Source organism: Microcoleus sp. B3-D7 (assembly GCF_036705305.1).
Lineage (GTDB): Bacteria > Cyanobacteriota > Cyanobacteriia > Cyanobacteriales > Microcoleaceae > Microcoleus.
In genome coordinates this window covers 1-57671 of record NZ_JAUBUE010000039.1, presented here as the reverse complement: position 1 = coordinate 57671, position 57671 = coordinate 1, and the positions used below count along the sequence as shown (strand labels likewise).

The following is a 57671-nucleotide window of genomic DNA, read 5'->3' as shown; positions in this document are numbered from 1 at the left end:
TGCGAATCCTCGATTCAGCGGGCGGCGACTAATTTGACGGAACTTTTGCTTGCAAGTACCCCCCAATCCCAGGAATAAACCTAAAGCTCCCAAAATGGGAATTAAGGGAAAAATCAGCATCCCCACTTGGGCGAAATTCCAAGGGACTTGCAGGCGGGGATCTGGATGTTTTTGGAGGCGAGACTTGAGATTTTCGGCTGTCTGTTTGGCAGCTAATTTCAACCGATTTTTGATATTCACCCACACTCCCAATCTCAAATCTAAAATCTACAATTTACCATCCTTAAGCTAGTTCCCAAACGCATTCCGATCGCGTCAGGCGTATTTGAGCTAAGGCAAAAATGGTCGGGATAATGCGGCCGTAGTTCGTGGAAATCGATCGCCAACCCAAATCCGCTAAAAACCAAGTCCACATCACCGGGCCGACCAACGAAAATACGCTCCGCGTCGCACCGTAACGAGCTGCACTCACCGCCATACCGCGCCGCGCCGTCTGAATTGCCACATAATTTTGAAACTGGGTTGCTGCAGTTGCAGTGCCTGCAAGCACTCCTTGTTTTGCCATTTGATAGGTGGCAAAATGCAGCGCAAATTGATTGGCCATTAGTTTGAGCAGCATTGGTTTTAAGATGGAACTAACAGCTAAAGCGCTGCCGCCTTTGAACAGCAAACCTAGCGGGTCTTTTTCAGCAGAAATTGGCAGGGGTTCTGAGAGTTTAGAATCAACGATCGCTCGTTGTACGCGCAGTGTCAGCGCTTGCTGTTCATCTGCTGGTAAACGCTTCCACGCGCGGCCCATTAAGTGCAGAAATACTTCTGCCTCTAAGTCGGTGGTTGACAACTGTTTGGGGTAAGGGATTTTGAGATAGCGACAAACTTGAATTAGTGCTTGTCTGTAAGTTACTTGTTGGGTTCGCCCTCGGAGTACCGTCAACCCGTCGGCTGCAAGATAGCGAAACCGCTGTTCTACCGCGTCGAGCCATGCTTGGCGATCGCGACTTTGTACATCTATCGGTGCGGGGGTTTGCACGTAATCTAAAGGGTTAAACTTGCGGCTGAACAGAAGTTCTGTTAGTTGCTGCAATTCTTCTTCTGTTGTCAATTCGAGTGCTGCTCTGAGTTCGTCCAAAATTTTGCCCTCCCCTATGCGATTTTAGATTTTAGATTTTAGATTTTAGATTGCTGCTGGTTGACAACCATTAGGATTTAGGATTTACCTACAGTGGCATTTTTTGATCGGGTCTTAATCATGGATTCGTGCTGTCCTTTATTCTACTACTTGGTGCAGGGCGATGGCGTCCCGCCCTCGCCCGTGCTACGTCTCTTTTGAGTCATCGGTAAGGTACAAATTCAGCTTGCAGCCTTTAAGCTGATGTTTAGATTCACAAGGCTGACTGATTGATTATGTTCGATGTTGCGGTGATTGGTGCGGGTATGGCGGGGCTGAGTTGCGCTCAACGGTTGCGTCAAGCTGGTTATTCTGTGGCTGTTGTTGAGAAATCTCGCGGCGCGGGGGGACGTGTTGCTACCCGCCGCGTACAGGGTACTAGGGCAGATCACGGGGCGCGGTATCTCGAACCGCAGGGGGATGCGGTGCAGGGGTTAATTGAGGCTTTGGTCGATCGGGATATCCTCAAACTCTGGACTGATACTGTCTGGGAATTCAGACAGGGAGAACTTTCTGCTATTCCTAATTCTTGTTATGTCGCACCTGCGGGTATGAATGCTGTGGGTAAGTATCTACTGGAGGGTTTAGAAATTTGGTTTGGTCGCCGCGTACAAGCTATTTCGACTAGAGATAACCAAATGTGGCAGCTTTCTCTGGAAGTTACCGACGACAATTTACAGACGCCTCAAGAATTGATTGCTAAGGCTGTTGTAGTAGCAATTCCGTCTCCTCAAGCTTTAATGTTTTTGGATGCGGAAATCGGTTTGCAATATGATTTTCTTGACAAATTGCGTTCTGTGGAGTACGACCCTTGCATTACCGTTATGGCTGGCTATTCTGTGGCAAAACAGCAAGATTTAATTTATCTAAATCCGCAGTGGAAATCTGTTTCTTTTCCCGATAATTCTGATTTAGCTTGGGTTGGTTTGGACAGCAGCAAACGGCTCGATCCGCAGCAGCCTTTGTTTGTGGTTCACAGCAGCGCAATTTTTGCCGAACGCTATTTAGAAGCTGCTGATTTGGAAACTGTCGGTCAGGAACTGCTTTCGAGAGCTTCTGAATATTTAATCCCTTGGCTCAAAGAGCCAGAATGGTTGCAGGTTCACCGCTGGCGCTATGCTTTTTGTCGGAATCCTTTGCCTGTTTCTTGTTTGCCTGCTGGGGGGAATTTGCCGCTGGTTTGTGCGGGGGATTTGTGCGGGGAAGGTCAAATAGAAGGTGCTTTGCGATCGGGTTTGGCGGCGGCTAATTGGGTGAATTCTCAGTTGCAGGATTTGCCGTTAGATTCCAGCCTAAATTGGTAATATGGCTAAAATTAATGTATCGATTTTGCCTCTAACGCTATGATTGCTATCCCGTCTGGGTTTAGCCCCGAAGATTACCTTGCCCTCGAACGTGATAATACCGTCCGGCATGAATATCGGCGCGGCTTGGTGTAGGCGATGGCGGGAGGTAGCGATGACCACAGCCGTCTCTGTATTAATTTTATAACTGCGATTAACCTTCACCTGCGCTATATAGTTATGAAAAACCAATCTAACCACTTACAAAAAAATGGAAAAATGGTGTAAAATCCCACTTTTCCAAATTTTTATTTTTGTGCTGTTTCCTGCTGTTCTAAGTCTTGTTCTTGCATCTGCAATAACTCGGGAACTGTTACGAAACTGTACCCTTCATTTCTCAATCGAGCAATAATGTCCGGCAAAGCTTTGACAGTTCTTGCTCGATTGCCGCCGCCGTCGTGCATCAGCACAATGCCACCGGAATTTGCCTGCCTCATCACGTTGTCTATCAAAGATTCCGTAAGAGTTCGCCAATCAAAAGAATCAGCAGACCACATCACAACAGCATAATTTTTATTTTGAGCATAAGTGGCCAATCCATTGTTTAAAATGCCTCCCGGCGGGCGGAACATGGATGTTTGGACGCCGGTCAACTCCTCAATTAAGGATGAAGTGCGATCGATCTCGCGAGCGGCACCGTCTTCGTTATACTGAAGGTATTCATGGTTCCAAGTGTGATTGCCGATCGCGTGACCGGCTGCTGCGACCTGTTGGCCAATTTCGGGAGAATTTTTCAGGTATTTTCCTACCCAGAAGAATGTAGCCTTAATATTATTTTCCTTGAGAATATCTAGGATTTGTGTAGTTGTTTTCGGCCAGGGGCCGTCGTCAAATGTCAGGGCGATCGCCTTGCGCTGGGAGTCGAGTTTCGCATGACGAATGGTTGTACCTTGAAACTGCGACGGTACGGCTGATTGAAATCGGATTGCCTGCACTTGGGCTAGAGCATTTTGGGAAAATTGAACTCGATTGGCGATCGCCTGGGAGAACTTATTAAGAGTGGACATCGGCTGTTGTTCTTGGGACTGGGATACGGCCAAGACTTGTGCCTGAATCGGTTGCAATGGCTGATTGGCCCGGAAGTTAATTGGCCATGTCACACCCAGCAAAAAACTTCCTGTTGCTGCCATCAAAGCAACGATTAAATTTTTTCGCCGCCTCCACAGCCGTTTCAATTTTGTCACGTCATTGTCTCCTTCACACCTTGTACAGTTAATTTGAGATTTTATGTTGATATCAAGTTAATCCACTTAAGAGGATAATCTTAAATTGGACTGCCAGTAAAAATGCTACTGGAAATAACCGATCGTGGGGAAGTCCGTCCGGATAAAAAAATTTAAGATTTGTGCGCCAGAAATCCCCTAACCCATGAAAACGCCGGATGGTTGAACTTTTTACCCAGCGAGGGGGACGGCGCTCAAGTCGGATTCATGGCACGATATTCTTACGGACTCAGCCCGCATCGGCCCGCGTCCCTACCTGACACTGCAAGTTGGTTTAACGTGAGATGTTGCACTATTGTTAATAAGCCTTTCAAGGGCGGGCTAGAAGATCCCACGCCACAAGAAAATTTAGTCTTTGTGGGATAGACCCGAAAGCCTGTTAAGCGAGAATGGTGCAAGAGGTGAGTTTAACCCGATTTGATATGAGGGCGATCGCGCGCCCCCAGGGTCGTAAAATTAACTTTTAGGGCCGATTCTCTCTTTGTACAAGCCGACAATCCGATCGATAACTTCGGCAACAGTCAGATTGTCTGTTTGAATTTCCACAGCATCCGCCGCTTTACGCAAAGGTGCAACCGCGCGGGTGCTGTCCTTTTCGTCCCGCAGGGCGATGTCTTGTTCCAATTGGGCCAAGCTAATATTAGCCCGATCGGTATCTTTAAGTTCTAACAGCCGCCTGCGCGATCGCTCTTGTACCGAAGCTGTCAAAAAAATCTTCAGTTCCGCATCGGGAAACACGTTAGTGCCGATATCGCGGCCTTCTGCTATAATTCCGCCTTTTGTGCCGCAGCGCCGCTGTTCCTCCACCAGAAACTGCCGCACGGCGGGAACTGCCGCCATTTCCGAGACGCGGGATGTCACTTCCAAACTGCGAATTGCCTCGGTTACGTCTTCGCCGTTAATCTTCAACATTTTTGATGCGGGATCGAGGTTGTATTCCAAATAACTGGAACTGATTAATTCGGCGATCGCGCATTCGTCGGAAATCGGCGTGTCTGTTTTCAATGCCAGCCAAGTCAGCGCCCGATACATCGCGCCGGTATCCAGATAAAACAAGTTCAAAGCTGTTGCTGCAAGGCGAGTTACGGTAGATTTGCCTGCTCCCGCCGGGCCGTCGATCGCCACAATGGGCCGACGATTCCTGAGAATTATATTGTCAATCAAACGAGTAGAGCCAACTCTGGCGGCCACGGCTAAAAGTCCCGCTGTTTCCACAACCTGCAACGGCGTCAAAGTGTCGGGATCGACGAGTTCGGCGTATTCGAGCTTTACTGCGGGTTCTTCTGCGACTGCTGCGCGGGCTGCTGCGAGTGCGGCTGCTGCGGTGCGGTCGCCTGAATAAAAAGTTTCCGAGGCTTGTTGCAGCGCGCGGTAGAGTACGGAGGCTTGCTGTTTTTGCTCTGCTGTTAAATACTGATTGCGAGAACTCATTGCCAGTCCGGACTCTTCGCGGACGATCGGACAAGCGACAATCTCTACAGGCAAGTTAAAATCAAAGGCCAGCTTCCGAATAATTGCTAGCTGCTGGGCGTCTTTTTGACCGAAATAAGCTTTTGTCGGCTGCACCAAACTCAAAAGTTTAGTAACAATTGCCGCGACTCCCTGAAAATGACCGGGCCTTGCTTTGCCACACAAAACCGATGTCATCGCTGGTGGCGGCACTACTTGAGTTAAGGATGAAAGGTGAATCTCTATCTGTTTTTGGGCGGTTTGCTCTGTTTCTGCGCCGACTGCTTGATGGCCGAACATTTCGGTTGCTGAGGGAGCAAATATGGCATCAACCCCAGCTTGTTCGCACAAAAGCCGATCTTGCTCGAAATTCCGAGGATAATCTTGAAAATCTTCTGTTGGCCCAAATTGCAGCGGGTTGACAAAAATGCTGACCAGGGCGATCGCATTTTCTTGCCTTGCCCGCTGGATCAAGCTCAGATGTCCTGCGTGCAAAGCTCCCATCGTCGGCACCAAACCGACTGTCAAATGAGGTGCAGTAGACTTTTGTGAATTTAAGTAGCAGCGAAGTGCTGCAATGGTAGTAAACAGGCGCACCGGTAGAATCTCCTGAAGGCATTCGGCAGAATGCAGAGTTTATTTGTCAGAATTTGTTCGACTTGACATCTTGCACCATCCTCAAGAACAGGCTTTCGGGCTTCTTCCACAAAGAATGGTGCAAGATGTCAGTTTTATTCTACTTTCTGCCTTCTACACTTCGGATAACTTTTGTATTCTGCCTGAGAGTGGCCTTCAGCGTCCAACAGTTGTTTGCTGTGGCGGTTCGATCACTTCGATTTCCACTCTGGCAACGCCACTGCTGATCATTCCTAGCACGTTGGCTGCGCCGGCGGACAAGTCAATGAGCCGATCGCCCACATAGGGGCCGCGGTCATTAATGCGGACAACCACGGTGCGGCCGTTGTCGAGATTTCTCACCATGACTCTCGTTCCAAAAGGCAAATTTGGGTGGGCTGCGGTCAAATCATTTTGGTTGAAACGCTCGCCGCTGGCGCTGAGGTTGCCGTTAAATCCTGGGCCGTACCAGGAAGCCCAGCCGCTGAGGCGCACTTGAACTGGGCCCAGAGACAGCACGGACCGTTCTGGTTGGGGTTGGCCTGCGACTTCTTCCAGGGGTGGGGCGTTGCCCAGAAGTCGGCGGAGGCGATTGGTTGCTTGCAGGGCGTCTCGGCTAAAGTCGCTGGTGGTGTCGGGGAGGATGGTTTCGGCGTTGATGTTTACCAAGTCCTCGCCGTTTGCCTGGATAATGTAGCGATCGCCTTTTTCCCACTTAACGGTAATGCTGTTGGGATCGATGTTGTTGCGGGCTAGCTGATTGAGTCTTGCTGCTAAGCTTGATGCCCGCCAAACTGGATCGGGTTCTTGGTTGCTAGAGTTGCTGGCAATGTTTCCAACTTTGGGATTTTCTCTGGCGCCCGCTACTTTTGACGGACTACTAGCACCGGCTTGGCTGTTGCCAGTTTCTCCCAAAGGCGTGTTTGTTTCCGGATTCGCGTTCAGAAAGGTGATGACTGGAATGTTTCGCACGTAGACTGTCGCTGCTTGTCGCCCGCCTAAGTCGTGGGGCTGAATTTTGGCGATCGAGTCTCGGGCAATTTCAGCTCTTGCTTGATACTGATACTGTCCGACTTTTTGCGCTTCGACCCTAGTAGCGTTTAACTGCTGGGACGGTTGGGTGGCAATTACTTGCTCGGAAACCTGAGAGTTTTGGTTGTCGGCACCTGTTGCTTGTGCGTGACAAGAGGATGCCGTTCCTACCACAGGAACTAACAGGACAGCGAGTAGACCACCAACAAATTTTTCCTTCATACGTCCATTTTTGTGAATAGCCATTGCCAACCGAGATTGGAGGATTGGCCATTTGGCGGCGGGCGTCAAGGATTTCTCTCTTGCCCTTCGCCATTCCCCCGTGAGTCAAACCAAAGTATCCGGGTGCGTTTTTGCTTTAATGCTTCCGCCCCAAAAAAAAATTGGCGGAAACTTCCCTGACACTTGACAACTCGTACTCGATCCGCAATTTGTGTTTTGTTCACGAACTGCAACAGACTACCACAAACTTTTGTGGTTGGGGATCGCTGCGATCGCGATTTTCACCAAATCTTCATGAAATTTTCTCAAAACCCTCTATCATAAAATCCTTTAGTTCCAGTGCTTACAGCCGTTTCAGTCATTACGGAAAAATTTACAAAAATTTACAAAAATTTAGTGTCTTTTGTGGGCTACGAAATGGATAGTCTTAAAAAAGCTGTTTGTCAACTGTTATGGGAATAAACTAAAAATTAGAAGAAATCGATTTGGCGGACTTATGGATTATCGAGAAGCAGGTGTGGATGTTGAGGCGGGCAGAGCTTTTGTCTCGCGCATCGGGAGTATGGTCAAGAGCACGCACCGATCGGGAGTTTTGGGCGGATTCGGCGGGTTTAGCGGTTTTTTTAGCGTCCCGGAGGGTTTAAAAGAGCCGGTGATGGTTTCGGGTACTGACGGCGTTGGGACTAAGTTGAAATTGGCCCACAATCTCGATCGGCACGACACGGTAGGTATCGACTTGGTGGCGATGTGCGTCAACGACGTGCTGACATCCGGGGCCGAACCCCTCTTTTTTCTCGATTATTTAGCCACGGGAAAGTTAAATCCCGAACAATTAGCTGCGGTGGTGGCCGGCATTGCTGATGGTTGCAAGCAAGCGGGCTGTGCTTTGCTCGGAGGGGAAACGGCAGAAATGCCCGGTTTTTACCAAGCGGGTGAGTACGATTTGGCGGGGTTTTGTGTGGGAATTGTCGAAAAGAGCAAATTGTTGGACGGCTCGCGAGTGCAGGTGGGAGATGTGGCTGTGGGGCTGGCGAGTTCGGGCGTGCACAGCAACGGTTTTAGTTTGGTGAGAAAAATTGCGGGCGATCGGGGTTTTGACTGGCATTCGCAACCCGAAAAGTTAGGTGGCAAAACTTTAGGAGAAGTGCTGCTAACTCCGACTAAAATTTATGTGAAACCAGTCCTCGAAGCAATTAAGAGCGGTCTAGAAATTCACGGCATGGCTCACATTACGGGCGGCGGTTTGCCGGAAAATTTGCCCCGCTGTTTGGGAGCAAATCAAGCTGTGAAAATTGACAGCAATAGCTGGCCAAGTTTGCCAATTTTTGACTGGATTGCTGAAGCGGGTCAAGTTGCTACAGCAGATATGTTCAATACTTTTAATATGGGGATTGGGTTTGTGCTGTTGGTCAATCGCACAGAAGTCGATCGGGCTGTTAAATGGTTTGAATCTCAGGGAATTGGTGCTTGGGCGATCGGGGAAGTGATTGAGGGGAAAGGAGAATTGATAATGGATAATGGGTAATGGGTAATTAGTAAGAAGCAATCACAGGGTCTGAAGATTGCTTCGCTTTGTTTTATTCGTTAACAGACAATCTCAATCTGCCTTTATCTGTGTAGATCTGCGGTTAAATTTATAATTATGAAAGTAACCGCAGAGGACGCAGAGGACACAGAGGAAGAAAGAGAAAAAGGAATTCACAACAGATGACTTGTTGCTACAATTTTAAATTAGAAGGAATTCACAACAGATGACTTGTTGCTACAATTTTAAATTAGATTGAAATAATCTGTTGTGCTTTTAAATAGGGTATAATTCAAAATTATTGGCGTTAATTAGTGCAAAAGTACCCGCCCATAATTCTCTGATCCCCAAACAAATAGAGCAACTGCAATAAGCATTAAAATAAGATGAAAAAGGAGATTTTAGATCAAAAATCATGATTTTGTGATTGCTAAATGACCGGACTAATCAAGCTAAAATTGCTGAAATTTTGGGTTGCATCGTAAATAAGGTGTTTCATTAGTGTATTCAGGAAAATCCAGAGAATCTAGACAGGTACACTACTATTTTCTGTCCGAAGATAGCCTATTGAAGGAATCTCAAAGCTTTGATTTAACGCCCTTGATTACGTAAGTCCTGAATATATTGCTAATGGACTGTTTAAAGTAATTGAAGAGCTAGAGTATTTATTAAATCGCCTTTCAGCGAACATCGTGATTATTGCGATCGCACTTCTTCTCCTCCCTTGTTTGCAGCATTCTGTGAATTATAATTATAGCGATCGAGTTTTTGAAATCCTATTTCACTCAATCTAGGAAAATCCTCATACTAAACAGAGATTGGACAGTGAAAATTCATACTAGCCAACTATAGACATTCCCCCTCGCCGCAGGAAGAAAAAACCCAACATTCGGTCACATCCCGACGGTAGCAATCCACATTCATCACTGGGTGACTGATGAATACATATTTTTGTATAGTTGAGAGCGATCGATAATCCGCAAATTTATCTCCTCTGTCAAACGCCTCAGTTGTGGGAGATAAGGCTTCCACTTTATATGATGTTATGTTAATTACCAATAAAAATATTTGGTAGTAAGGACTTTAGTCTTTGTTGACTAATATTTTCCCTATTCATGAAAGAATTACTCACAACAAACTTGATGATTGTGATGGCATAAATTATCGCTACAAATTTGATAATTTTGAGGACTGAAGTCCTGGCTTATTAATAGAATATCGGCAATCATTAGACTTTTTGCAAAGAGAGATAATATCTGCGTTCATTTGCGTTTGTCTGCGGTTAAAAACAGAAAATCCCGAATTATTGCAAAAAGTCTAACGACTAATCTTACTTAGTCTTGTCCAAACTCCGCGACTCCAACCAAACAGGAATTGCAATCCAAGCAACTGCTAACAGCAAAGCAAATACTGCAAATTGAGCAGCCCAAGCTACCAATTTCTCTAAAGACACCACTTGTCCCAAGAAGTAGGACAAACTTACCATTACAGATGCCCAGCTTGCAGCACCCAGAACATTGAACAGCGAAAATTTCCAAAAAGGCATTTCTGCAATACCTGCTAGGGGGCTAGCAAAAATTCGCAGCAATGCGATGAAACGGCCCAAAAATACGGCTTTAGCTGCATTTTTGCTAAACTGTTCTTTTAAGTCAAACAGTTGTTCTTCTCGAAAGCGGAAAAATTGTCCCAGCTTCAGCAAAAGTGGCCAGCCGCCGTACCTGCCGATCGCATAACCAAAATTTCCCCCCAATGTAGCACCGGCGATCGCACTGCCGAGCACAAACCAGTAATTCAGTTCCCCGCTGCCAGCTAAAAAGCCGCCAGCAATCGTAATTGTCTCGCCTGGAAGAGGAACTCCCAGATTTTCCAGCAAAATTCCCAGAAATACTGCCCAGTAGCCGTAATCACGCGCAAACTGCTGAATAGTCTCTAACGATAAAAACTCAAAAGACATTCGATACTGCCTTCGTAAACTTTTGCAAAGCTCAATACATTTATATATTGGCTCGATTCAGCCAATAGTGCAATCTTTCGCTGTGATTAAGAACACACTGTTGTCGCGATCGCTAATCCAACTAAAAATTATCCTTTCAGGCATACTAGAGGTATACGGAATTGTTGCGGTTGCGTTACGCGCGATCGCTACCTAGTTTCCTACTAAATTTATCACAAAGGCTCTCCCCACCGATTCCCTAGCCCGATCGCGCCTCCTAAAACATACGCTGAAATCGCCTGAGTTTTTCAAGAGAGTCAGCAAATAAACTCACTTATTCATACTTTACGATCGTAGGATAACTGCTATGGAATTTCCAAACTTCAACCCACCCATCGTCCTTCAACCTCACAACTGCCTCGACTCCCAAGCCGGCAGCCTCCTCCAGCAACAGCTAGCTGAGATTGTACCCGACCGCCACAAACTCTGGGTAATAGACATGGGCGCGGTAGATTTCATCGACAGTTCCGGGATCTGCGCCTTAGTCGGTGGACTCAACGCCGCCCGCCACCGGGGATGCCGCCTCGTCATCTGCAACCTCTCAGCCACAGTCAAGCTAATTTTTGAAATTACTCAACTTGACCAACTCTTTGAAATCTTCGACAGTTTCGACCAAATTGTCTCCCCTGAAACTCCGGCTTTAGTTGCTTGATTAAAATGAGATCCCCAGTTTAAATCTCAAGTTTGCAAGAGACTTCAAGCAAGCGTAGAGCTAATTTCTATATCATAAATAGGTTGATTTGTCAAGCAATACCAATGACAAACAAATAAATCCGGCACTTGAACGCCGACAGAAGCGATCGCAGGTGCAGCCGGAAAAGGCCAAAGTCGATCGAAACAAATCCTTTCCCCTACGAACCCGAACTGCATCACATAAGTCGCTGGGGGCGCATTTAAAAGATTCAGCAAGCGGTAAGCCAACTCATACAACTGCTGTCGCCAAACATCCGACAAATGCACCGGTTGAGAGTAACTCAACTCGCCAGACTGCTTGTCAGGTTCGCCACCAATCACCTCCGCATACAGTGGCCCCTTTGCAGTCAACACCACAGGCAGCCAAAAATTGCCCTCGCCGACGGGAAAAAGTAACTCCTGGGACACTCGATCGCGCGCCGCCGAAACATTGCCACAAAATCGAAACACATCTTGAGCCGGAAAAAGCAGATTCTCTGGCACATCCAGCGTCAAAGGACAAAAGATCGCCCCACCCGGAGCGATGGCGCCAGAATTGAGTTCAGAAACCCCACAGATATTGACTTCAGTTAAAGGATGAGATTGAGCGATCGCCGCCTTGAGACTGGTGGCCGGGCCTTTCTCACCACCCGCGACAATCAAAACCTTAGACATTGCCAAAGCTCGGCATTTGAATTCCTCGATCGTCCTCAGCATCGACGCTCGGCAGATCCAGGCCCTTAGCCTTGCGGCTCCGCACAGCTAGACGGTAAGTTACGCTTTGCAACTCTGTGTGCAACTGGCGATTTTCCTTTTGCAATTGCTCCAACTTTTCCTTAATCGGCTCGATCCGCTCGGCAAACTTCTGGCGGTAAACCCCCGGCAATTCCTGAACCACCTGTTCCAGCATCCGAGAGCGATCCGTCAATTCTTGCACCGACTGTCGCAGTTGGTAAACCTCAGCATCCCGCTCCGCGATTTGTTCCTGATAAAAACCCACCTGTTCTTCAACAGCTTGGAGTTGTTCCCGCATTGCCTGCATTTGAGCTTGGTGGCGATCGGAAACTTCCGGCGCCGGCACAAAACTAGAATTGCCCTTCACCAGCCGGAAAAGTTCTTGAGACAACTGTTGCACCAATTGGTCGCGCATTTGCAGCTCTTCGGTGAGACGAGATACCTCTGATTGCAATTCTTTTGAGCTTACAAGTTTAGTTTGATTCACGATGACTCTCAGCTTTTGTTATATAATGTGTTTCTCTTTAAAAATATCTTCCCCTTACCGCAGAGGCAAGAGGCACTTCAAAAGTTTTGAACCCATTAGGCTAAATCGAGCCAGGGGCCCGATGTCAAGGGTAAAGCTCAGTTTAACTCACATCAGGCATCCACGTCATCACCTGAGTTTCTTGGCATAGACAGAGTTAAAATCCTAGGTTTTTTGTCAATAAACCAGGTTTCTTAGCTTTTTCCGAGAATAGTGCCAGATATTATGTGTAACCAATCACAGCCGAAAGCACTTTGCCAGCTTCGTCCACGGTGCTGCCAAAACAGATAATGCCGTCCTCGTGACCGGCCATCGCCAGAATTTGACGCTCTGCCAAATTCTCCTCCTCAAAAAGTCTAAACATTTCTAAGGCCATCTGGGGAGTGCCGTAAGGTATTTCTTTTCTAGTAGTAGGAATCTTAAACAGCAGTTGCTGCCATAGTTTAGGATTGTGAACATGAATTATCGCGCCCACATCCTGTCTATGAAGGTACAGGGCCCCGTGAGTCAGGGACTCCGACGAAGCTTGTACGGGGCCCCGGCAGCCGAGGAAATTTTGTTCTAAGTTAAATTCAGTAACAGTACAGTAGAATTCTGGTCCCAGAGTCCTCAAGTGTGCAGTCTGGGTTCCCGAAATCACGAATTGGCAAGAATTGCCGAGTCTGACGCTGACGTTGCCAAACCCTATGCCATTTTCGTAGACGCCAATTAATCCCCAAGAGTGCAGCCGATCACGCCAGTCCATCAAATCTGCTATGTTCCGGGCAGCTACAGGGTCTGCTTCTTCCCAGTCACAGCGGTACTTAACGACTCCTTCATCCATCCATTTTTTGTCCGATCAGACACGACTCTGACACGACAGACATTGCCGAAGCTGAGACTTAATCGAAGTTGTCAAGAAGTTGTCAAACAGCTTTTTTTGCCTGCTGCCTTATGTCTCGGTGCATAAGTGCCTTAACTAATCTACATTCCAGTGTCGCCGTAATTAGCGATCGACATTAGCAAAAAGTAAGCTACGAAAGAAGAACCAATTATTCCAAAAATCATGGTTTAGCCTCTAGGTGATTACAAAAGTTCAATATGAAAATGTACGCCTTCAGTCGGGGAGTTTGATTCCAGGCTTTTGCCCTTTCGAGTTTCTGAGGTGAAACTACATAACCTCCCTGAATCGCTTATCTCTCTATACTACAGCATTTCTACTGAGTTTAACTCTACCTTAATAAATATTTAAGGATAAAGTACCCCTTAATTACGTAACTCCGGTAAAAAGCAACCGTACATTTACTTATTTTTTACGATTATATCTATATTTAAGCAAGAATCAAGGGGAACACAAAAAATATTTTTTAGCCAGTCTGGGAGGAACTGGTGCAATCTTCGGGTGTTCTACGTTAGTCAACACCTATGTCGATCGAGCAATTTGTAGCTCCGGGGCATCCTACAAGCTAAGAAACCGGGTTGAGCGTAATATCATGTCGGGTAAAATCACCGCAGCGCCAGCTCGCGTCGGCGGGTTCACCAAAATCTGTAAGTAGTAGTATAAGTTATAGCTCCCGTAAACCCGCGCCTACCTAGAGGGGGATAGTCGATCGACCGAACCTGATATAAGTTCTATTAAGAAAAAAACAAGCCGATCGAGGCATCACTGCTCGATCGGCTAAAGTCTTCTGTGGAGTGCGATCGCTCGTAGCCCTTTAAATGTGGAAGTGATACAAGATACTGCCGTCGTCTTTAATTTCGCAATTGGCATTAAAGACTTCAGCTTGTTGGTTCAAAAAACGCTGAGCGACATCCGGCGACAGCCGCGTTTCCATTGCAAACCGCACCAGAGTTATTTCGCCGCGGCCTTCTTTGATCAGTCGGTACAAAGCACTTTGGAGCCTTTCGCTCTCTTCTCGCTGAAAAGCTGCCTTGTACCTCCAATCCGCCACCGAAGGAATCAAACCCCGGCTGACCAAAATCGCCAACAGCAAGCCAATTCCCAAAATCAGAGGCACTGTCGGATCGCTCGTGGGCGTCGCCACAATTTGCGGCACTGTAGCGGCGGCCAAACTGCTGACCATTTCTTTTTCCGAAGCTTGCGTATCCGCCATTGCAAGCTGAGTTTTGTTGTAAAAGTCTTGCTGAAGCTTCATTTGCTGCAACAGCCGAGCGCGTTCTCTTTCGTATTGGTCGAGTTTTTGCTGAGCTTGTTTCAGGTCTTGAGTGACTTGTGCCAAGCGTTGGTTGAGCGACTGATTGACTGATTGCCACCGATATCTGTTAATCAGGCGGCTTTTTTCCACCATGCCCTTCATCAACATATCGACCGTTTGGATTGCTTGCTCCTGATCGAGCGAGCGATACCCAACAACAATCTCTAGGGGTTGTTCCGGCTTAGAAATCTTGACACTAGCATTTTGTCGAACTTGCTGGGGCGACAGCTTAACTGCATCTGCCACTGCTTTGACAACATTATCTGCCAGCAGAACCTCTGGGGTGAGTTGCTCTCCCTGCTTGAGAATTGTCGTGCCCGTACTCGAAAATTTGACTGGCGGATTATTAGAAGTGAGAGTGCCTTGAGCCATGAATCCGGGGGGCGGGGCGAGGCGGTAGGCCAGGGCGCCTGAAATGCCCATAATTACAGCAAAACTGCCTAAGGCAATCCATCTGTATTGATGTGCTGAAGATCTAAAACGTAAATTTCCCATTTTGATAGTCAAGTCATAACATTCGCTTGCCGCAGCTCCTGCCAAACCCAAGAACCATCGTTTCTTTCTGGTTAGTCAAATTGACTGCTGAAAATTTTCTCAGTTTCTATCTAAAAGCTATTAGCTTTTGAGAGTTGTCAATATTCACGATCCGAAAAAACCGATTGCGCTTTTATTTGATCCGAGCTATAACTTCAGTTTTTGTCCTTAATAATTAATCTGTAACAAGGCTTCTGGAAGTCTACTGGCATCAGACTAGCACTCAGGCGTGCGATCGCCTCGCCTCCCCGTGTTTGTTGACATTCAAAACAGTCTCCTTTTCACCCTTGGCAATTCTCCAATTATCTTACGTCTTGGCGTCTTGCGGACGCGGTTGAAGAATAAAAAAAACCTTAAATACTCGACCTAAAAACTTAACAAGCAAGAATTATACCATGCAGTTAAGAGTTTGCTGCGTATTAAAAAAAATTGTGGAGCTGGTCTCGCTCCCAGATCCACATATTCACATAACAATTATGGTTCGATCGGTTGATGGTTCGATCGAGCCTCAGAGGCGAATGTTCAGAAGCCGATCGGCAAAATAAGACCCTCGCGGGCCATGACAGCCTTCGGAAAAGCGATTTGCACGTCTTCGGCGATGCGATCGAGAAAATCGTCAGTATGAGCCGGATCGTGGTGAAAAATCACCACTCGTTTCACCCGCGCCTCCTTAGCCATTCTCACCGCTTCCTGCCAAGTCGAGTGTCCCCAACCCACCTTCGGAGACTTGGGGTTGTGATATTCCTCGTCTGTGTACATCGCGTCGTAAATCAGCACATCAGCGTCGAGGGCTAAATTGTAGACATTCTCATCTAGGCGATCGGGAAAATGTTCAGTGTCCGAACAATAAACAACAGATCGTCCCTGCCAAGTCACCCGATATCCCATAGCAGTATTCGGGTGATTCAGAGAACCAGTCCTAATCTCAATATCGTCCAGCATCATCGTCTGGTTGTGATGGAGTTCGTAGAAATTCAAATCTGCCTGCAAACCCATCAGCGGCACCGGCGAATTCGAGTGCAGCACCCGTTCGACAAAGTGCCTTTTCATGCAATCTCCATCCGGCGGAGTCGCCCCGTAAATATCAAAGCTATTGCCGCGGATGAAAGCTGGGGCGAACAGCGGGAAACCTTGAATGTGATCCCAATGATAGTGAGTAAAAAACATATAAGCTTGCACGGGCATTTCTTGCAGCAACTGGTCTCCCAGCATCCGCAAGCCTGTTCCGCCGTCAAAAATCAAGCGTTTGCCAGCGACTCGCATTTCCAAACAAGAAGTATTGCCGCCGTAGCGAACAGTTTCCTGTCCGGGTGTCGGAACACTGCCCCGCACGCCCCAAAACTGTACTACAAAATCATCTATACCTTTTATTGATTCGGAGGGTTGAGGGCAATCAAGGGGAGTTGCCGCTACAGAGGACAAGCTGATTTCCATTTTAAAATTCAGGCTTTAAGGTTCCACATTGTCCGTGATGGCGCAGAAGATGGTCGCACAACACTAAAGCTACCATCGCTTCCACCATTGGCACAGCTCTTGGCAAAACGCAAGGGTCGTGCCGTCCCTTGGCAGCCAGCAGCGTTTCTTCGCCTTCTCGGGTAACGGTGCGCTGCTGCTGGCGAATTGTTGCAGTTGGCTTGAAAGCCGCCCGCAAAATGATATTTTCGCCGTTAGCAATGCCACCCTGAATTCCGCCAGAGCGATTCGTCACTGTACGAATTACACCCTTATCATCAGTATAGTATTCATCATTATGTTCGCTGCCCTTGAGCAGAGTCCCGGCAAACCCGGAACCAATTTCAAAGCCTTTGCTGGCCGGCAAGGACATGATGGCTTTGGCCAAGTCGGCTTCGAGTTTGTCGAATACCGGCATTCCCAGGCCTTTGGGGACATTGCGGGCGACGCATTCGACTACACCGCCGATCGAATCTCCGCTGTCGCGAACTTTTTCGATCAGTTCAATCATTCTTTCGGCACATTCGGCATCTGGACAGCGGACGATGTTACTTTCTACTTGTTCTAAGGTAACAGTGTCCGGATCGGCGACACATTCTAAGTCTTTGATGCGTTTGACGTAGCCGACTATTTCGACTCCTGCTGCTTGTTTGAGAATTTTTTTAGCGATCGCCCCTGCTGCTACTCTACCAATTGTCTCTCTCGCGGACGATCGACCTCCGCCTTGCCAGTTACGAATTCCGTACTTGGCATCGTAGGTAGCGTCAGCGTGAGAAGGGCGGTAAGTTGTCGCCATTTCGCCGTAATCTTGGGGGCGAGTGTCTTGATTGCGGACTAAAATTGCGATCGGCGTTCCCAAAGTTTTGCCTTCAAACACCCCGGACAGAATTTCGCAGGTATCTGCTTCTTTGCGAGGTGTGGTAATTTTGCTTTGGCCGGGGCGGCGGCGATCGAGTTCGGCTTGAATTTCCGATGCGTCGATCGACACCAGGGGCGGGCAACCGTCAATTACTACTCCGACACCGCCGCCGTGAGATTCGCCAAATGTCGATATCCGAAATAAATGCCCAAAGGTATTGCCCATTATGCTTTGCCCTGAAACTTAATAATTTTTAGCTTAAATGGAATAGAGATTTACTGTATTTCTGAAAAATATACCATTGACGAGTAGGCGACACGCGATCGCCCCACAGCATCACTCCCTTCCCACCCCTAGAAGAATATCTACCAGGGAGAGAGGGAGAGACAGAGAATAGGAGATATCTGGAAACACACTTAAATTCATCCGTGTATCCGTGTCCGAATCCGTGTTGTGTCTTCCTTCTTCTTTAGTCTTCGTGTTCTTCAAAAGGATCTCTCAATTCCTTAGAGGGGGGACCGAAAGCGGTGTAGATCGAGAATCCGGTGATTGCCACCAGACACACGCCCAGTGAAATGCCTAGAACTGCTGCAGGTTCCATATTTTTGATCGATTATGAGTGCTCCACTCTATAATATTACAAAAAATAACAATCCGTCTGAAACTCTAGTGATTTTAGGCGCTGTACGGTATGGTAGCCAACCCCCACTCCCCATTTTCCGAGTCCCCCTGCAGCATTTCTGAGAAATTGCGATCGCAATTAGCGGTGAAAATATGTCAAACTTCTCTGTAGAGATTCATTGCAGGTGACTTATGGCACAACGAACTTGGTTAGGAGATATACTCAAACCCCTTAACTCAGAGTACGGCAAGGTGGCTCCTGGTTGGGGCACCACGCTGTTGATGAGCGTTTTCATTGGACTGTTTTTCGTGTTCTTGTTGATTATTTTGCAAATCTACAACTCTTCTCTAATTCTGGAGAGTGTGGATATGGATTGGTCGAGCCTAGGCCGCTAAAAATTGATCGCAAAACAGTAAGGCTAAAAGTAAAAGCTGAGGGTTGAGGAGAAAGGGCAAAAGCTAAGTTTTCCCGTTTTTCCTTACCCTTTCCGATTACTTTTGCCATAAATAAACAAGAAGTAACTAAACAAATTGCAGGAGAGAAAAAATGAATATTTTTGGCATTGGTTTGCCCGAAATGGCAGTTATTTTTACGATCGCCCTATTGGTATTTGGTCCGAAAAAATTACCCGAAATCGGCAGGAGTATGGGCAAGGCAATTCGGGGCTTTCAAGACGCTTCCCGGGAGTTTGAGTCGGAGTTCACGCGGGAAGCCAAGCAGTTAGAAGAAGCAGTAGCAACTAGCAGCAAACCGGAAACTGAAAAACTCGCGGCGGCGAATCCCAAGGAAGATAGCACAGACAGTTAAATGAACAACTCTCAGAAGTCGGAAACACCAGCGGAGTTAGTGATTCCCCAGCTAATAGTTGGGTTGGGAAATCCCGAACCTAAATACGATCGCACCCGACACAACATAGGCTTTAATGCTGTCGATGCCTTGGCTAAATCTTGGCAGATTTCCCTGTCGGAAAATCGCAAATTTCAAGGAATATTTGGCGAGGGAAACCGGCCGCGGGGACAGAAAATCCGCTTGCTGAAACCGCTTACTTACATGAATCTGTCGGGTCAAGCGATTCGGGCGGCGGCGGATTGGTACAAAATACCTGCGGAGTCGGTATTAATAGTATACGATGATATGGATTTGCCGATCGGGAAATTGAGAATCCGGCTTGCCGGTTCGGCCGGCGGACACAACGGCATGAAATCGACAATTTCTCATTTGGGCACAGACAAATTTCCCCGGTTGCGGATTGGCATCGGCAAACCTCAAAACGATGCTGCTAAAAATGAGAAAGATACGATTTCCTTCGTGTTAGGAAAGTTTTCCTCAGAGGAAAGTCAGTTAGTAGAAAAAGTGCTTAAACTGGTTGTAGAAGCTGTGGAACTAAGTCTGCACCAAGGAGTAGAAAAAGCCATGAGCCTTTACAATAGTCGCACAATTGCAGAAACAAACGCGGAAACAAAAAGGTGAGTTCGAGACGTTTGCCTGAAACAACTGCATATGTCCGAGTTACTGGTCAATCTTGGCAAAAAGGCACGATTGAGGGTGAAGTGACTGCCGGCAATTTTGAGTGGCAGTTTCAGTGGCGTTTCACGTCAGAAAAAACACTGATACTTGAGCCTTCTCAGGGTAGGGCATTGATTCAGGAACCGCTGCACCGTTTCCTGGAGAAATGGGATTATCAATTAGAACCCGGTGGCGATTATTCGTTCACGGTTCGGGCCCAGTTTTAAAATCTTGGTAATGGGAAGGAAAAAGGCAATGGAGAATGCAAACTTTCTCTAGTAGGATATCCAGATTCCACTAATTGTTTAATTAATTATGGGGAATTGCTGTGATGGGAAAGTGTGAAAACGTAATGGGGGAGGCCAACTTTCTCTAGTAGTATCTCCCGATTCCAGTAATTCTTTAATTAAAGCAGGTGGCGTCCCTTCTCGGTAAGCCCCGCAATAATACATTGTCAAAACAGCTTTGTAAGCCCAGTGATTGGAAGGTAAATCGGTAAAAGGATTGGGCAGAGTTTCAGCCTGATTCTGCACGCAAGCATTGAGAATTTGTTCTCGCGCTGGCTGCACTTGAACTAAAGAATTATTTGGCTTGAGTTGAGCGGTAGTTTGTGCATTTGCCGGAGCTAGCAAACCTGTAGAAGTTAACAGTATAGCAGTGCCAAAGATGCTGATTTTCATAAGTTTATAAATTTCTGAATAAGTTGGGTGGTAGTGAGGACTTTAGTCCTGAAAGTTGTGGGAAATAAGGACTCTTCGTCCTTACTACAAACCTTTGGAATGTTCAGACATTTTTCGCATTCCCAAGGCCAAGACACTCAAAAACAACAGCCCGATCGCCCCAGCTAGCGGATTGCCGTTAACTCCTGTCACCCACTCGGGGGCAGAGCCCGAATATCGCACTAACTGCCCGATGTTAATGATGTAATATCCCCAGACTAAACCTGCATGAAGCCCGATCGACAAACCGAGGCGATTTTGGCGCGATCTTTTTCCCCAAACCAGAATCAAACCCAGCAACAACAACCCCGGAAACTGCGGCCAACTCCCCAGCATTGCCGCGACAGGTTTGATAAAATGAGATAGGGCAAACACCAGGCTATTGACCCAGAGAGATATTTTATAATTGTAATCCCGCTGCAACTCGTCCAGCAACCAACCACGGAATACCAACTCCTCCGCAAAACCGACTCCAAGGGCGCTTAACAGCCCTTCTGCGATGATTCTAGGCAAATTATCAGAATTTTGCCACGCGACTAAGCCGAACAGCCCTTGCACCGCAAATAAGCTGAAAGTGAGCAAAAGCCCGATCGCCAATCCGATTAAAAGCTCAAAACCGTTTTTTCGCGTATTGATTAAACCATAAATCTTGAGTAATTGGGTTTGTCCGTAAGCCTGTTTTCCCCAGCGCGGCACTAGGAACAAAAACTCAGCAAACAGCAATCCCATTGTGAGAATAGTTGCGAGGTTACTATCTTTAACTAACAAGTAAATTGGTGCTGCTAACGGCAACCAGATTGAGAGCAAAATTAACAGAAAAATTGCGATGCGTAAAAGAAATGGATACGTGGCTATTTTTCTCCGGGCAGTCATTGCTTACAAGTTATTTGCTGAGAGATTTTAATTTTTAGTAAAAATAAACATAACACGGGTCGGGCGCATCAGTGAAACGGTCAAGTTGCTGTGGCTATAGCTCCTTGCCTTACCGACAGCATCGAGGATACGAACCCCCTAGTGCACTACTTTTGGTGTAGCACAAATAAGCGTCACTAGAAAAAGTGACTGTAAACTCGCCAACACTGCCACTTATATATGGAGTATCAGAATATGGAAGGATAAATCAAAATGTCACAGCAAGATCCTACAAGTATCGATTTAACCAGTAGTGACTTTTCTTTTGGAGAAATCTCAGTCGATGACATCGCTGCGATCGCAGCAATAGAGGCTGGAATTAGCGATCCAACGCATCCAATCCAAAGCGAAACTGCACCAATACCTAGCATCCCACCGTTACCGATCGCACCTATCCCATTTCCGACGCCAATTCCCATCCCCAAACGGCCGGTCAGTGGGCGCTACCGCGGTACATTAGGCAGCTTTCAACTCGAAGTGCGGGTTGACGTTGACCGCACTCGACCGATGAAGCGGTTAAGCGGCGACTTTTTCCAAATTAGCGGTGGTACGACCACCTATTTTGGCTCCTTTATCGTCGATGCGCCGACGATAACGGTAACTGCTTCTCAAGTCGTCATCAAGGGTCTCGGAAGCTTTAGCTTTGCCGCCGGAGCTCCGGTGGTGCAGGTAACAATTGCACGAAAGGTCATCTTCCAGCCGCAGGCGCCAGCAACGGTGCAATTTTTCACAAATGGCGGAGCAGCCGGAGCAACTTACACTTGTGTCTTCGAGTCTATCTATTTCCGAAGTCTGCGGCTCGAAACAGACCGGGTTTCCGATGTTGTCACTCCCATATTCAGCAGCTACAACACGGGTTCGCTGCCGTCAGGGGGGCCAGCGCGCAACCTCAGCGTTGTCAGTTCCTATGCAGAAGCTGGGATCGAGATGATCCCAACAGCAGGGAACAACGTTATCAATATCGATGAAGCTGGTGCTGGTGCTAAATGGAGCAACGCGGAACTGCACGCTTCGATGCAAAAACACTTCACCTTGTGGCAAGATTTGCCGCAGTGGGCTGTTTGGCAAGTCGTTGCTCAACTGCACGAGATAGGCCCTAATCTGTACGGCATCATGTTTGACCAGCAAGGGAAGCAGCGGCAAGGTTGCGCCGTATTTCATCAAGGTATTGGCGGGGAAACTGCCGAAAAATTGCGATTGCAGCTCTATACCTACGTTCACGAGCTGGGACATAGTTTTAACTTACTTCACTCGTGGCAAAAGTCCTTGGCGACGCCCCCTGGTACGAATCGCCCCCTGGCGCTGTCTTGGATGAACTATCCCTTTAATTACCCAGCACCGGGTGGCCAGGCTACGTACTGGAGCCAGTTTGCGTTTCAGTTCGACAATGAGGAGGTAATCCATCTCCGCCATGCGTTCCGCAACAATATTATCGTGGGTGGAAACAACTTTACTGTCGGCTCTGGTCTGGGGCAGGAAGTGATGGCCGATCCCATTCGCGATGAGTCGGGACTGACTTTCAGGATCTCTACCAACCAAAAGAGCTTCGCGCTGGGTGAGCCTGTGGTACTGCAATTAATGCTGGGAACGACGACTGCGGGCGGGCGCCGGGTGCATACTTGGTTGCATCCGAATTACGGCTTGGTCAAAATCGTGATTCGCAAGCCTAGTGGCGCGGTTGTTGTTTATGAACCGCTAATCGATCATTTAGTTGGTCAGCAAGAAAGTACGATCGCCGGCGATGATGTGATTCCTGAAAGCGCGTATATCGGCTATGGCAAAGATGGACTCTATTTCGATCTACCCGGAAATTACCAGGTACGGGCGGTCTATGGGGCTATGGACGGTTCGCAGGTATTCTCCGATATCCTGACTATTCGAGTTCGCTATCCTGTGACGCCAATTGAGGAAGAACTGGCCTCTCTGTTTATGGGTGACGAACAGGGTACTTTGCTCTATTTGCTGGGTTCGGATGATGAGTCTTTGCAAAGCGGTAACGATGCTTTTGAGGAAGTTCTGGCGAAGTATCCGAAACAGCCGATGGCAAACTATGTTCGGATGGTGCAGGGTATCAACGCTAGCCGTGAGTTTAAAACGATCACGGACGATCGTGAAACCCGGGTGATTGTACGCCCACCGAAGTTGAATGAAAGCGCGAAGTTGCTGACAGCAGTTGCAGATTCCAATATTCTCGACCCTGTTTCGGCACAGATGTCCCTTTCCTGTTTAGCCGAGGTTCAGGCTAAAATCGGAGATGAGGATGCGGTCAACAAAACTTTGAGCCAAATCTCAGCAATGGAAGTCAAGACAATGCGATATGCAGACAAAAAGTAAGCCTTAAATTGCTGCATTACTCTCAAGATTGCTTTACCATTTCTAGTAGACGCACAAACTCTATTTGTAGGGTGGGCAGTGCCCACCTTACCACTACAAATAGTGTTCTCAACTCATCGCCTAAGTCTTGAATTTGTACAAAACACTACCGACAAAAACCTCACTGTATTAAGGATAAGTCTGTTGTTTGTTCGAGCCTTAATAATTCTGTTGGCAATTTTGGCGATCGGGTTTACCTGCGTACCCGATCGTCCCCAAGCCGATTTTTTGACCCCTTACCATTACCAAGCGAGTACCAATATGCGTTTATCGATCAAACTTCGCGACGGTTTCAGCAATAGTACGGTCATTATAGAAGTCAACGGACAGCAAGTCTATCGCAAGTCAGGCGTGACTACAGATTTGACGATTTCCTTCGCGGATGTGGTGGAAGTTCCTGTTGAAGAATCCACAGTTAAATTGAAGGTGACGGTGGAGGGTGGCGAGACGCAAACCAAGGAAATTCGAGTGCCAGAGACTCCTTTTGTTGATGTCTGGATTCTTAACGGCAAAATGGAGTTGCAAGCATCCAAGGAAGAAATGCCGATGCTTTAGCAATTTAGCAATTCCTCGATTCCACATCAGATTAAACATTGACATTGTGAGGTTATTTCCTAATTTTGCAATCCTGATTTTTTGAAGCTGGCAACTGGTGCGGGCTGTACGCAGCAGGCAGAAACAGCTAGAATGGTATCGTATCAATTGCAAATTTAGGTAAAACAAGCTTAACAAGCCAGGTGACAATGACGGAAGCCTCCGATTTTTCCAATGTCGATCGAGAATTAGATGACACAATTTTAAGCTTCGCAGACATTCAGGCAGAACTCAACCTGCGCCACGCTAAAGATGCTCTGCGAGATATAGTAGAAAATCTCGACTTGACAGTTCAAGAGCGAACTGGACTAGAACCAGAAATTGGCGGGTTGGAGAAAATGCTCGACAAGCTAGAGCGCGCTTGCGTGCAAATAGCTGTGTTTGGGATGGTGGGAAGGGGAAAATCTTCGGTTTTGAACGCGCTTTTGGGTCAAAATGTGTTTGAAACTGGCCCGACTCACGGGGTGACTCGCACTACGACTATTGGCCAGTGGGATGTCGGAGAGGGTATTGATGAGAATTTACCCGATCGACTTTCGCCAGTTATTTACCGTTTGTCGCAAGTTGAATTAATCGACACTCCGGGAATAGATGAAGTTGACGGCGAAACTCGCGAACTTTTAGCCCGCCGCGTTGCTCAACAAGCTGATTTGATTTTGTTTGTGGTGGCTGGCGACATTACGAAGGTAGAATACGCCGCACTTTCGCAGTTGCGGGAAGCCGGAAAACCGATGTTATTAGTTTTTAATAAAATTGACCAGTATCCTGATGCAGACAGGCTGGCAATTTATCATAAAATTCGAGACGATCGCGTGAGAGAATTGTTGTCTCCCGATGAAATTGTGATGGCGGCGGCTTCGCCTTTGACGGCGAGGGCGGTGCGCCGTCCCGACGGAAGTATGGGCGTGCAAATGACTCGCAGTTTGCCACAAGTACAAGATTTAAAATTAAAGATTTTGGAGATTTTAGACCGGGAAGGCAAATCTTTGGTTGCCCTGAATACGATGCTCTGTGCAGGGGATATTAACGAGCAGTTGGTGCAGCGAAAAATGGAAATTCGAGATGACGCGGCTAATCGAATTATCTGGAACGGGGTAATGACTAAAGCTGTGGCGATCGCACTTAATCCAATTACTGTAGTTGATATTCTTAGCGGTGCGGTAATTGATGTGGTGATGATCTTAACTTTATCTAAAGTTTACGGCATTGCGATGACGGAAGCGGGCGCGGTGGAATTGCTGCAAAAGATTGCGATTAGTATGGGCGGGATTACGGCCGGCGAATTGTTGGCTAATTTTGGTTTGAGCTCGTTGAAAGGATTGTTGGGTTTGGCGACGCCAGCGACGGGGGGTTTGGCTTTAGGGCCTTATTTGTCTGTGGCGGTGACGCAAGCAGCGATCGCGGGGGTTTCTTCCTACGGAATTGGTCAAGTTACTAAGGCTTATTTGGCTAATGGTGCTTCTTGGGGAGATGATGGGCCAAAGGCTGTGGTGAGCAAGATTTTGTCTTCTTTGGATGAGGATTCTATTTTAAATCGGATTAAGGAGGAGTTGCGGGCTAAGTTGGATTTGGGAAGTGTGGAAAAACAGAAATCTTAGTGATCGGCTGTTTTACGTTGAGCCAGCAATCCTGGCGTCGCCCTGCCACAATCCGGCAGGGGTTTAAACCCCTGCTTCAAAGCTAAATTTGTCGGAAGACAATTTAACAAATTATTAGGATAACAACCAATTACCAATTACCAATTATTACTAACTCAGGACTTAGGCAATTGGCACAGGTTGGGCGATTGCGGCAAATAAGGTGCGCCGTGCACACCCTACTCTAATTCCACGAACCGGCGGCTTAACATCAGGTTTTTAACCCTAATTCCATCCTATTTGTAACCTCTATTTTTCTCTGACCAAATGCGGGTTGGTAGTCCCCACACATAGACAAATCCTTCGGCAGCTTTGTGATCGAATTCGTCCTCTGCGCCGTAGGTTGCTAAGTCGAAACTGTACAGAGAATTGTCAGATTTGCGACCGACAATAGTCGCATTTCCTTTGAACAGTTTGAGCCGCACGGTTCCAGTTACTCGCTTTTGCGTGTCCTGAATAAATGCGTCTAAAGCTGTTTTCAAAGGATTGTACCAAAGACCGTTATAAATCATTTGGCTGTAGGTTTCTTCGATGCCTCGCTTGTACCGCGTCACATCTGCTGTCAGCGTCAAACTTTCTAAGTCTCGGTGCGCGTGCATCAAAACTAAAATCGCTGGTGTTTCGTAAATTTCGCGCGATTTAATCCCGACGAGGCGGTTTTCAATCATGTCGATCCTGCCGACTCCGTGGTTTCCAACTATTTCGTTTAGCTGAGAAATTAAGGCGACTGGTGATAACTCTTTGCCGTTTAAACTGACAGGATTTCCGCAATCGAAACCGATTTCTATGTATTCGGGTGTGTCGGGAGTTTGCTCGATCGCCTTTGTCATCAAATATACCTCTTCCGGCGGTTCTGCCCAAGGATCTTCGAGGATTCCGGCTTCAATTGCCATTCCTAATAAGTTGCGATCGATACTGTAAGGGGAAGACTTTTTCACCGGGGACGGAATGCCGCATTTTTCGCCGTATGCGATGGTTTCCTCGCGGCTCATTTTCCACTCCCGCGCTGGTGCTAAGATTTTAATCTTGGGGTTGAGTGCGCCGATCGACACATCGAACCGTACCTGATCGTTTCCCTTACCTGTACAACCGTGGGCGATGGCATCTGCACCGTATTTTTCCGCAGCTTCTACTAACAATTTAGCAATCAGCGGGCGAGCCAGGGCAGTCGAAAGGGGATAACGGTTTTCGTAAAGTGCGTTAGCTTGAATCGCTGGAAACGCATAGTCTTTGACAAATTCTTCGGTAGCATCAATAACTAAAGATTCCGAAGCACCGGATGCTAAAGCTTTTTTGCGGATCGGTTCTAATTCGTCTCCCTGTCCCAAATCCGCAGCCAGAGTAATTACCTCTTCCACACCCCACTCGTTTTTGAGGTAAGGAATGCAGACGGAGGTATCGACTCCGCCGGAATATGCTAGCACAACTTTTTTAGCGCGACTCATTGCTCTTTACATCCTGAATTTAACTGACATCTTGCACCATTTTCACTAAGCTTTTCAGGGCGGGCAAGATGGCCACCCCACAAAAAAATATCATTTTTGTGGAACAGGCCGGAAAGCCTGTTCTTGAGAATGGTGCAAGATATCCGATTTAACCGACTTTTCATTATGCACCTAATTGAGATCGATTCTTGTCAGAAATAGTACAGATTTATATATTCTTTATTTGATAAACTTGGCTATTTACCGCGGGAGTTGCTGGGGAAAATCTGCTACCGTGGGATACGGTAACTGTGGCGATGGGGAAAAACGGTGTTTTTTAGTGTTGTAATTCCGACGTATAATCGTAAACCGATTTTGGCAAAATGTCTACTGGCTTTGGAAAATCAGCAGTTTGGTGAGATTGTCAGAGAGTATGAAGTAATAGTCGTGGACGACGGCTCGACGGACGGGACGCTGGAGTGGTTGGTGGCAAATGCTGACTTGTTGCCTCATGTGCGATCGATCTGTCAATCTCACCAAGGCCCGGCGGCGGCTCGGAATTTGGGCGTTGAAGATGCTAAGGGCGATACAATTATTTTTATTGACAGCGATTTGGTGGTAACAGAGCATTTTTTGCAAGCACACGCCGATGCTTTACTACAGGGTTACAAAGATACTAATGCTGTTTTTACTTACGGCAGCGTGATTAATACTTGCAATTTCGACAATCCTACCTCAGAACCTTACAAAATCACCGATTTTTCGGCGGCTTATTTTGCTACGGGAAATGTGGCGATCGCCCGCCACTGGCTGCTAGATGCTGGACTTTTTGACACTCGGTTTCAACTGTACGGATGGGAAGATTTAGAGTTGGGAGTTAGGTTGAAGAAATTAGGTTTGAAACTGATTAAATGTCCGGCTGCTGTTGGTTATCACTGGCATCCCCCTTTTAGTTTAGAGCAAATTCCGGGCATGATTGACCGAGAAATTCAGCGCGGGAGAATGGGAGTTTTGTTTTATCAAAAACACCCAAGTTGGGAAGTACGGATGATGATTCAAATGACTGTTTTGCACCAAATATTGTGGGGAGTTTTATCATTAGGTGGGATGCTTAACGAGCGAACGATGACTCCTTTTTTGCAGTGGTTGATTGACCAAGGCAAGCCCCAGCTAGCTTTAGAAATTGCTCGGATTTTTCTGAATTGGTATAACGTGAAAGCCGTGTACGCCGCTGGTGGGGAATTGCCGACGGAGACAAAGATACCATAAATCAGCCCGAAAGCGCCGATAAAATATAAGATATTGTTGGAGTTTTTCAGTGGCCATGAGTGTCAACTTAAGCTCATAATTAGTAACGGTATACTGTTTGACTACTGTTTGACAATTATGCCTACACTGCCCTTGCGCTGCTTAAGAAGGGGGATTTAGGGAATTCAAGACTTGGATACAAACCCGCCGAAAAAACAAGAACTTTATTCTTAAGTTGACACCCATGTTCTGCCTGTTTAAATTAACCTTTCCCGTGAGGATATCTACTGAAAAAACACCACACAAAGCCACCCGCTCAAGGGAGTCCAAACCGGGTTATAGACCTTGTAAAAGTTTGAGCTTTAATCAAAACTCCTTGCTTAGCTTAGCCTGTGATTTGAGGCATCTAGGCTGTTTTCTCACTCGGCTCCGATAATTTGAGCCACCAACATTTTCAAACGAGCATTACTTTTGATACAATAACAGATAATTTAGGAGTGTGCTATAGAGCCAATAGTTGTGCTGGTTTACCTGAGAGTGTTAGCTACAAGCGGTTAATGACTTTAAAAATATTCCCACATATACAACTTGAATAGTTTGAGGGTCTGCTGTGAATACAACTGACAATAAAAATCCAAGACTAGAAACACTTAGACTTCAAAACACTGTCTTACAAGAAAATATTTTAATGGTGGACGACCATCCAGCAAGCTTGCGACTTTTATCCCAGCTTTTGTCTAAGCGAGGATATAAAGTGCGGCCGACACGAGATGGCAAATTGGCTCTTAACTTTGCTCGGTCGAGTCCACCGGATTTGATTTTGCTGGACATTATGATGCCCGGTATGGATGGCTATCAAGTCTGCGAACAGCTAAAAGCTTGTCCGCAAACCAAAGATATTCCTGTGATTTTTATTAGCTCTTTAAATGAAGTTTTTGATAAAGTCAAAGCTTTTTCGCTAGGGGGGGCAGACTACATTAGTAAACCGTTTCAAATAGAAGAAGTTGTGGCTCGCGTAGAAAATCAACTGCTGCTCAGTCGGCTTTCTAAAGAACTTTTAGCAAAAAATGCCCTGCTAGAAGCTGAAATAGAAGAACGCAAGCGGATCGAAGCACAACTACGAGAAAGCCAGCACTGGCTGTCGGCAGTAATTAAAACGAATCCTAATTTATTGTACCTTTACGATTTGATAGAAGATAAAAGTCTCTATATAAACCGCGAAATTTATAGCGATATTGGCTACACATTTGAAGAAATACAGGAGATGACAGCCACATTTATTCCTAAGTTAATACACCCTGACGATATCCCTGCATTCTTAGAACAAAGAAAAAAAATTGAGACAGCAAAAGATGGCGAAAGCTTTGATTTTGAATACCGGATACAGCACAAGAATGGTGAATATCGCTGGTTTTTGAGCCGGGAGAGCGTGTTTTCCCGAACCGCGGATGGCAAACCTTGGAAAATTCTGGGAACTGCTGCTGAAATTAGCGCTCGCAAACAAGCAGAACTGGAACTTAAAACAGCTTTAGCTGCTTTGGAACGGCAAATCAAGCAAAGATTTCTGCTAGAAACAATTACTCTCGAAATTCGCTACAGCTTAAATCCGGATCAAGTTTTTCAAACAGCGGCCGCCCAAATAGGTCGAATTTTTAATGCCGATTGCTGCTTGATTCACACCTACACAGAACACGCAATTCCACGCCTATCTAATGTGGCTGAGTACAGAAAAACCGCATCCCAATCGCTTTTATATCTACAAATTCCTGTACATGGGCATCCTCACGTTCAATTTGTATTATCCCAAGATCAAGCTGTAGTTTCTGATGATGTTTTTGCCGAACCGCTGCTAGAAAATGTCAGAAATTTGTGTTTTCAAATAGGTTTGAAATCGATGATATCCATCCGCACTTCCTACCAGGGAAAAGCTAACGGAATGATATGTTTGCACCAGTACGATAGCCCCCGCCACTGGACGCAAGATGAGAGGAGATTATTAAAAGCTGTAGCGGCACAAATGGGAATTGCTAGAGCTCAAGCCAATCTTCTCGAACAAGATAAACAACAACGACTTAAACTTCAACAAAGCGAAGCTAGTCTCGCAGCCGCCCAGAAAATTGCTCATATCGGCAGTTGGGAATTTGATTTAGTCACCAATAAAATTACTTGGTCAGAAGAAGTATTCCGCATTTTTGGTCTTGACTCAAGCGCAACTGAACCGAGATCTGCCCAACTTTTAAAGATGTGTCATCCCGACGACAGAGAATTATTTCAACAAACAGTCAGCCTGACTATCTCACAAGGAATTTCTTACAAAAAAGAGTTCCGATTTTTGCATCCTAGCGCTCAAATTATATACGTCGAAGGAAGGGGAGAAGCTGTTTTTAGCGAAACCGGGGAAGTAATCAAACTGTTGGGAACAGTGATGGATATTAGCGATAGAAAACAAGCAGAAGCAGCTTTGCAAATTAGCGAAGAACGTTTTTATCTGGCATTTGAAGGCAGTGCCATGGGCTTGTGGGATTGGAATCTTGCCACGGGAGAAGTCTATTTTAATCCGCGGTGGAAAATGATGCTGGGGTATGAAGTAGAGGAAATAGCAAATACTTTTGCATCCTGGGAGCAACTGGTACATCCACAGGATTTGTCTCCGGCTAAAGCAGCGCTAAATGCTCACCTGGAAGGCAAAAATCCTACTTACGAAGTGGAATTTAGGATGCTGACCAAATCCGGCGAGTGGAAGTGGATTTTAGCTCAAGCAAAGGTGATGGAACACGATGCTTCGGGAAATCCTTTACGGATGACGGGCACGCATATTGATATTAGCGATCGCAAACAAGCCGAAGCAGATTTGCAATTTAGCGAACAGCGAGAACGAGAAAAAGCGCAACAGTTAGAACAAACCCTGGAAGAACTAAAAAAGGCTCAATCCCAGCTCATTCAAGCCGAAAAAATGTCAAGTATCGGGCAAATGGTAGCGGGAGTGGCTCACGAAATTAATAACCCCGTCAACTTCATCTACGGCAATATTATTCCCGCCGCACAGTACGCTCGCGATTTGCTAAAAGTGATCTATTTATACCAGCAACACTATCCCCAGCCAGTTGCGGAAATTGACGAAGAATTGGCAGAAATCGAAGTAGATTTTATCGCTGAGGATTTCCCCAAAATCCTGGCTTCAATGCAAGAAGGTGCTAACCGAATTAAGCAGATAGTGCTGTCGTTGCGAAATTTTTCGAGACTCGACGAAACAGCTCGCAAAGTAATAGACATTCATGAAGGGATAGAGAGCACTTTGGTGATTTTGCAGCACCGATTGCAGTCACAGGTAAAACGTGGGGAAATTCAAGTCATTAAAAATTATGCCAAACTGCCAAAAGTCGAGTGTTATCCGGCTCAATTAAACCAGGTATTTATGAATTTGCTGGTGAATGCGATCGACGCTGTGGAAGAGTCATCAGCAAACTGTACTTGCAAAGTTAATCAGATTCGCATTGTTACTGAAGTCAGCAGCGAAAATCAAGTGTGTGTGCGGATTTCTGACAGCGGGCCGGGTATCCGTCCCGAAGTTCAGTCAAGGATGTTTGACCCGTTTTTTACTACAAAACCGATCGGCAGCGGCACTGGTTTGGGGTTATCGATTAGTTACCAAATTGTTAAAGACACCCACGGCGGTAAGTTGGAGTGTCATTCAGAAGTTGGCCGAGGAACAGAATTTGCGATCGAACTGCCGATTTCGCAAAAGTTAAAATTTGAAAGTTAGGATAAGCTGTTAAATCATGTGCGGTAAATTAACCATAATTATTGTAGGGGGCGGTTCACCAACCATCTATAATATAAGCCAAAGATGAGCCTAAACCCGCTCCGACCGTAAGAGTTGGGGCAATTCAACGGAGCTCATATTAATCGTCTCTCAGAGCCTATTTTAGAGTGCGTCATAACCTGAGATTTTCTCCAGTATTTCTTGCCAACGGTCTGCCATTTAGTGTAATCTCATCTTAAACATGATATAATTAAGAGTTAGCCTTTTGAGGCTCCAGAGGTTGGGCTGCTAAAATTAGTAGTGAATATTACAGTTGCTATTATACAAACTCTGTCAACATACGTCTGCTGTAGCGTCTACCAAATTTTAACTGAATTATGACTGACTCAATTCGCTTCCTCATGTGTGCTCCCGACCACTACGATGTGGATTACGTGATTAATCCGTGGATGGAAGGAAATGTGCACAAATCATCGCGCGATCGCGCCGTCGAACAGTGGGAAAAACTTTACCACGTCCTCAAAGACAACGCCGTTGTAGACCTCGTACCGCCCGAAAAAGGCTGGCCGGATATGGTTTTCACCGCCAACGCAGGCTTACTTTTAGGCAATACCTTCGTCCTCAGCCGTTTCTATCACAAAGAACGACAAGGCGAAGAACCCTATTTCAAAGCATGGTTTGAAAGCAAAGGTTTCACCGTGCACGAACTCCCGAAAGACTTGCCGTTTGAGGGCGCTGGCGATGCTTTGCTCGATCGCGAAGGACGCTGGTTGTGGGCCGGATACGGCTTCCGTTCCGAACTCGACTCGCACCCGTTACTAGCAAAATGGCTCAACATTGAAGTGCTTTCGCTGCGTTTAGTTGACGAACGTTTCTATCACCTAGATACCTGTTTTTGTCCTCTGACAGGTGGCTATTTGCTCTACTATCCAGCAGCATTTGACTCCTACTCCAACCGCTTAATCGAAATGCGAGTTGCGCCGGAAAAACGCATTGCTATTGAAGAAGCCGATGCCGCAAATTTTGCCTGTAATGCGGTCAATATTGACAAAGTTGTGGTAATGAACAAGGTTAGCGAAGCCTTAAAATCACGCATTACTAAGGCCGGTTTTCAAGTAATTGAAACGCCGATGAGCGAATTTCTGAAAGCGGGCGGCGCCTGTAAGTGTTTGACGCTACGGGTAACGGAACCGGTGCAAGAAGATCGATCGGCAAATGTGATGGTAGAAAGCCGCACAATTCGCATGGAAGGCCACCTGCTCGATGCCGGTTTAATCAGTCGTGCTTTAGACTTAATTATCGAAAACGGCGGCAGTTTCCAAGTGCTCAATTTCAATTTAGGAGAGCAGCGGCAAAGCACATCATCTGCAGACGTTAAAGTTTCGGCTCCTTCCCACGATGTTATGGAAGAAATCATGGGAATGCTGATTGACTTGGGTGCAGTGCCGCCACCACAAGAGATTTGCGACGCTATTTTAGAACCTGTAGTGCAAGATGGTGTCGGTCCAGACGACTTTTATGTAAGTACAATTTATCCCACAGAAGTGCGGGTAAATGGTCAGTGGGTGAAAGCGCAAAATCAGCGGATGGACGGTGCTGTTGCTATTACTGAAACTGCTGACGGCCCAGTGGCTAAATGCAAATTATTGCGCGATTTAAAAGTAGGAGAAAAAGTGGTTGTTGATGTGGTCGGCATCCGCACCATCCGCAAAACAGAATCGCGGGAACAGCGCAATTCTCAAGAATTCAGCTTTATGTCCGGCAGCGTTTCTAGCGAGCGCCGCGTAGAATTGGTGGTGGAACAAGTAGCCTGGGAATTGCGCCAAATTCGCGATCGCGGTGGCAAAGTTGTAGTTACCGCTGGGCCTGTTGTCATCCACACCGGCGGTGGCGAACATTTAGCGCATTTGATTCGCGAAGGTTACGTACAAGCGTTGTTGGGCGGAAATGCGATCGCAGTTCACGACATGGAACAATCGAATATGGGAACCTCTTTAGGGGTTGACATGAAACGTGGCATAGCTGTGCGCGGCGGACACCGACATCACTTGAAAATAATTAACGCTGTGCGGCGTTACGGGAGTATTGCAAAAGCTGTTGAAGCAGGCCTGGTTACTAACGGTGTGATGTACGAGTGCGTCAAGCATAATATACCGTTTTCTCTTGCCGGTTCGATCCGCGACGACGGGCCACTTCCTGACACGCAAATGGATTTAGTTAAGGCTCAAGAAGAATATACTGAGCTGTTACGAGGTGCGGATATGGTGTTAATGCTGTCGTCTATGCTGCACTCAATTGGTGTGGGAAATATGACGCCGGCTGGTGTGAAGATGGTGTGTGTAGACATTAATCCGGCGGTGGTGACGAAATTGAGCGATCGGGGTTCGATCGAGTCTATTGGAGTTGTTACCGATGTGGGATTGTTCCTAAGTTTGTTAGTTAATCAATTGGATAAATTGACCAGCCGCCATCATGTAACTCAATCTGTTTAGATTTAGCTAGTCTACTCGTTACCAGGCTTTACCTGGTAACGCAGATGCGGAGGCTCTGCCTCCACTTTTACCTATTTGGTGAATTCGCCCCTTAATCGGCTGCAACTTTGATATTCCAATAAAAAACCTCAGACCCGCAAGCCTGAGGACCGGAGTTCCTGAAAATCGTCACTTCTTACTATTGTCGCCAACCAACACCACAACATACAAGAGGGGTGTAACCCAGCACGGCAGCTTCTGGCAGACAGAGATTGCTTCGTGACTCCGAAGGCGAAAGCAATTTTTAATTCAACACTTCACGAATGCAAAACAATTCTTCTGGCCATTTCTCAGATCTGGGTTGATAATTTTTCTTTAGGATGGGCGTCTGTCCTCGATCGCAATATAAGGAGCACCGTGAGTCCCCGTATATATTTGAGTCGGGCGGTAAATGCGGTTTGCCTCTAGTTGTTCCTTCCAGTGGGCCAGCCAGCCAGCAACGCGGGCGATCGCAAAAACCGGCGTAAACAAGTCGAGCGGAATTCCCATTTTTCGGTAAACCAGACCAGAATAGAAATCTACATTTGCATAAATTCCTTTGTGACCCAATTTCTCCTCAACCACTTCTTCCAACTTGATAGCAATGTCGTAATAATCGTCGTGGCCGAAGTTCTCAAACAACTGTTCCGCTAACCTCTGAAGAATAGTTGCTCTCGGATCTTTCACCTTGTAAACTCGGTGACCGAAGCCCATGATTTTGTCCTTGTTTTCAACGCACTTCTCGACAAAAGGTCGCACGTTTTCTACCGAACCAATTTGCTCCAACATATCAATCACTTCTTCATTAGCTCCCCCGTGCAGTGGCCCCGCCAAAGTGCCAACTGCTGAAGCAATCACTCCGTAAGGGTCTGTCAGCGTCGAAGCTGTTACCATTGCCGAAAATGTAGAGGCGTTAATTGTATGTTCAGCGTGGAGAGTCAGACAAGTGTCAAAAATTCTAGCTAACAGGGGATCGGGTTCTTGCTCGTTGAGCATATAAAGAAAGTTAGCCGAGTAGTCCAAGTCATCCCTCGGCCGCACCGGGTCATTGCCCCGTCGCATTTGCTGGAACGCCGCCACCATTGTGGGAATCTTAGCTAGCAGCCGCACGACAGCTTCTCGAATGTATCCCTGGTTGGGCAGAGCTCTGCGGGAGTAGAACAAGCCCAAGGCGGCCGCTGAAGCTTGCAGGGCGTCCATGGGATGTCCTCTTTCTGGAAAGCATTTCATCATGTCGCGGATGCGATATTTGATCCGGCGGTGATAGCGAATTTCATGCTCGAAAGCTTCTAGTTCTTCCTTTGTCGGAAGTACACCCCAGATCAATAAATATGAAGTTTCAAGAAAGGAACTTTTCAATGCCAGTTCCTCGATGCTAATCCCGCGATATTCCAGCAACCCTTTTTGTCCATCGACGTAGCTAATGCTGGACAAGGTGGCGGGAACACCTTCTAAACCTGGTTTGAATTCGCCGACGACCATTGCGATACCGTTTTGTGTGAGTTCAATCTACATAAAAGTACATTACCAGAAACCAAGATAGTGTCGCAGTCTTGACAAATAATCATTTAATTGCGCTTGGGAAACCGAGTTTTTCAACAGACAGCCCGATCGCACCGCTGCATATTGTCGCCCCTTTTTCCCGGTTTCACCGTCCCCGAATGCGCTTTTAAGAGGGCTGGCGGGTCCTGTTAATGTCGGGGCAGTTCGCTGTTTCTAGTGCAGCAAAAACTTGGGCGGAGTTAGCCAAAACATTTGGCTGCGGCCCACTGGGGAGCCGGTTTCCGGGAGGATTAAGCCGATGATACCTGCTTTTTTGAGAATCAGGGCATCTTGCGATCGAGCCCAAAGCAAAGTTTCTGCCCAGTGGCCTAAGTCTGGTTGGTGGCCCACCAGGGCCAAGCTGCGGCTACCTATTTCCTGCCACTGTTTGTACCACTCCAGCCAGTTTCCGATGTCTCCTGAAGGTGCGAGGGTGGCGGATTCTTCTATTTGGGAACTCAAACCGACTGTTTGCAGGATTTTGGCGGTTTGCTGCGCCCGCAGTAGGGGACTGGTAAGAATCAGGTCAAACTGAATTTCGAGTTCGTACAGCCGTTGGGCAATTTTCCTGGTTTTACGATCGCCCTCTTTAGTCAGCGGGCGTTCTGAGTCTGTATCATATTCTTCGGGTGCGGCTGCGATACCGTGCCGGATCAGGTAAATAACCATATATCAATACTTCCAGGCATTGGGGCCCGTTTTTCTAAGATATCTCTAGGATATACCTACCTTTTGCCTATTCTACAACTGCATTGAAATCTGCCGGCGTCATCGGGTTTGCGCTTTTGTAGCGATCGCGCCCTTGTCGTTTCGCATCATATAATGCTCGATCGGCGACGGCAACGAGTTCATCCGGTGATGTTCCCAAGCAGGGAATCACAGTCGCAATTCCCATGCTAACAGTCACGATCGCGCTCACATCAGATTGCTCGTGAGGAATTGCCAAATGTCGGATTGCCTGACGCATCGACTCAGCAACCGCGATCGCCCCTGCAGCATCCGTACTCGGCAGGATAGCAGCAAATTCTTCGCCCCCATAGCGCACAAACAAATCGGTAGAACGTTTAACCGCGGCTGCTGCGGCTTTGGCTACTTGCACCAAACAAGTATCCCCAGCTTGATGTCCGTAGCAATCGTTATATCGCTTGAAATAATCTACATCCAACATAATCAACGAAAGCTGTTGTTTCCCCTGCATCAGTCGGTACCATTCCGACTGCAATCGCTCATCAAAACAGCGGCGGTTTGCTACTTGTGTTAACCCATCTGTCGTAGCAATTAATCTTTCTTGTTCCGCCCGGTGTCTGAGCATCTCCTCTGCCCGTTTCCGTTCTGTAATATCAGCAAAAGTCGTCACTACTGCATAGGGTTGAGACTGATTGAGATGGAACAGCGGTTGAGAATTAATCGAAATCCAAGTCAGCGTTTTATCTGATTTGTGAATGCCCATCACCACATTCGATCGCCCCTGTCCCGTGCGCAGGGTGAGGATTGCCGGATGCTGTTGGCCCGGGAACGGTTGGCCATCCTCCCGAACGATTCGCCAGTCTAAATCTACGGATGTGCGCCCCATCATTTGCTCCGGGGTCAGCCCGAGAATTCTTTCGGCACTAGCATTACACGCAGTAATTTGTCCGTTTGCTAGCTGGAGTACGACACCTTCTGTCATGCTGGTAATCACAGAACGGTAGCGTTCCTCACTTTCCTGTAATTGACTCAGGAGAATGTTTTTGGCATCAAACTCTGAAGCCAGATGCAGGCTGCTTGCCAGAAACCCGGCCATCAGTTGTAAGGTCTGGATATCTGACTCTGTAAAGGCAGAGGGTTTAGCTGAAAGCACTTTTAAGACCCCAACCCGATCGTCCTGATAGAACAAGGGAACAACCACCATTGACCGCAGACCAATGCGCCCACAGGCAGCCCGATCCACCCGTGCATCGGTTTCTGAATCCTCGCAAAGCATGATTTGACCGGTCGCAATACATTTTCCCGATAAACTTGTCCCTACTTTGAGCCGTAATCCAACATAGGCGCTGGCGATACCGCTGGCTGCCCGATACACCATTTCATCCCCTTCAACCATTTCAATCACTGCTCCATCGGCGCGGGTCAAATCTTGAGTCCTCTCTGCAATCACGGCCATGACTGCATCGAGATTGGGATTGCGGATGGCGATTTCCTGTTGGGTAGCAATCACTATACCCAGACGCTGGAACTCTACTTGTAATGCTGCTTCTGCTTGCTTGCGATCGGTGATATCCTTCATAAAGCAGTGATGCCCGATCGAGCGCTCCTGCGAGTCGTAGGCTGCCAACATCACCCATTGCTTGTAAAAAATCGAACCATCTTTCCTGATACCCCGGGCCTCAACCTCCACTCGGCCCTCGGCTAGCATTTTTTGATAAGCGACCATCATCCTGTCGCAGTCTTCGGGATGAACTGTTTTCTGCCAATTCATACCAACCATTTCTTCAGGCTGATAACCTGCTATATTCGCGTAGGCTTGATTAACGTTGATGTACCGTCCGAAAATATCCAGCCGCGAGATGCCCTCAACGGCATTAGCAAGAGCTGTACTTAATTCTCTGAGTTCTGTTTCTGTCTGGACAAGATCCGTAATGTCTTGGGATGTACCAAACAACCGAATGACTTTTCCCTCTGCATTGAGTTGAACCTGTCCTCTGGCTTCGGTATGGCGGATAGAACCATTCGGGCCCACGATTCTGAGGCGCAATAGATAAGGCTGCCCGTGAGTGAGCGCTCGTTGAACTACCAGGTGTAGCTGTTTGGCACTTTCGGGATGGTAAAGCTGCAGGTTTTCTTCATAGGTAGGTTCGCCTAGGGCGCTGGATCGTCCCACAATCTCAAAGAGTTCGGGAGACCAGGTAATTTTACCCGTAATTACGTCCCATTCCCAGTTACCGATCTGGGCAACCCGCTGGGCTTCTGACAACCGGGTTTCACTCTTTTGCAGGGCTGTTGCTGTCTGCTGGCGGTCGGTAATGTCCTTTTCATTCACGAGCAACATCGGGTTGCCGGTTACCGGGTCGTCGGTACACCGCACGTCCATCCTATGCCAGCGAATTCCCGCCAGAGTAATCACTTGAGCCTCCGTGCTAAATACCTCACCGGACTTAAGAACTGCCATTGCTCGCTCTCCTAGCTGAGAGTCAACAAAGCGACTCACAAAAGCATTATCTGTCGCAGAGCCAGGGTGCAGCGCCTCCCCGTAACAGCGCAAGGCCGCCGGGTTTTGCAGCAGCGGCACACCTTCGAGGCTGTACAGCGAAACCATCAGCGTGGTGTGTCGGATTGCCTCGATCGATCGCAGGGTTTCTGGTTCGATTTGATGAGCGGTTTCGACCTTACCCTCGACCAGGATTGCCAAACGCCCGCTATCAATCCTGATGCCCGAGCACCGACAGCCGACAGAAACAGACTCACCGCCCGGGTAAAACGTCCACTGCTCGGACAAGGTTTGGCCTTGCTCAAACTGCTGTAGATAGCTCTGCAAGCGAATCCGAGTACACTCTGACAACATATCCCTAAAGTTGTGGCTCGCGAGTTGCTGCCGCGTCGAAGCATTCCACAGGTACAAGGAAGCTTGATTTGTCCACCGGATTTGCCAATCCTCCATATCAAATATCCAGATCGGGTTTTGCAACAAGTCAAAGGCTTTGAGGTGGACAATATCGCCGCTCAGGGAACAGGCAAACTCTGGTTGTAGACAATTTTGATGATTGATTCTTGGCGCGCTTTCTGTATGGGGATCAGTTTGATTCGGTTCTGTTTCGAGTTCCGGCGGTTGATTTGGCCCGAACACTGGGCGGTGAAATCCCAAGTGCCACATCCTCAACCCGATGTGCATTGCAACCTGTTGCAGGATCTGAACGTCGAGAGGTTCCCACTGACGCGGACTTCGGCAGTGATGAGCAATCAACAGTCCCCAAAGCTTCCGAGATTGCTGCTGTTTGCCATCTAGCAAGATTGGCGCAACTAAATTTGCGTGAACTTGGAGGCGATCGAGCAATTCGACATCACAAGCTTGAAGAGAACCGCTGTGAGTATCAGAAATGCTGTTCGTTTGTCCCTGGCTGTAACGCTCTACCCAGGTAGCTTCACAGCAAGGAGCATAAATCTGTTTTCCTAGGATTCGCAACCACTGGGCATCAACGGATTCCGCAAATACTACGCCATCTCTATGGGATAGGAAGCGATAAATAATTACGCGATCTGTTTGCAGCAGCACCCTGGTTTCTTCTAGCGCACATTGCAAAATTGTCTCCCGATCGCCGACCTCGTTGATTTGAAGTGCAATTTCTGAAATTTTTTCTAGAATTTTCTCTAACGAGCTAGAGAAAGTCTGTTTTGTAGACATCTCCGTGTTCCTTTTTCTGTTAAGCTATTTTCTAGTATTCTACCTCGCAACAAATAAATATAATAATTTGTTTTTTCTCGTATAAATCCCTGGCTTAGGTTAGGAATAAAACCCAATATATAGGTTGTAATCCAGAGTTTTTTGAAAAAACGCAATTCCTGATTTTATGTTATTTAGTCAATAGTTTAGGTGTTTCGGTATTATTTTGCTTGTTCTCAATCGTTTTTTTGCTGATTATTATCTAAAATATCCTGCACCCACTCTAATAAATTATGATTGATTTAGCGAATTTATAAGGAAATATAAAAAAATTAACCCAGTAAAAGAGTTATAATTTAAGAATTATGTTGTGAAGTTTAGTAAACTAAAGCAAACTAAATTTTTCCCCATACCTGGCTTTTTTACGAATATACTTCGTTGCATCCCTTGACAATAGTTAAAATACCCGGTTTCTTGGGTGTGTATTTTTGGGCCAGAGGAGAAAATTTATTACTGTTAGTCCTAGAGGGATAAACCGGGTTTTTCAACCCCTTTACTTCGTTCAAACTGACATCTTGCACCATTTTCAATAAGCTTTTTATGCGCGGGTTTTCCTGCCCAACCCCTACTCCCCACAAGAAAATTTAATTTTTGTGGAACAGGCCGGAAAGCCTGTTCATGACAGAGGTGGACTGGGCGTGAGTTCAAACCCTCAATAAGAGTTAAAAAACCCGGTTGATGAGAGTTGGAGTGCGGGCAGGACTGATTGCCAAGTTAAGATTTTGCTCGGAATGATAAAAAAATACGGCAAAACCTGGTAGCAACCGGAGGTCGAAAAGCGATCGCTTTCCCAGACGGTTGCTGGAATCAACACCGCACCTAGAAACTCCCGAGTTAATGGTCGTAAACAGGATTATCTTTAGGACTAATTAAATTAAGCAATTTTTGCTTAATCTGAGCATCAAATACTTCCCATTTTAGCCTTGCATAATCGCTCTTCTCATTCCCACCAGAAAGAAATCCCACCGGAATTTCAAAACCTCCTGCTTGACTTCTGCCGCCACCAAAAAAGCGTCCTTGAGCATCTTGACCGAAGGCTTCTTTAATGAATTCGTCGGGGTCGAGAGTAAGTTTATTAGTTCGCAGCGAGCCAATTACTACTTCAATTTCTTCGTCTTTGTCGTGAACAATTGCGTAGACAACGGCTGTGTGTACGTTCTCTTCTGTTACTAAAAAGTCCGCCGCTTGGGGAATAGAATCGCGATCGTCATAGCGGAGGTAGCCGATGCCGGCAATCGAAAAATTGTTCTGGACCGTGCGGTGTTTGAGCGATCGCTCGATCGCGTCCATCACCCACTTAGAACGAGACGACTGCAACACCGCATTCAGCAACTGGGGGTCGTAAAATCGGCTCAAATAAGCCGCAGCTAAAAAGTCTTCCTCCTGAGCTTGTCTGAGGGCGATCGTATCCGATCGCAAACCGTGCATCAAAGCTGTAGCGCACTTGATGTGGAGACTGACGCTGGCGTCGAGAGTTAACAGTCCAGACTGTAAATACTCGGCAAAAATCGTGGCTGTAGCGCGGATTTGAGGGCGCAAATCGATAAATTCTGCGTTCATTTCCCCCTGCAAATTGTGATGGTCGATGACGGCGGCGATCGGAACTCCAGCGGCTAAAATAAACTGGGTTAAGCTACAAGTCGTCCCTTGGTTGTCGATGAAAGCGCAGCCCTGAAACACCGACAAATCCTTAGTTTTTACTGTTTCCAGGGTCCACCGCTGCAACGGCAACCCTGTCAATTTAACTAAGGCAATGTTTTCTTGGTGGCTGAGGGCGCCGGCGTAGATAATCTCGCATTGGATATCGTACTGTTCGGCAATTAATTTGTAAGTCCAAGCGCTTGAAAGTGCGTCGGGATCTGGAAAATCTTGCAGCAAGATTAACTGGCGAGTGCCTTTGTGCCGATCAAACATTTGGCGCAATTGCTCGACTTTGCGATCGTGCAATTCCTCGCGGAGACGGCCGCGATTCTCTTCAGAAGCAACTTCGGCTTTGCTGCGCCGTTTCCCAGGCGCACTCACTCCGGGTACAGCCTCGCTGCTGGCCTCAAGTTCACCTTCGCGGTTGCCGGATGTTTCATCGGAATTGTTAGGGAGATGGTCTTTCATCTTTGAAAATTAACAATTTAACTATTTCAGGATTTGCACGACATTCGATCTTAAACCCGGCTTCTTTGTAGATGCCTGTTTGTCAAAGCCCATACTTTTTACGACAAACCTGATTTAAGAGCGTAAATTTTCTGTTTACTTTTTTAAATCATGCAGAGAGTGTGTGTTGCCAGGAACCAAGCAATCTCATAACTAATAACTCCCGCAAAAAACCCCCGCGCTTGCGCTGACAGGGGTTTTAAAGGCCTATTACATATTTTTGCCATTCTTTGTGCATACCGCTCTTAACGTGTTTAGTGACTTCAAAATAAAGACCGCTGTGAGGTTTCCTAGGCGGATAGCGCAGCGACATTCCCGCTTCTTTCGGCGTGCGGCTGCCTTTATTGACATTGCAGCGCACGCAAGCGGTGACGAGGTTTTCCCAACTGTCCCCTCCCCCGCGCGATCGGGGAATTACATGATCGAGGGTTAAATCCTCCCCCGTATAACTGCAGTATTGACAAGAGTGTGCATCCCGGTGCAAGATGTTCCGGCGGGTCAGCGGAATATCCTTATAGGGAACTCGGACATAATGCCGCAGTCGGATCACAGTTGGTAGCGGGAAGTTTGGCGCAATAAATTTCCCGTTGTGTTCTACCTGTTCTGCTTTTCCTTTCAGCAACAAAACTACCGCCCTTCGCCAATTGGTGATGTTAAGGGGTTCGTAGGAGGCGTTCAGCACCAGAACATTGCCCATTGTTGATTATTAAAGAGAATATTTTTTTCGATATTAACACAGGTTCCACTTTAGGTGGGACGGCTTCAGCAAGAGCGAGGCTCAGCAAAAAACGCTGAAAAACCGCACCTTTACCCTATTCCTTTGCGCCTGCGCCCCCTGTGGCTGCACCTATTTTCTGCCGTCCGTGTTTCTCAGCGAGCATTGTTCCCTGAGTTTTGGCGTAGATGAGGCCAGTGCGTGCGATCGGCAAAAATTGGCAAAATAAATTTTATTTTTTTCTCTAAATGCCTAATCTTCCCGGCAACAAACAGCTTAACTTTTTAGACTATTAGTAACCTTAAATGAAAAAGCTTATTACTGCTCATGAAATTTCGGCTCTTAAAGTCTGCTTTTAACGCGTCAATTATTGCCCTTGCTGGTTCGATTTTAGCAAACAGTCCAGCCTTTGCCCAAGCGCCTTCATTCTTTTGCGGCGCTGCTGGCGGCCGCCCAGCTACAATTGCTGTCCAACAAGGCAAAAATATTCCCGTTATTTTGTGGCTAGCTGATAACTATTTCAATGAATCAGGAGAAGATGCGATTACTCGGTGTACCAGAGTCTCAGGAATTCTCAACAACTCGCAACCGCAAGGAAGTTGGGAGAATATTGTCACAGCAGGTGCATCGACCAGCGGTCAACTAATTATTTGTGCAGCTAATCCTCAAGATGGTTCCTGTAGATTATTATATCAAGTACCCAAAGGTCAAAATCCAGAACAAGCCAGACAAGAACTCTTAAAAAGAGTTACAAATCCTAATGTAAGTGTTTCGCCTGTTAAAGTAAATTGATAGTCATAACTGATTAGCTACTGGTAGGACATGGCAATGCCGTGTCCTACTTGCTAAAGTCATGTATGCACCCTACTTGCAGATAGTTGAAACTCTGGTAAAATACTTCGGTTGAGTGGTGAAAAAATTGCAGCTTTGCTTCAGCAATTCTTCTAACCCTTCAACCTGCCTCAACCAGACAGTGCCGTTGCTTCCAGCTACAGCAATTTGCTTTCCGTCTCGACTCCAACTGACACTAACAACATTCTCCTCGAACTCAAATTGAGCAACCTGCCGCCCCGCTAAATTCCACAGCCGTACAGTCTTGTCAATTCCCACTGTAGCAAGCCGTTCTCCGTCGGGACTAAAACTAATTGATTTCGCATCAAAATGCAAGGTTTGAAATTCCTTAACTAATTCTTTTTCTGGCAGGTTCCACAGCCCAACTTTGCCATTCAATGTTACTGTAGTAAAGCGAGACGGGTGTTGAGCCGGAGTGAAACTGATCCCAATTGCTTGAACAGGCAGTGTTTTTTTCAGCTTGCCCGACCAATTCCAAATCCGCACTGTTGAGTTGCCATCTAAAGTCGTTATAAAATCGCCGTTTGGGCTAAAAGTTACGCTTCTCACTAAGCCGTTGTGACCAGGGAGTTTCACGACGCTAGACGATATTGATTTTGGCTGTTTTGACAATTTCCAAATTGCAGCATTGCTGTCTATTCCTGCTGCCGCCAACAACAGTCCGTCGGGACTAAAACTGATGCTAGTAACTGAGCCTTGAATCTCTTTGAATGTAGAAATATTTTTTCCTGATAAATTCCATATTTTAACTGTGCCGTCTCTTCCTGCAGTTGCTAAAAACTTACCGTTAGGGCTAAAGTTTACCATATTAACGGACTGCTGCAAAGCTTTCCATTCAACAATTTTTTGCCCAAACACGTTCCAAATCCGAACTTTATCATCTATTCCTGCGGTTACTAAAATTGGGCGAGTTGGGCTAAAATTGACACTTGTAACTGCACCGATATGAGCTTTCCACTTCATCTTTCTTTGTGGAAGAGATGAGGCTTCAATCTGCTCTTTTTCGCTAATTTTATCGAGGATGACTTGTAAGGCTAACAGCGGTATAGTCGCAGGATATTGTTCTAGGCGCGGTTTGTTTGTCACCAAGGTTTTTAACTTTTTCCCAGAGGCAATCGCCCTCAGTAAAGCTTCTGATAAAGCTTCGCTATTTTCTGTCTTTTGAGAAACAGCCAACAATAAAGCATCGCTGCCATTTTGTTCGATTTCAATACTTGCTTGTGCTAGTTTAAACCGCTGGTAAGCGAGAGTTGAAAAGCCGATCGCCGCCAGTAACGATGCTGCCAGTACCGCAGAACCGATGCCGATCCACTGTTTGGCTTTTTGTTTGGCAGAGTCAGCTTCACTCCAAGCTTTTTCGGCATCGCACACTGCTTTCTTGGTTTCTAGTGTAGCTGAATGCAGCAGTTGATTTTGGTCGCTCAAAATAACTTTCTGGCTGGCAGTCAAAAACTGAAAATCTTCGTTTCTCAAACTTTTTCCTGCCGCCCAAACTAATGCTGACTGCAAATCATCTCCTCGCAACAGTTGGGAATCATCTTCACAGCTAGAATTTAGCCAGAGTTTGATCGCTTCCGAGTAAGGCGAGAGTTTTTCTAATTTTTCTTCAATTAATTCTTTGTTAAATACAGCTTCATAAATAGGATTAGAAATTGTTAATTTTTCCCCGCGCTTAACGATTAATCCGCTTAATCGCAACTCCATTTGTTCGGCACTACCATCGGGGACAATTTCAGTTTGTTCTAAAATTTGCTGATACAATCCCAGTCTCCTGACAATGCGCTGGTTTTCTTTGAAAAGCCGATCGCGAATTGTGGACAAATGTTCTGGGACATCCTGAGATTCCCAATTCTCCACTATTTTCAAGCGCACTACCTTTTCAACCCACTCTTTAGAAGTGTTAATTTTATCTTTTTCCCCACCTTGGCAAGGGGCGGCTGCATCTTCCTCCCCCCCTTGGCAAGGGGGTGCTGGGGGGGGTAAATTCGGGATTAATTCGGCATTTTCCAACAATAGTTTGCACAGCTTTTGAGTCAAAAAAGGCTGCCCGCCCGTCCAATACAAAACCTCTCTCAAAACTTCATGAGGGCTATCTGTGAGCTCTGCCAACCCCGCTGCTAGCGGTTGAGCTTCTGTTTCGTCAAAACCAGTTAATTCGATCGCCTTGCCAATATTAAAAGGGGTATTGCTGCTGGCATTTTTCTCGCGGCACAAATCCGTCGGCGATGCTACGCCTAAAAGGGCCCAAGTTAGGCGATCGAACTCTGAATTGTTGGCGCGCTTGTTGTAGCACGATCGAATTAAGGCTAAAAAATCGTCGGCGGGAAAATCTAGGGCGAGAATGCTGTCGATTTCGTCAATAAAAATGACAATATTGCTGGAAATGTTGGGTAACAGTACGGTTTCGATGAATTCGCTCAATCTTTGAACCGGGGTTAAAAAATTGCGATCGCGCCACCAAGTCCGCACGTTAACAATATCCGACAGGTTAAAGTTATTTTCGAGAATGCGTAGCAAACCAGCATACCACTGTTCGGGAGTGACGCCGCGGTTGCCAATTTCCGAAATGTCGATCGCAGCACAAGCAATTCCTTCATTTCTCAGCCGCTGAATTGTCCGCACCTGCAAGCTAGATTTGCCCATTTGCCGGGAATTCAAAACATAGCAAAATTCCCCGGCTTTTAATCCGTTATAAAGGTCGTCGTCGGCTTGCCGCTTCACATAATTGGGAGCGTTATTTGCCAAACTCCCACCGACTTGATAGTAACTGGGCTTTGTGGTAAAATTCATATAAGTTATTCGGCGGTTGAAACCGCTCAAGAGTCAAACAAAGTCCGCCTTCGCGGACTGAAGAAGTGAGGCGGTATTAAAGCATAATTCTGTATAATAAATTGTAACACAATACAGTTATTCGGCGGTTGAAACCGCTCAAGAGTCAAACAAAGTCTGCCTTCGCGGACTGAAGAAGTGAGGCGGTATTAAAGCATAATTCTGGATAATAAATTGTAACACAATACAGTATGAAAACTGATTGGACTGGATATAACGACGACAAAGACAAGTTAAGAGCTGAAATTGGGTCTTTGCTGAAGCATCAAGCTGCATCTATTGGCGATCCGTTCGGTCATATTCCCAACTTTGTCGGTGCTGAGTTGGCTGCCGAAAGATTGGCAAATTTACCAATATGGCAACAAGCAAAAACGATTAAGTGCAATCCAGATTCGCCCCAAATTCCGGTGCGGATGCGAGCTTTGCAAGATGGAAAACGCCTGTATATGGCAGTACCGCGATTAACAGACGATCGCTGTTTTGTAGAGTTAAATGCTGAAGATTTGCAGCGGCAAAATCTATCAATTGCCGAAAGTGCGATCGCCCGCAAAGCACTCGCTTGCGGAAAATTGGTAAGTTTTGCAGAAATGGAGCCAATTGATTTAGTAATAGTCGGCTGCGTAGCAGCAGGGCCGGGCGGTGGAAGAACCGGGAAAGGTGCAGGATTTGCCGATTTGGAATTGGCTATGTTGCAGGAATTCGGGTTAGTACAAATCGATACGCCAATTGTAACAACAGTGCATCCTTTGCAAATAGTCGCCGATTCGCGTTTGCCAATGCAGGCTCACGATTGGGCGCTGAATTGGATTGTTACTGCTGAGGATGTAATTGAGACTAATACAAGTTATCCGCGTCCAATTGGCTTAAACTGGGATAGTATACGGCCGGAACAGTTGGAACAAATTCCGATTTTGCGAAAGTTGAGAGAGCAAGACTAGATAACGAGTTTCTTTGGTAAACTTGCCTATAGTTTACTATTCCAAAAAATATGAAAGTTATTTTGGGCGACATCACAAAACTGGAAGTTGATGCAATCGTGAATGCTGCAAATACCAGTTTACTTGGGGGTGGCGGAGTAGATGGAGCAATACACAAAGCAGCAGGTTCAGAACTTGTTCATGAGTGCCGATTGCTTGGAGGATGTAAGATTGGGGATGCTAAGCTAACTAAAGGATATAACTTGCCGGCGCGCTTCATCATCCATACAGTAGGGCCAGTATGGCGGGGAGGCAATCATGGAGAACCTGAACTTCTGGCCGAGTGTTACCGCAAGTGTATGCAAATCGCCACAGATCGAGAGTTAGAGAGTTTGGCATTTCCTTGCATTAGTACCGGCATTTACAAATATCCTAAGGCTCTAGCAGGTGAGATTGCCGTGAAAATATGCTCAGAACAAATACAAAAAAATGGTGGTTCTCAAAGAGTAATTTTTTGCTGCTTCGATCGAGAGAATTATGAAATTTATGAGAGGATTCTATCTAACTACAGTCTGAGGTAGTGAATTTAGTTGGGGTTTTACCCTAGTCTTAATATCTACATTTTTTACTATTTATTTAACAAACCCCGAAGGGGCAAAGGACGCGAAGGAAGACAGAAGAAGACTCTAAGTTGATGATATATCTACTTTGTGGTGAACACGCGCCATGCAATGAAAGCTGTAAAACCTAGATAACCAAACACGGTTATCCAATCTAGCCAATTATCAGATGTTATCAAAAAAATATCGTTCATGGGTATCATTCACCTGATTATTACTTAGCGCACTTACGCACAAAATTTTACACGATCGCGCTCAAGTGCGATCGAAAATATTGTCGGTACAGTTCGCACCTCGGCACGCACTCGTTCCCCTGCAATCTCACCAACCCCAAACTGTCCAACTTAAAAGCCTGCATCGCCTTTAATGGCACCGGAGAGTCCGCAGTCACAATCTCTCTCATCCCCTGGGTCAACTCTGGATATTCTTCCAAATTCCACAACTGCCGGCGCAAATGGTCGCTGTAAATTCCCGCATCTGCGATCGCAGTTTCTTTTAATTCATCGAGTGTCAAACCCGATCGCGAAATGTGATATAATGCAACTCGCACTAAATACGGATGTCCGCCGACAACTGCCATCAATTCCTCAACTTCTGCCTCCGACCAATTCAAGTTGTGCCGCGCTGCTAAATCTTGTACTTGCTGATGGTTGAATTCCGGTAAATCGACGGGCAGTCCGACGTTGAAAGGCGATTGATTGATGTTCATCGGGATGTAAACTTCGGTGGAGTGAACTACAATTAATCGCAGTTTTTTCCAGATGTCCCGCCGCTTCGATTCTTCATGCCACGCCCGCAGCAGTCCTAAAAAGTCTTCGGCAATGTCGGGATATTGGAAAACGCGATCGATCTCGTCTAATCCTAAAATTAAAGGACAGTCGATTTGCGGTAAAATGTATTTTTCAAAGTAGTCTTTGCAGTTGACTTTGCTGCCGAAAATTTCGTCCCAATAATCGTCTAATTGATTGGGTAAGTGCAACTCGCGGCCGACGTAAGCGCAAAACCACTTTAAGAATTTATCTAAGTTGGCGAATACGGCTTTATCTACTAACTGAAAAGTTAGCGGCACGGTGCAATAGCCTTGACGGGCTCCGTGATGCAAAATTCGGGCCATCAAGGAAGTTTTGCCCATTTGTCTCGGTGCTTTGATTCTAATTAACGCGCTGGGCTGCACAATAGTTTGATAGCAGCGTTCTTCGATGGGCGGGCGTTCTACATAAAATTGAGAAGCGACATCGACTTGTCCTCCCGGTAATTCAGGTTCGGCGGCGGGTAGAGGTATTTCGTCGCTGCTAATTTCTAATAGCTGTTTTTGTGTTAAATCTTCCGTTTCTTCTATGACGGGTGCGGGTTGTTCTCCTAGTAAATTCAGAACCTCTTCGATAATAATTGGAGTGTCGGCGGTGGTTTTCCATTCCCTCTGTTTGATGCGGTATAGATAGCCCCGCAAGTCGTGATTTAGAGGCGCGTTCAGGGGAAAACCGACGCGGATGGGGAGAATTATTGGTTTTCTGTCAGGGCGGGAGTCTTGCAGTTCTTTTGCTTGCTGAACTTGATATGTTAGCAGTTCGCTTTGGTTTCCTGTTGGCGGCAAAAGTATCAGCAAATAATCGCATTCTTGCAGGAAGAGATTAATGCGGTCGAACCAATTATCTCCCAATCTAATGTTATTTTCTGCTGTAAAAACTGTATGGCCGATCGCGCTTAAGGCTATTTCCAACTGTTTTCCTAACTCGCGATCGGGTTCGGCGCTGCGATAACTGACAAATACTTTAACAATTCTGCTGCTGGCTGTATCTTCCGGGGCCGGCGAATTGTCCAGCTCGTCTAAATTTTCCGGTTCCTCTAGTTTAGCCGATCGGTGGTCGCTAGCAGCCAGAGTCATTTCAAAAGCCGCGAACAACTGTCGAATTTTACTCAAATCCGCACCTTCTCTACCCTGCTTAATTTTGCTGACTGTATCGGCACCAACGCCAGATTCAGCCTCGATTTCAGTCAGAGTACCTCTAATATTATTTCGGTCAGACCATTCTTGGAGCGCCTCGTTAAGTTTCTTTAAGCCAGAGGCAGTGAGAATGCGACCGCGATCGCGTTTTGACTTGAGCACTTCGCTTGCAGTGAAAGGGGAACGAATCTAGAAATTTTAACGCCTTAAGTTCCTATTTTGGGCGATTTTAAGGAAGATAATCAGCCAGCCGGAATTTAAGGGATTTTACTTGGAGAGGTTTTTGGGGCGATCGACTCCTCAAACTCTGTCCTGATAACGGCTTCAACAGTTGAATATATTTGAGGAGAAAAAGTTTTTCTTAACTCCCCAATCTCCGCCGCTAATCACCACTTAACTTTTTAGAGTAGATACACCAAGCAAAAAAGGAGCAGCCAAATGAGCAAAATCTTACACAGACTGGCAATGGCCGCTTTGGGAACTGCCGCCATTTTCACAATTAATACACTTAATAATTTAACAGAAGCATCAGCCGCTGGTAAATTTGACCAACCAGAAATTTATCAAAACACAATTTTTCCACTTGGTGTACCGGGTCAGTTGCATAAATAGGGCAATTCATTGATTGATTTAATTGAATTAAGGAGAAATTATGAAGTCTACACTGTATTCGCCACAACCTATAGCTACCAAATCTGACTCCGTTGACGCTGAGGCGATCGATGCCTGCACTGCACTTGCATGGGTGGAATTGGTAGCATTAGATGCTAGCGCTCTCACGGGGGATGATTGGCTGGCTTTGTGCGATGATATAGATAGCGGGGAAATCTACCGCTGCTGGTTTTTGTGGCGCGATCGCGAAGTTAGCGGTAATTGGGAAGCTTACGATCCTTTGAGCGATCGCCGATTTGTTGCTAAAGGAAAAGTGTTTCTAAAAGCCGCGATTGACTCGCTCGAAGATGCTAGAAATCGAGAAGTCGCCTAACTTGAATTCATCTCAGGTGAATAAAATTTGTGCCTGCAAAACAAGAATTCTGCCAAGAGAATCCGCCAGCGTACAAAGTTTTGTCGGCCTGCGCGAAACTGGAACAAAAAGGGGTAATAGAACCGGATTTGATAGGAGTGACGGAAACGGAATACTCCCAAAGAAAATAAAAACTTTACGGCTGCGGGCAAGAGTTGACTGTATGATGCTACGTGCTTCGTCTCGAAAGCGGTTGATAACGTTTTTCCAGTCGCTTTCTGGCTGCAGCCGTTAAACTCTTTCTCTTTAAACATGACTCTAAAACTGCGATGGCTGTTGCCGGCTGCCCTCAGTCTTTTCTCGATCGCCCTGCCCGCAAAAGCTGATACACTAACATCTTGGCACTTCGATCCCAGGGGAAATCAGCTCAATTTAACCACAGATTCAGGAGTTCAGCCGGAAGTTAAACTAATCGCCAATCCCACCCGCTTAGTAATTGATTTACCGGGAATAGTCTTGGAATATCCCGAAAGTCCTCAAAGTTACAACTCAGCTATTCAACAAATTAGAGTCGGGCAGTTTGACACCGGAACTACCAGGTTAGTCATACAATTAACTCCCGGTTATAAGCTAGACCCCCAAAAAGTCCGAGTAATTAGAGAATCTGCCACGCGCTGGTCGTTTCAGTTGCCAAATCCCGAGCAAATAGCCGGCAACGAGTCTTTTACCCCAACAGCTATTACCCGCATAGAACAAGCAGCAGGTCAAGTTACGCCCACTGTTTCGCCGGGAAATCAGAGAAACTATTCGGCTGATTTGGGGCTGTCAACAGGTTCGGAAATGACAGCCATCAAGCCTCAAATCCAAAGTGCGATCGAACAGTATAGATCCCTGAGCGCCGGAATGTTTTTTCTGGATTTAGATACAGGCAACTATTTAGATATCAAAGGCGATCGAGTATTTCCTGCCGCGAGTACCATCAAATTACCAATTCTGATTGCTTTTTATCAAGATGTAGACGCGGGCAAAGTTAGCCTAAACGAAACATTAGTTATGAAGTCCGACTTAGTTGCCAGCGGTTCTGGAACTATGCAAGACAGACCAAATGGCACGCGGTTTAGCATCAGAGAAACCGTAGATAAAATGATTACCATCAGCGACAATACAGCCACCAACATGATTATTGAACGTTTGGGGGGAATTGCTAAACTCAACGAGCGTTTTCGCAGTTGGGGATTAACTGATACAAGAATTCGCAATTGGCTCGGCGATTTTCAAGGAACAAATACCACAAGTTCTGTGGATATGGTAAAGTTGCTGGCGATGCTATCTCGCGATAAATTAGTTTCTGAATCGAGTCGGGAACAAGCTTTAGAATTACTGCGGCACACAACAACTAGAACGCTTTTGCCTTCCGGCTTGGGGCCGGGAGCAGTGATTGCTGATAAAACCGGAGATATCGGCTTTGTAGTTGGCGATGCTGGAATTATTGATATGCCCAACGGCAAGCGTTATTTAGCGGCAATCTTTGTTAAACGTCCTTACAATGACCCGATTGTGAGAGAGTTTGTGCGTCGAATTTCGCGGATTGTTTACAATTATTTAGATCGAGAGTCAGCAAAAGCATCGAATTAAAGCTAAGCAATCGCAGAATTTAAGATTGACTCGTTAGAAGCCACGAGGCAGAGCCTCTGGATCTGCGTTACCAGGCAGAGCCTGGTAAGGAGAGTATGGGACTCGTGGACTCGTTGGACTCGTTCCCAAGCTCTGCCGGGGAATGAATTTCAGGAGGCTCTGCCTCCAGTCAACTAATTAGTTATGGCTTAAGGAATTTCCGGACAAGCTTGGATGCGTTTGAGAAAACAAGCAACCATTTCTGCCCCAAAAAACGAGTCTTTTGACCATTTATTTCTATAGCCGCCACCCCCGTAAAAACCCATAGTAGATTCAGTATCGGGGGATTCATACCACGACAACAGCTCACCTCCACCAAACTCACAAATACTGGGTAAGTTTCCTTCAGGAGCATTCAAGCCGCAAGGAATATCCTCGCGTCTTTTGATTGTATATAGTTTGAGGATATCGTAGTAGCTATCGGTTTCAGTTTTTTGCTTGTGCCATCCTACGCGATCGCTAAACTCTTGGCATCTGGTTCCATCCGGTTTTTCCGAACCCAAACTTTCCCAAATGCGTTTTTGTACGCTAAAGCCAAAACGACCCTGACTGTATATTGTCCAAAGTCTATCAATAATAAATAAATCTTCACAAGCTAAAGATTGAATGTCTTCTTTTCTCAACCAGTTGTCCGATCGATTAGCAGCTTGCAGCACCAGCTTGCGAGTTTGTTCGTCTGCTTTTTCCCATTCTTGACTTGCCAGTAAATATTGTAACGAGGTGTAATCTATTCCTGTCTCAGAAATTAATGAAAAAGATCGGAGTGCTTGTTCTACTTTGGTTTCGGCTTTTAGAGCAAGTAATCCATAAGCAGACCATTGGATTTGTTTGGATCGATCTTGAAGCGCTTGAATAACTAAATCTAAACCCGCTTCTCCATAATTTAATGCTTGAGAAAGAGCAGTGATTCTAGATTCAATGTCTCCAATGGCAATTCGCCGCTTGACTCCTTCTATTCCGCCTAAAACAGCATCTGTAGGTACTACTGTATTGTTAGAGCCAAGTACGGCGTCGTATTCTCTGGGTTGAATTGACATCGCGATTCTTTTCTAAAATTTTGACATCAGTTTAGCACAGGCTTATATATAAGGTGGCGATCGCAATTATTTTTAATACCTAAAAAGCGAAAGCGAAGCAATCCCAGACTCTGAGATTGCTTCGCTTTCCTCGCTTTATACAAATCCACTACTGCTCTTTGCGCTCGACAGCTACAGTCAAATGAGCCACAACTGCCCCCACTGTAGCCAGTACAGCAGCAATTGGAAAGACTACTGATCCTGCAACGCCGCCTACCAATCCCGCCATCAGCGGAATGTCTGCCAAAGTCCGCCCTTGCGAGTTTTTGATGACGAGGCGGCGGAGTTTTCCTTGCTGAATTAGTTCTTTGACTTTACCAATTAGGCTGTCGGCGCTAATCTTAAATTCTTCCACTCTAACTTTTTCCTCTGTTGCAAATTCTGAGGCGAATACATGAGTTTCAACTGTTGGGTTGGCTGAATTTCCGGCCGCTGCTGTTTCGTCTTGTAGAATTGTTACTTGTTGTTCTAGTTGTGAGTTCATTTTGTGTAAGGGCGGGTGAAAACCAGCCGTTTAATTTCTATACTCTTATCTTCGGCGATCGCACTTGGGAATGACAGGCAAGGAAACCCTACAATCTGCATTCGTACTTTCCACCCCCGCCTTTTTACTCAAAACATTATTTTTGTGGCGTGATATCAGGGCGGGCTTATCTCTTCCGAAAGGTAGAGATAATATTGTTGAAACAACCTGTCTTTAGATACAAGTAAGGTGCGTACTGCCAGCCCTGTCAAGGTGGCTGCTGTGTATTGAAATTTTAAGTTGGAAACCAAGCGAACTAAATTCAGGGAAAATTATTAAAGTTAAAACTTTATATTTCTAGAATGACTTCAAAAGTGATTGCTATCTAGGCACAATCAAGCTATGGCTTGCAATGCCAGTTCTCAAAAGCATCCCAGAGATCGCGATCGCACTGGCGAAGTACAATAAAATCAGAAACGCAAACCGAGTACATCAACGAACATCTGAATCAAGATATTAAGCTTGCAGATTTAGCTCAATTGCTGGGTATGAGTCCATTTCCTTTCTGCCATCTGTTGAAGCAGTTGATCGGCACATCTCCCTAACAATATTCTATCGCCCAACAGGTAAAACGGGAGAAGCAGTTGTTGGCATAAAAAGAGCCATCGATTAAGGAAACGCGATCGCGGCTATTGGACATACAGCAGATTGCGGGTAAATGAGGTACACTAAAATTAGTGTATCAACTACGACAATGAAAGCGTACTCCATCGACTTCCGGGAAAAAATTATTAAAGCTTATGAGCAAGGGGACACCTCAATCAGAAAAGTTGCTGCCAGATTTGATCTTAGCAAAAGTTTCGTACAAAAACTGATTGAGATGAAAAAAACTCAAGGTCATGTACAACCAAAACAGCAGGATGGAAGCATGAAAAGTGAATTGGATGGATATGAAACCCAGCTAGCGGCTATGGTTGAAAAATATCCAGATGCCACCCTCTCCGAATACTGCGAATATTGGGGACTAACCCACGGTCAATGGGTTAGTAGTAGTATGTGTCGGGCATTAAAAAAACAGAAGCTGACCCTAAAAAAAAAGACTTTACGCAGTAGCCAAGGAGCGACAGAAAGAGTTCAAAAATTGAGATGCGAGTACTGGGAAAAAGCTAAAAACATAGACCCTAACAATCTAGTCTTTTTAGATGAAATGGGCGTTTTACTAGGGTTGACAAGACCCAAGTCTCGGAGTCATCAGGGAACCAGAGTATATGATTTAAAACCATTTTATCGGGGAGCAAAGATTACGGTTATTGGGGCAGTAAGCCTCAAACAAGTTTTAGCAGTAATGACTTTAAATGGTTCGATGGACGGAAATGCCTTTGAAGTTTTTATAAAAGAATGTTTAGTCCCAAAGTTATGGTCGGGTGCAGTTGTTGTTATGGATAATGTTCCTGCCCACAAAATAGCTTCAATTGAAACTTTAATTCAATCAGTTGGTGCAAGTGTTATTAATTTGTCTCCTTACTCTCCTGACTTTAATCCAATTGAACATTGGTGGTCACAATTGAAAGCTTTTTTACGTCAGTTTTCCCCTAGGACAACAAAAATGGTTGATACGTTAATTGCAACTGCCCTTGACTTGTTCAATCCTCAGCATCTAAGAAATTGGTTTGCCAACTGCTGCTACTGTACCTCATAAACCTGAAATGTGCTGTAGATAGTTTGAGCGTTAGAGAGAATTTCTTGACGGCGAATCCAGTTGGAACTGCGATTGATCGCCCGTTTACTGATTAGATTGACTCGTCTACTTAGCAGTGCTTCGAGTTCTTCCTGGATTTGGGCGCGATCGAGTAGACCCCAGTTGGCTGTGGGGGCAAAAGCAACTAGGATATCGATGTCGCTGTCTGCATGAAAGTCGTCACGAAGGATCGAACCAAAGAGGGATAGTTCGAGGATTTGCCACTGTTGGCAGAAGTTGTTGGTTTGGTCAATTGGTAGGGCGATCGCGGTTTTAATTCAGCCTCCTCAATCTTTTGGCAAAATCTTTATCGCTTCGTAAATAATGCCCTATTCATCGCAGAGCGTAATAGTCTGTGCCATAAATAAGCTTAGGAGATTTGGGCATCTTCTAGATTGTCATGAAGCATATCTTGATATAAAGACTCTGCTACACCCTGATCAGCTCAATCGAGATCATCGTGTTTGACTACTCGGAAAAGAGTAAAAATAACTTGCCAAAAAATTGGATCTTCGTCAACTGCCCAAATTACCCTTATTGTTCAAGAAACCGTTAGTGTGTACAGTGAAGATTCATAGCCATTAATATTTGACGGTAGGTGAAGACGGCGCAGCTTACGATAAACATCAGCTTTTTGAGTTGCGAAGAGGCTGGCGCCATCGTTGATTTTTTGAATTACTGCTGCTTTTTCATCTTCACTCTATTTAGCAATATCTTTCTCAAAGCCCGTTGTTGACTCAATTAAAATATCCACGTTAGGAACCGCGTTAATTTCATCTCTGAGCTTTTTCATAGCTTTTTTCCTTATCTTCCCACCTACCTGCAACTAAGCCAAAGGCTGTCATATCATGTCCGGTCGATTAACCATGATATGATCGGGAGGAACACCACCCCCATCAAATAAAGAATGCCAAAACGAA

The 57671-nt window shown here is 46.2% G+C and carries 47 protein-coding genes (1 of these 47 running past the window's edge); 21 read left to right on the top strand and 26 right to left on the bottom strand.

Translation table 11 applies throughout. The features are described 5' to 3' along the window. On the bottom strand, positions 1-240 hold the 5' end (the start) of the coding sequence (locus QUB25_RS22460) for an O-antigen ligase family protein (RefSeq protein WP_333186265.1). Its footprint begins 1341 nt before the window's first position; only the first 240 of its 1581 coding nucleotides appear in the window; it begins with the start codon at positions 238-240; its stop codon lies off the left edge, out of view. A gap of 43 nt (positions 241-283) precedes the next feature. Beyond that, entirely contained in the window at positions 284-1129 is an 846-nt protein-coding gene (locus tag QUB25_RS22455) for a YaaW family protein (RefSeq protein WP_333186262.1), read from the bottom strand. A 275-nt stretch (positions 1130-1404) separates the two neighbouring features. On the opposite strand from QUB25_RS22455, the gene QUB25_RS22450 reads away from it, so the two are divergent. Further along, positions 1405-2472: an FAD-dependent oxidoreductase gene (locus QUB25_RS22450; protein ID WP_333186260.1), complete on the top strand. Its 1068-nt coding sequence runs from the start codon at positions 1405-1407 to the stop codon at positions 2470-2472. 287 nt (positions 2473-2759) lie between these two features. Here the strand turns inward: QUB25_RS22450 and QUB25_RS22445 are convergent, their stop codons facing one another. From QUB25_RS22445 to QUB25_RS22435, 3 genes are all read right to left on the bottom strand, one after another. Further along, complete coding sequence (locus tag QUB25_RS22445) at positions 2760-3695, bottom strand: polysaccharide deacetylase family protein (protein WP_333186257.1); 936 nt, start codon at positions 3693-3695, stop codon at positions 2760-2762. Between the two features lie 495 nt (positions 3696-4190). Further along, a complete protein-coding gene (locus tag QUB25_RS22440; RefSeq protein WP_333186255.1) occupies positions 4191-5780 on the bottom strand; it encodes a bifunctional pantoate--beta-alanine ligase/(d)CMP kinase in 1590 nt (529 codons plus the stop codon). Positions 5781-5975: 195 nt separating this feature from the next. After that, positions 5976-7052: a septal ring lytic transglycosylase RlpA family protein gene (locus QUB25_RS22435; protein ID WP_333186253.1), complete on the bottom strand. Its 1077-nt coding sequence runs from the start codon at positions 7050-7052 to the stop codon at positions 5976-5978. Between the two features lie 496 nt (positions 7053-7548). Here QUB25_RS22435 and purM point away from each other — a divergent pair, with 496 nt between their 5' ends. Continuing rightward, positions 7549-8577 (top strand): phosphoribosylformylglycinamidine cyclo-ligase, encoded by a 1029-nt coding sequence (gene purM / locus QUB25_RS22430; RefSeq protein ID WP_333186250.1) that lies wholly within the window; start codon positions 7549-7551, stop codon positions 8575-8577. Positions 8578-9907: 1330 nt separating this feature from the next. On the opposite strand, the gene QUB25_RS22425 is transcribed toward purM, so the two are convergent. Further along, positions 9908-10531 (bottom strand): DedA family protein, encoded by a 624-nt coding sequence (locus tag QUB25_RS22425; RefSeq protein WP_333186248.1) that lies wholly within the window; start codon positions 10529-10531, stop codon positions 9908-9910. Positions 10532-10877: 346 nt separating this feature from the next. Here QUB25_RS22425 and QUB25_RS22420 point away from each other — a divergent pair, with 346 nt between their 5' ends. Further along, on the top strand, positions 10878-11222 hold the full coding sequence (locus QUB25_RS22420) for an STAS domain-containing protein (RefSeq protein WP_333078701.1): 345 nt from the start codon (positions 10878-10880) through the stop codon (positions 11220-11222). Between the two features lie 44 nt (positions 11223-11266). Here QUB25_RS22420 and QUB25_RS22415 read toward each other — a convergent pair whose 3' ends face one another. From QUB25_RS22415 to psbN, 7 genes are all read right to left on the bottom strand, one after another. Next, a complete protein-coding gene (locus QUB25_RS22415) occupies positions 11267-11917 on the bottom strand; it encodes a hypothetical protein (RefSeq protein WP_333186244.1) in 651 nt (216 codons plus the stop codon). Beyond that, positions 11910-12464, bottom strand: coding sequence for an Npun_F5560 family protein (locus QUB25_RS22410; RefSeq protein WP_333063243.1), 555 nt, complete (start codon positions 12462-12464; stop codon positions 11910-11912). Before QUB25_RS22410 ends, QUB25_RS22415 begins: the two co-directional genes overlap by 8 nt. A gap of 262 nt (positions 12465-12726) precedes the next feature. Continuing rightward, a complete protein-coding gene (locus tag QUB25_RS22405; protein ID WP_333041704.1) occupies positions 12727-13326 on the bottom strand; it encodes a class II aldolase/adducin family protein in 600 nt (199 codons plus the stop codon). A gap of 871 nt (positions 13327-14197) precedes the next feature. Beyond that, positions 14198-15121 carry a hypothetical protein gene (locus tag QUB25_RS22400; RefSeq protein ID WP_333119890.1) on the bottom strand — a complete coding sequence of 308 codons (924 nt, stop codon included), beginning with the start codon at positions 15119-15121 and terminating at the stop codon, positions 14198-14200. A gap of 633 nt (positions 15122-15754) precedes the next feature. Then, on the bottom strand, positions 15755-16666 hold the full coding sequence (locus QUB25_RS22395; protein WP_333063246.1) for an MBL fold metallo-hydrolase: 912 nt from the start codon (positions 16664-16666) through the stop codon (positions 15755-15757). Position 16667: 1 nt separating this feature from the next. Then, entirely contained in the window at positions 16668-17768 is a 1101-nt protein-coding gene (aroC, locus tag QUB25_RS22390) for a chorismate synthase (RefSeq protein WP_190659307.1), read from the bottom strand. 244 nt (positions 17769-18012) lie between these two features. Beyond that, positions 18013-18144 carry a photosystem II reaction center protein PsbN gene (gene psbN / locus QUB25_RS22385; RefSeq protein ID WP_006633693.1) on the bottom strand — a complete coding sequence of 44 codons (132 nt, stop codon included), beginning with the start codon at positions 18142-18144 and terminating at the stop codon, positions 18013-18015. A 212-nt stretch (positions 18145-18356) separates the two neighbouring features. Here psbN and psbH point away from each other — a divergent pair, with 212 nt between their 5' ends. From psbH to QUB25_RS22365, 4 genes are all read left to right on the top strand, one after another. After that, positions 18357-18560 carry a photosystem II reaction center phosphoprotein PsbH gene (gene psbH, locus QUB25_RS22380; protein WP_015176007.1) on the top strand — a complete coding sequence of 68 codons (204 nt, stop codon included), beginning with the start codon at positions 18357-18359 and terminating at the stop codon, positions 18558-18560. Positions 18561-18711: 151 nt separating this feature from the next. Then, complete coding sequence (locus tag QUB25_RS22375; protein WP_333186238.1) at positions 18712-18972, top strand: TatA/E family twin arginine-targeting protein translocase; 261 nt, start codon at positions 18712-18714, stop codon at positions 18970-18972. Continuing rightward, positions 18973-19635, top strand: coding sequence for an aminoacyl-tRNA hydrolase (gene pth / locus QUB25_RS22370; RefSeq protein ID WP_333186235.1), 663 nt, complete (start codon positions 18973-18975; stop codon positions 19633-19635). Then, the gene (locus QUB25_RS22365) at positions 19632-19898 is read left to right on the top strand and encodes a DUF3146 family protein (RefSeq protein ID WP_006633689.1); all 267 of its coding nucleotides are present in this window, start codon (positions 19632-19634) and stop codon (positions 19896-19898) included. The genes pth and QUB25_RS22365 overlap by 4 nt, the downstream gene beginning before the upstream one ends. Before the next feature lie 78 nt (positions 19899-19976). On the opposite strand, the gene QUB25_RS22360 is transcribed toward QUB25_RS22365, so the two are convergent. After that, positions 19977-20351: an S-layer protein gene (locus QUB25_RS22360; protein WP_333186233.1), complete on the bottom strand. Its 375-nt coding sequence runs from the start codon at positions 20349-20351 to the stop codon at positions 19977-19979. Between the two features lie 84 nt (positions 20352-20435). Then, on the bottom strand, positions 20436-21263 hold the full coding sequence (locus QUB25_RS22355) for a type II CAAX endopeptidase family protein (protein ID WP_333186230.1): 828 nt from the start codon (positions 21261-21263) through the stop codon (positions 20436-20438). Between the two features lie 252 nt (positions 21264-21515). Here QUB25_RS22355 and QUB25_RS22350 point away from each other — a divergent pair, with 252 nt between their 5' ends. From QUB25_RS22350 to QUB25_RS22340, 3 genes are all read left to right on the top strand, one after another. Continuing rightward, positions 21516-23636, top strand: coding sequence for a hypothetical protein (locus QUB25_RS22350; protein WP_333186228.1), 2121 nt, complete (start codon positions 21516-21518; stop codon positions 23634-23636). 183 nt (positions 23637-23819) lie between these two features. Then, the gene (locus QUB25_RS22345) at positions 23820-24230 is read left to right on the top strand and encodes a hypothetical protein (protein ID WP_333186225.1); all 411 of its coding nucleotides are present in this window, start codon (positions 23820-23822) and stop codon (positions 24228-24230) included. Positions 24231-24418: 188 nt separating this feature from the next. Then, on the top strand, positions 24419-25867 hold the full coding sequence (locus QUB25_RS22340; RefSeq protein WP_333041686.1) for a GTP-binding protein: 1449 nt from the start codon (positions 24419-24421) through the stop codon (positions 25865-25867). Between the two features lie 275 nt (positions 25868-26142). On the opposite strand, the gene QUB25_RS22335 is transcribed toward QUB25_RS22340, so the two are convergent. After that, positions 26143-27351, bottom strand: coding sequence for an argininosuccinate synthase (locus QUB25_RS22335; RefSeq protein ID WP_333041685.1), 1209 nt, complete (start codon positions 27349-27351; stop codon positions 26143-26145). Positions 27352-27660: 309 nt separating this feature from the next. Here QUB25_RS22335 and QUB25_RS22330 point away from each other — a divergent pair, with 309 nt between their 5' ends. The 3 genes from QUB25_RS22330 (at position 27661) to argZ (ending at position 34833) form a co-directional block, all read left to right on the top strand. Next, a complete protein-coding gene (locus QUB25_RS22330; RefSeq protein WP_333186221.1) occupies positions 27661-28599 on the top strand; it encodes a glycosyltransferase family A protein in 939 nt (312 codons plus the stop codon). Positions 28600-29188: 589 nt separating this feature from the next. After that, entirely contained in the window at positions 29189-32341 is a 3153-nt protein-coding gene (locus QUB25_RS22325) for a PAS domain-containing protein (protein WP_333186218.1), read from the top strand. Between the two features lie 377 nt (positions 32342-32718). Continuing rightward, on the top strand, positions 32719-34833 hold the full coding sequence (gene argZ / locus QUB25_RS22320; protein WP_333041679.1) for a bifunctional arginine dihydrolase/ornithine cyclodeaminase: 2115 nt from the start codon (positions 32719-32721) through the stop codon (positions 34831-34833). A gap of 354 nt (positions 34834-35187) precedes the next feature. Here argZ and QUB25_RS22315 read toward each other — a convergent pair whose 3' ends face one another. The 5 genes from QUB25_RS22315 to QUB25_RS22295 all read right to left on the bottom strand — a co-directional run bounded on the left by QUB25_RS22315 (position 35188) and on the right by QUB25_RS22295 (position 43655). Further along, complete coding sequence (locus QUB25_RS22315) at positions 35188-36333, bottom strand: citrate synthase (protein ID WP_333186215.1); 1146 nt, start codon at positions 36331-36333, stop codon at positions 35188-35190. A gap of 234 nt (positions 36334-36567) precedes the next feature. Continuing rightward, on the bottom strand, positions 36568-37062 hold the full coding sequence (gene sixA, locus QUB25_RS22310; protein ID WP_333063265.1) for a phosphohistidine phosphatase SixA: 495 nt from the start codon (positions 37060-37062) through the stop codon (positions 36568-36570). A gap of 67 nt (positions 37063-37129) precedes the next feature. Further along, positions 37130-40771, bottom strand: a complete 3642-nt coding sequence (locus QUB25_RS22305) for a diguanylate cyclase domain-containing protein (RefSeq protein ID WP_333186213.1) — start codon at positions 40769-40771, stop codon at positions 37130-37132. A gap of 873 nt (positions 40772-41644) precedes the next feature. Next, positions 41645-42919: a bifunctional oligoribonuclease/PAP phosphatase NrnA gene (locus QUB25_RS22300; RefSeq protein ID WP_333186209.1), complete on the bottom strand. Its 1275-nt coding sequence runs from the start codon at positions 42917-42919 to the stop codon at positions 41645-41647. Positions 42920-43157: 238 nt separating this feature from the next. After that, a complete protein-coding gene (locus QUB25_RS22295) occupies positions 43158-43655 on the bottom strand; it encodes an HNH endonuclease (RefSeq protein WP_333186205.1) in 498 nt (165 codons plus the stop codon). 345 nt (positions 43656-44000) lie between these two features. Here QUB25_RS22295 and QUB25_RS22290 point away from each other — a divergent pair, with 345 nt between their 5' ends. Then, the gene (locus QUB25_RS22290) at positions 44001-44465 is read left to right on the top strand and encodes a COP23 domain-containing protein (protein ID WP_333186202.1); all 465 of its coding nucleotides are present in this window, start codon (positions 44001-44003) and stop codon (positions 44463-44465) included. Positions 44466-44537: 72 nt separating this feature from the next. On the opposite strand, the gene QUB25_RS22285 is transcribed toward QUB25_RS22290, so the two are convergent. Then, entirely contained in the window at positions 44538-47315 is a 2778-nt protein-coding gene (locus QUB25_RS22285) for an AAA-like domain-containing protein (protein WP_333186199.1), read from the bottom strand. Between the two features lie 230 nt (positions 47316-47545). On the opposite strand from QUB25_RS22285, the gene QUB25_RS22280 reads away from it, so the two are divergent. Both QUB25_RS22280 and QUB25_RS22275 read left to right on the top strand, forming a co-directional pair. Then, positions 47546-48292, top strand: a complete 747-nt coding sequence (locus tag QUB25_RS22280; RefSeq protein ID WP_333186198.1) for a 5-formyltetrahydrofolate cyclo-ligase — start codon at positions 47546-47548, stop codon at positions 48290-48292. A 50-nt stretch (positions 48293-48342) separates the two neighbouring features. Next, positions 48343-48852 carry an O-acetyl-ADP-ribose deacetylase gene (locus tag QUB25_RS22275; RefSeq protein ID WP_333186195.1) on the top strand — a complete coding sequence of 170 codons (510 nt, stop codon included), beginning with the start codon at positions 48343-48345 and terminating at the stop codon, positions 48850-48852. Between the two features lie 280 nt (positions 48853-49132). On the opposite strand, the gene QUB25_RS22270 is transcribed toward QUB25_RS22275, so the two are convergent. Further along, on the bottom strand, positions 49133-50998 hold the full coding sequence (locus QUB25_RS22270) for an AAA-like domain-containing protein (protein WP_333186193.1): 1866 nt from the start codon (positions 50996-50998) through the stop codon (positions 49133-49135). A 276-nt stretch (positions 50999-51274) separates the two neighbouring features. Here QUB25_RS22270 and QUB25_RS22265 point away from each other — a divergent pair, with 276 nt between their 5' ends. The 3 genes from QUB25_RS22265 (at position 51275) to QUB25_RS22255 (ending at position 53435) form a co-directional block, all read left to right on the top strand. After that, a complete protein-coding gene (locus QUB25_RS22265) occupies positions 51275-51448 on the top strand; it encodes a hypothetical protein (RefSeq protein WP_190659259.1) in 174 nt (57 codons plus the stop codon). Between the two features lie 40 nt (positions 51449-51488). Further along, a complete protein-coding gene (locus QUB25_RS22260; RefSeq protein WP_333186191.1) occupies positions 51489-51821 on the top strand; it encodes a hypothetical protein in 333 nt (110 codons plus the stop codon). Between the two features lie 291 nt (positions 51822-52112). After that, positions 52113-53435: a serine hydrolase gene (locus QUB25_RS22255; protein WP_333186188.1), complete on the top strand. Its 1323-nt coding sequence runs from the start codon at positions 52113-52115 to the stop codon at positions 53433-53435. Positions 53436-53623: 188 nt separating this feature from the next. On the opposite strand, the gene QUB25_RS22250 is transcribed toward QUB25_RS22255, so the two are convergent. Then, a complete protein-coding gene (locus QUB25_RS22250) occupies positions 53624-54511 on the bottom strand; it encodes a GUN4 domain-containing protein (RefSeq protein ID WP_333186185.1) in 888 nt (295 codons plus the stop codon). A 148-nt stretch (positions 54512-54659) separates the two neighbouring features. Beyond that, positions 54660-55034 (bottom strand): DUF4342 domain-containing protein, encoded by a 375-nt coding sequence (locus tag QUB25_RS22245; RefSeq protein ID WP_333186183.1) that lies wholly within the window; start codon positions 55032-55034, stop codon positions 54660-54662. A gap of 386 nt (positions 55035-55420) precedes the next feature. Here QUB25_RS22245 and QUB25_RS22240 point away from each other — a divergent pair, with 386 nt between their 5' ends. After that, entirely contained in the window at positions 55421-55618 is a 198-nt protein-coding gene (locus QUB25_RS22240) for an AraC family transcriptional regulator (protein WP_333186180.1), read from the top strand. 149 nt (positions 55619-55767) lie between these two features. Next, on the top strand, positions 55768-56712 hold the full coding sequence (locus QUB25_RS22235; protein ID WP_333186177.1) for an IS630 family transposase: 945 nt from the start codon (positions 55768-55770) through the stop codon (positions 56710-56712). Here the strand turns inward: QUB25_RS22235 and QUB25_RS22230 are convergent. After that, the gene (locus tag QUB25_RS22230; RefSeq protein WP_445251978.1) at positions 56697-56942 is read right to left on the bottom strand and encodes a nucleotidyltransferase family protein; all 246 of its coding nucleotides are present in this window, start codon (positions 56940-56942) and stop codon (positions 56697-56699) included. The two genes, QUB25_RS22235 and QUB25_RS22230, sit on opposite strands and share 16 nt — an antisense overlap. Positions 56943-57671 lie beyond the last annotated feature (729 nt).

What these genes read in the sequence shown, in the direction of transcription:
- psbH (WP_015176007.1), top strand. Translation starts at nt 18,357, where the DNA reads ATGGCACAACGAACTTGGTTAGGAGATATACTCAAACCCCTTAACTCA.
- QUB25_RS22415 (WP_333186244.1), bottom strand. Translation starts at nt 11,917, where the DNA reads ATGTCTAAGGTTTTGATTGTCGCGGGTGGTGAGAAAGGCCCGGCCACC.
- QUB25_RS22280 (WP_333186198.1), top strand. Translation starts at nt 47,546, where the DNA reads ATGAAAACTGATTGGACTGGATATAACGACGACAAAGACAAGTTAAGA.
- QUB25_RS22405 (WP_333041704.1), bottom strand. Translation starts at nt 13,326, where the DNA reads ATGGATGAAGGAGTCGTTAAGTACCGCTGTGACTGGGAAGAAGCAGAC.
- aroC (WP_190659307.1), bottom strand. Translation starts at nt 17,768, where the DNA reads ATGGGCAATACCTTTGGGCATTTATTTCGGATATCGACATTTGGCGAA.
- QUB25_RS22350 (WP_333186228.1), top strand. Translation starts at nt 21,516, where the DNA reads ATGTCACAGCAAGATCCTACAAGTATCGATTTAACCAGTAGTGACTTT.
- QUB25_RS22425 (WP_333186248.1), bottom strand. Translation starts at nt 10,531, where the DNA reads ATGTCTTTTGAGTTTTTATCGTTAGAGACTATTCAGCAGTTTGCGCGT.
- QUB25_RS22375 (WP_333186238.1), top strand. Translation starts at nt 18,712, where the DNA reads ATGAATATTTTTGGCATTGGTTTGCCCGAAATGGCAGTTATTTTTACG.
- QUB25_RS22265 (WP_190659259.1), top strand. Translation starts at nt 51,275, where the DNA reads ATGAGCAAAATCTTACACAGACTGGCAATGGCCGCTTTGGGAACTGCC.
- QUB25_RS22420 (WP_333078701.1), top strand. Translation starts at nt 10,878, where the DNA reads ATGGAATTTCCAAACTTCAACCCACCCATCGTCCTTCAACCTCACAAC.
- QUB25_RS22435 (WP_333186253.1), bottom strand. Translation starts at nt 7,052, where the DNA reads ATGAAGGAAAAATTTGTTGGTGGTCTACTCGCTGTCCTGTTAGTTCCT.
- purM (WP_333186250.1), top strand. Translation starts at nt 7,549, where the DNA reads ATGGATTATCGAGAAGCAGGTGTGGATGTTGAGGCGGGCAGAGCTTTT.
- QUB25_RS22395 (WP_333063246.1), bottom strand. Translation starts at nt 16,666, where the DNA reads ATGGAAATCAGCTTGTCCTCTGTAGCGGCAACTCCCCTTGATTGCCCT.
- psbN (WP_006633693.1), bottom strand. Translation starts at nt 18,144, where the DNA reads ATGGAACCTGCAGCAGTTCTAGGCATTTCACTGGGCGTGTGTCTGGTG.
- QUB25_RS22260 (WP_333186191.1), top strand. Translation starts at nt 51,489, where the DNA reads ATGAAGTCTACACTGTATTCGCCACAACCTATAGCTACCAAATCTGAC.
- QUB25_RS22290 (WP_333186202.1), top strand. Translation starts at nt 44,001, where the DNA reads ATGAAATTTCGGCTCTTAAAGTCTGCTTTTAACGCGTCAATTATTGCC.
- QUB25_RS22360 (WP_333186233.1), bottom strand. Translation starts at nt 20,351, where the DNA reads ATGAAAATCAGCATCTTTGGCACTGCTATACTGTTAACTTCTACAGGT.
- QUB25_RS22335 (WP_333041685.1), bottom strand. Translation starts at nt 27,351, where the DNA reads ATGAGTCGCGCTAAAAAAGTTGTGCTAGCATATTCCGGCGGAGTCGAT.
- pth (WP_333186235.1), top strand. Translation starts at nt 18,973, where the DNA reads ATGAACAACTCTCAGAAGTCGGAAACACCAGCGGAGTTAGTGATTCCC.
- QUB25_RS22340 (WP_333041686.1), top strand. Translation starts at nt 24,419, where the DNA reads ATGACGGAAGCCTCCGATTTTTCCAATGTCGATCGAGAATTAGATGAC.
- QUB25_RS22285 (WP_333186199.1), bottom strand. Translation starts at nt 47,315, where the DNA reads ATGAATTTTACCACAAAGCCCAGTTACTATCAAGTCGGTGGGAGTTTG.
- QUB25_RS22450 (WP_333186260.1), top strand. Translation starts at nt 1,405, where the DNA reads ATGTTCGATGTTGCGGTGATTGGTGCGGGTATGGCGGGGCTGAGTTGC.
- QUB25_RS22275 (WP_333186195.1), top strand. Translation starts at nt 48,343, where the DNA reads ATGAAAGTTATTTTGGGCGACATCACAAAACTGGAAGTTGATGCAATC.
- QUB25_RS22400 (WP_333119890.1), bottom strand. Translation starts at nt 15,121, where the DNA reads ATGGGCATTTCAGGCGCCCTGGCCTACCGCCTCGCCCCGCCCCCCGGA.
- QUB25_RS22235 (WP_333186177.1), top strand. Translation starts at nt 55,768, where the DNA reads ATGAAAGCGTACTCCATCGACTTCCGGGAAAAAATTATTAAAGCTTAT.
- QUB25_RS22315 (WP_333186215.1), bottom strand. Translation starts at nt 36,333, where the DNA reads ATGGTCGTCGGCGAATTCAAACCAGGTTTAGAAGGTGTTCCCGCCACC.
- sixA (WP_333063265.1), bottom strand. Translation starts at nt 37,062, where the DNA reads ATGGTTATTTACCTGATCCGGCACGGTATCGCAGCCGCACCCGAAGAA.
- QUB25_RS22300 (WP_333186209.1), bottom strand. Translation starts at nt 42,919, where the DNA reads ATGAAAGACCATCTCCCTAACAATTCCGATGAAACATCCGGCAACCGC.
- QUB25_RS22255 (WP_333186188.1), top strand. Translation starts at nt 52,113, where the DNA reads ATGACTCTAAAACTGCGATGGCTGTTGCCGGCTGCCCTCAGTCTTTTC.
- argZ (WP_333041679.1), top strand. Translation starts at nt 32,719, where the DNA reads ATGACTGACTCAATTCGCTTCCTCATGTGTGCTCCCGACCACTACGAT.
- QUB25_RS22250 (WP_333186185.1), bottom strand. Translation starts at nt 54,511, where the DNA reads ATGTCAATTCAACCCAGAGAATACGACGCCGTACTTGGCTCTAACAAT.
- QUB25_RS22245 (WP_333186183.1), bottom strand. Translation starts at nt 55,034, where the DNA reads ATGAACTCACAACTAGAACAACAAGTAACAATTCTACAAGACGAAACA.
- QUB25_RS22305 (WP_333186213.1), bottom strand. Translation starts at nt 40,771, where the DNA reads ATGTCTACAAAACAGACTTTCTCTAGCTCGTTAGAGAAAATTCTAGAA.
- QUB25_RS22295 (WP_333186205.1), bottom strand. Translation starts at nt 43,655, where the DNA reads ATGGGCAATGTTCTGGTGCTGAACGCCTCCTACGAACCCCTTAACATC.
- QUB25_RS22355 (WP_333186230.1), bottom strand. Translation starts at nt 21,263, where the DNA reads ATGACTGCCCGGAGAAAAATAGCCACGTATCCATTTCTTTTACGCATC.